The organism is Maridesulfovibrio sp. (assembly GCF_963666665.1).
Classification (GTDB): Bacteria; Desulfobacterota; Desulfovibrionia; order Desulfovibrionales; family Desulfovibrionaceae; genus Maridesulfovibrio.
In genome coordinates this window covers 393,529-451,199 of record NZ_OY762999.1, presented here as the reverse complement: position 1 = coordinate 451,199, position 57,671 = coordinate 393,529, and the positions used below count along the sequence as shown (strand labels likewise).

Annotated in this window: 46 protein-coding genes and 1 tRNA gene (2 of these 47 only partly in view); 11 read left to right on the top strand and 36 right to left on the bottom strand. The window is 47.6% G+C overall.

Features of this window, described 5'->3' with window-relative positions:
• From xerC to ybgF, 6 genes are all read right to left on the bottom strand, one after another.
• Nucleotides 1-926, bottom strand: partial view of a tyrosine recombinase XerC gene (gene xerC, locus ACKU40_RS01900; RefSeq protein ID WP_320174851.1) — the 5' portion only. The gene continues 34 nt to the left of window position 1, outside the view; the window shows 926 of its 960 coding nt (coding positions 1-926); the start codon lies at nt 924-926; the stop codon falls past the left edge of the window.
• Nucleotides 898-1,890, bottom strand: coding sequence for a GGDEF domain-containing response regulator (locus ACKU40_RS01895; protein ID WP_320174850.1), 993 nt, complete (start codon nt 1,888-1,890; stop codon nt 898-900). Before ACKU40_RS01895 ends, xerC begins: the two co-directional genes overlap by 29 nt.
• Nucleotides 1,891-1,954: 64 nt before the next feature.
• Nucleotides 1,955-2,794: an HDOD domain-containing protein gene (locus tag ACKU40_RS01890; RefSeq protein ID WP_320174849.1), complete on the bottom strand. Its 840-nt coding sequence runs from the start codon at nt 2,792-2,794 to the stop codon at nt 1,955-1,957.
• Nucleotides 2,795-3,205 (bottom strand): hypothetical protein, encoded by a 411-nt coding sequence (locus ACKU40_RS01885; RefSeq protein ID WP_320174848.1) that lies wholly within the window; start codon nt 3,203-3,205, stop codon nt 2,795-2,797.
• 44 nt (nt 3,206-3,249) lie between these two features.
• Nucleotides 3,250-4,461 carry a DNA-processing protein DprA gene (dprA, locus tag ACKU40_RS01880; protein ID WP_320174847.1) on the bottom strand — a complete coding sequence of 404 codons (1,212 nt, stop codon included), beginning with the start codon at nt 4,459-4,461 and terminating at the stop codon, nt 3,250-3,252.
• 21 nt (nt 4,462-4,482) lie between these two features.
• Nucleotides 4,483-5,322, bottom strand: coding sequence for a tol-pal system protein YbgF (ybgF, locus tag ACKU40_RS01875; RefSeq protein ID WP_320174846.1), 840 nt, complete (start codon nt 5,320-5,322; stop codon nt 4,483-4,485).
• Between the two features lie 207 nt (nt 5,323-5,529).
• Here ybgF and ACKU40_RS01870 point away from each other — a divergent pair, with 207 nt between their 5' ends.
• On the top strand, nt 5,530-6,507 hold the full coding sequence (locus tag ACKU40_RS01870) for a hypothetical protein (protein WP_320174845.1): 978 nt from the start codon (nt 5,530-5,532) through the stop codon (nt 6,505-6,507).
• A 128-nt stretch (nt 6,508-6,635) separates the two neighbouring features.
• Here ACKU40_RS01870 and ACKU40_RS01865 read toward each other — a convergent pair whose 3' ends face one another.
• From ACKU40_RS01865 to ACKU40_RS01835, 7 genes are all read right to left on the bottom strand, one after another.
• Nucleotides 6,636-9,581 (bottom strand): Hpt domain-containing protein, encoded by a 2,946-nt coding sequence (locus ACKU40_RS01865; protein WP_320174844.1) that lies wholly within the window; start codon nt 9,579-9,581, stop codon nt 6,636-6,638.
• An 87-nt stretch (nt 9,582-9,668) separates the two neighbouring features.
• Nucleotides 9,669-10,037 (bottom strand): response regulator, encoded by a 369-nt coding sequence (locus tag ACKU40_RS01860; protein WP_015852595.1) that lies wholly within the window; start codon nt 10,035-10,037, stop codon nt 9,669-9,671.
• Nucleotides 10,030-10,728, bottom strand: a complete 699-nt coding sequence (locus ACKU40_RS01855) for a chemotaxis protein CheW (protein WP_320174843.1) — start codon at nt 10,726-10,728, stop codon at nt 10,030-10,032. The genes ACKU40_RS01860 and ACKU40_RS01855 overlap by 8 nt, the downstream gene beginning before the upstream one ends.
• Nucleotides 10,715-11,533 (bottom strand): ParA family protein, encoded by an 819-nt coding sequence (locus ACKU40_RS01850; RefSeq protein ID WP_320174842.1) that lies wholly within the window; start codon nt 11,531-11,533, stop codon nt 10,715-10,717. Before ACKU40_RS01850 ends, ACKU40_RS01855 begins: the two co-directional genes overlap by 14 nt.
• A 41-nt stretch (nt 11,534-11,574) precedes the next feature.
• Complete coding sequence (locus tag ACKU40_RS01845; protein ID WP_320174841.1) at nt 11,575-12,453, bottom strand: protein-glutamate O-methyltransferase CheR; 879 nt, start codon at nt 12,451-12,453, stop codon at nt 11,575-11,577.
• Nucleotides 12,454-14,382 carry a HEAT repeat domain-containing protein gene (locus ACKU40_RS01840; protein ID WP_320174840.1) on the bottom strand — a complete coding sequence of 643 codons (1,929 nt, stop codon included), beginning with the start codon at nt 14,380-14,382 and terminating at the stop codon, nt 12,454-12,456. It lies immediately after the preceding gene.
• 59 nt (nt 14,383-14,441) lie between these two features.
• Complete coding sequence (locus tag ACKU40_RS01835; protein ID WP_320174839.1) at nt 14,442-15,491, bottom strand: chemotaxis response regulator protein-glutamate methylesterase; 1,050 nt, start codon at nt 15,489-15,491, stop codon at nt 14,442-14,444.
• 352 nt (nt 15,492-15,843) lie between these two features.
• Here ACKU40_RS01835 and ACKU40_RS01830 point away from each other — a divergent pair.
• Nucleotides 15,844-15,920: transfer RNA gene (locus tag ACKU40_RS01830), tRNA-Pro, on the top strand.
• Nucleotides 15,921-16,096: 176 nt separating this feature from the next.
• On the opposite strand, the gene ACKU40_RS01825 is transcribed toward ACKU40_RS01830, so the two are convergent.
• The 4 genes from ACKU40_RS01825 to ACKU40_RS01810 are packed head-to-tail and all read right to left on the bottom strand — an operon-like array spanning nt 16,097 to nt 20,122.
• Nucleotides 16,097-16,873 (bottom strand): PDZ domain-containing protein, encoded by a 777-nt coding sequence (locus ACKU40_RS01825; protein ID WP_320174838.1) that lies wholly within the window; start codon nt 16,871-16,873, stop codon nt 16,097-16,099.
• The gene (locus ACKU40_RS01820) at nt 16,870-17,985 is read right to left on the bottom strand and encodes an AI-2E family transporter (protein WP_320174837.1); all 1,116 of its coding nucleotides are present in this window, start codon (nt 17,983-17,985) and stop codon (nt 16,870-16,872) included. Before ACKU40_RS01820 ends, ACKU40_RS01825 begins: the two co-directional genes overlap by 4 nt.
• 9 nt (nt 17,986-17,994) lie before the next feature.
• The gene (locus ACKU40_RS01815) at nt 17,995-19,089 is read right to left on the bottom strand and encodes an FUSC family protein (protein ID WP_320174836.1); all 1,095 of its coding nucleotides are present in this window, start codon (nt 19,087-19,089) and stop codon (nt 17,995-17,997) included.
• Entirely contained in the window at nt 19,079-20,122 is a 1,044-nt protein-coding gene (locus tag ACKU40_RS01810; RefSeq protein WP_320174835.1) for an FUSC family membrane protein, read from the bottom strand. Before ACKU40_RS01810 ends, ACKU40_RS01815 begins: the two co-directional genes overlap by 11 nt.
• 304 nt (nt 20,123-20,426) lie before the next feature.
• On the opposite strand from ACKU40_RS01810, the gene ACKU40_RS01805 reads away from it, so the two are divergent.
• The 3 genes from ACKU40_RS01805 (at nt 20,427) to ACKU40_RS01795 (ending at nt 24,882) form a co-directional block, all read left to right on the top strand.
• A complete protein-coding gene (locus ACKU40_RS01805) occupies nt 20,427-23,153 on the top strand; it encodes a sulfatase-like hydrolase/transferase (protein WP_320174834.1) in 2,727 nt (908 codons plus the stop codon).
• Nucleotides 23,154-23,282: 129 nt separating this feature from the next.
• Nucleotides 23,283-23,501 (top strand): hypothetical protein, encoded by a 219-nt coding sequence (locus ACKU40_RS01800; protein ID WP_320174833.1) that lies wholly within the window; start codon nt 23,283-23,285, stop codon nt 23,499-23,501.
• A gap of 4 nt (nt 23,502-23,505) precedes the next feature.
• Nucleotides 23,506-24,882 carry a hypothetical protein gene (locus tag ACKU40_RS01795; RefSeq protein WP_320174832.1) on the top strand — a complete coding sequence of 459 codons (1,377 nt, stop codon included), beginning with the start codon at nt 23,506-23,508 and terminating at the stop codon, nt 24,880-24,882.
• A gap of 66 nt (nt 24,883-24,948) precedes the next feature.
• Here the strand turns inward: ACKU40_RS01795 and ACKU40_RS01790 are convergent, their stop codons facing one another.
• The 7 genes from ACKU40_RS01790 to ACKU40_RS01760 all read right to left on the bottom strand — a co-directional run bounded on the left by ACKU40_RS01790 (nt 24,949) and on the right by ACKU40_RS01760 (nt 29,580).
• Nucleotides 24,949-25,470 carry a type 1 glutamine amidotransferase domain-containing protein gene (locus tag ACKU40_RS01790; protein WP_320174831.1) on the bottom strand — a complete coding sequence of 174 codons (522 nt, stop codon included), beginning with the start codon at nt 25,468-25,470 and terminating at the stop codon, nt 24,949-24,951.
• A gap of 101 nt (nt 25,471-25,571) precedes the next feature.
• A complete protein-coding gene (locus ACKU40_RS01785) occupies nt 25,572-25,928 on the bottom strand; it encodes a cupin domain-containing protein (protein WP_319778921.1) in 357 nt (118 codons plus the stop codon).
• A complete protein-coding gene (locus tag ACKU40_RS01780; RefSeq protein WP_407944328.1) occupies nt 25,925-26,104 on the bottom strand; it encodes a DUF2798 domain-containing protein in 180 nt (59 codons plus the stop codon). The genes ACKU40_RS01785 and ACKU40_RS01780 overlap by 4 nt, the downstream gene beginning before the upstream one ends.
• 99 nt (nt 26,105-26,203) lie before the next feature.
• Nucleotides 26,204-26,797, bottom strand: a complete 594-nt coding sequence (locus ACKU40_RS01775) for a TetR/AcrR family transcriptional regulator (RefSeq protein WP_320174830.1) — start codon at nt 26,795-26,797, stop codon at nt 26,204-26,206.
• A 191-nt stretch (nt 26,798-26,988) separates the two neighbouring features.
• Nucleotides 26,989-27,753 (bottom strand): amino acid ABC transporter ATP-binding protein, encoded by a 765-nt coding sequence (locus ACKU40_RS01770; protein WP_320174829.1) that lies wholly within the window; start codon nt 27,751-27,753, stop codon nt 26,989-26,991.
• Entirely contained in the window at nt 27,754-28,788 is a 1,035-nt protein-coding gene (locus ACKU40_RS01765; protein WP_320174828.1) for an ABC transporter permease subunit, read from the bottom strand.
• 3 nt (nt 28,789-28,791) lie between these two features.
• Complete coding sequence (locus ACKU40_RS01760; protein WP_320174827.1) at nt 28,792-29,580, bottom strand: amino acid ABC transporter substrate-binding protein; 789 nt, start codon at nt 29,578-29,580, stop codon at nt 28,792-28,794.
• A 351-nt stretch (nt 29,581-29,931) separates the two neighbouring features.
• Between ACKU40_RS01760 and ACKU40_RS01755 the strand changes: the two genes are divergently transcribed.
• On the top strand, nt 29,932-30,354 hold the full coding sequence (locus ACKU40_RS01755) for an Hsp20/alpha crystallin family protein (RefSeq protein WP_320174826.1): 423 nt from the start codon (nt 29,932-29,934) through the stop codon (nt 30,352-30,354).
• 20 nt (nt 30,355-30,374) lie between these two features.
• Nucleotides 30,375-32,870, top strand: a complete 2,496-nt coding sequence (locus ACKU40_RS01750; RefSeq protein WP_320174825.1) for an AAA family ATPase — start codon at nt 30,375-30,377, stop codon at nt 32,868-32,870.
• 81 nt (nt 32,871-32,951) lie between these two features.
• On the opposite strand, the gene ACKU40_RS01745 is transcribed toward ACKU40_RS01750, so the two are convergent.
• Both ACKU40_RS01745 and ACKU40_RS01740 read right to left on the bottom strand, forming a co-directional pair.
• Complete coding sequence (locus ACKU40_RS01745) at nt 32,952-34,058, bottom strand: acyltransferase family protein (RefSeq protein ID WP_320174824.1); 1,107 nt, start codon at nt 34,056-34,058, stop codon at nt 32,952-32,954.
• Between the two features lie 163 nt (nt 34,059-34,221).
• Nucleotides 34,222-36,363: a methyl-accepting chemotaxis protein gene (locus ACKU40_RS01740; protein WP_320174823.1), complete on the bottom strand. Its 2,142-nt coding sequence runs from the start codon at nt 36,361-36,363 to the stop codon at nt 34,222-34,224.
• A gap of 248 nt (nt 36,364-36,611) precedes the next feature.
• Between ACKU40_RS01740 and ACKU40_RS01735 the strand changes: the two genes are divergently transcribed.
• Nucleotides 36,612-37,331: a phosphorylase gene (locus ACKU40_RS01735; protein ID WP_320174822.1), complete on the top strand. Its 720-nt coding sequence runs from the start codon at nt 36,612-36,614 to the stop codon at nt 37,329-37,331.
• Nucleotides 37,332-37,383: 52 nt separating this feature from the next.
• On the opposite strand, the gene hpnH is transcribed toward ACKU40_RS01735, so the two are convergent.
• The 5 genes from hpnH to ACKU40_RS01710 all read right to left on the bottom strand — a co-directional run bounded on the left by hpnH (nt 37,384) and on the right by ACKU40_RS01710 (nt 44,149).
• The gene (gene hpnH, locus ACKU40_RS01730; protein WP_320174821.1) at nt 37,384-38,400 is read right to left on the bottom strand and encodes an adenosyl-hopene transferase HpnH; all 1,017 of its coding nucleotides are present in this window, start codon (nt 38,398-38,400) and stop codon (nt 37,384-37,386) included.
• A gap of 40 nt (nt 38,401-38,440) precedes the next feature.
• Nucleotides 38,441-39,160, bottom strand: a complete 720-nt coding sequence (locus ACKU40_RS01725; RefSeq protein ID WP_320174820.1) for a hypothetical protein — start codon at nt 39,158-39,160, stop codon at nt 38,441-38,443.
• Nucleotides 39,160-39,939: a PhnD/SsuA/transferrin family substrate-binding protein gene (locus ACKU40_RS01720; RefSeq protein ID WP_320174819.1), complete on the bottom strand. Its 780-nt coding sequence runs from the start codon at nt 39,937-39,939 to the stop codon at nt 39,160-39,162. The genes ACKU40_RS01725 and ACKU40_RS01720 overlap by 1 nt, the downstream gene beginning before the upstream one ends.
• A gap of 3 nt (nt 39,940-39,942) precedes the next feature.
• Nucleotides 39,943-42,627, bottom strand: coding sequence for an MMPL family transporter (locus ACKU40_RS01715; protein WP_320174818.1), 2,685 nt, complete (start codon nt 42,625-42,627; stop codon nt 39,943-39,945).
• A gap of 139 nt (nt 42,628-42,766) precedes the next feature.
• Nucleotides 42,767-44,149: an aspartate aminotransferase family protein gene (locus ACKU40_RS01710; RefSeq protein ID WP_320174817.1), complete on the bottom strand. Its 1,383-nt coding sequence runs from the start codon at nt 44,147-44,149 to the stop codon at nt 42,767-42,769.
• Between the two features lie 203 nt (nt 44,150-44,352).
• Here ACKU40_RS01710 and ispH point away from each other — a divergent pair, with 203 nt between their 5' ends.
• Nucleotides 44,353-45,201, top strand: a complete 849-nt coding sequence (gene ispH, locus ACKU40_RS01705; protein ID WP_320174816.1) for a 4-hydroxy-3-methylbut-2-enyl diphosphate reductase — start codon at nt 44,353-44,355, stop codon at nt 45,199-45,201.
• Nucleotides 45,202-45,271: 70 nt separating this feature from the next.
• On the opposite strand, the gene ACKU40_RS01700 is transcribed toward ispH, so the two are convergent.
• From ACKU40_RS01700 to ACKU40_RS01690, 3 genes are read right to left on the bottom strand one after another with little or no spacing between them, the layout of a single operon-like run.
• Complete coding sequence (locus ACKU40_RS01700; RefSeq protein WP_320174815.1) at nt 45,272-48,355, bottom strand: efflux RND transporter permease subunit; 3,084 nt, start codon at nt 48,353-48,355, stop codon at nt 45,272-45,274.
• Complete coding sequence (locus ACKU40_RS01695; protein WP_320174814.1) at nt 48,352-49,431, bottom strand: efflux RND transporter periplasmic adaptor subunit; 1,080 nt, start codon at nt 49,429-49,431, stop codon at nt 48,352-48,354. Before ACKU40_RS01695 ends, ACKU40_RS01700 begins: the two co-directional genes overlap by 4 nt.
• A gap of 12 nt (nt 49,432-49,443) precedes the next feature.
• Nucleotides 49,444-50,109, bottom strand: a complete 666-nt coding sequence (locus ACKU40_RS01690; RefSeq protein WP_320174813.1) for a CerR family C-terminal domain-containing protein — start codon at nt 50,107-50,109, stop codon at nt 49,444-49,446.
• Between the two features lie 230 nt (nt 50,110-50,339).
• Between ACKU40_RS01690 and ACKU40_RS01685 the strand changes: the two genes are divergently transcribed.
• A complete protein-coding gene (locus tag ACKU40_RS01685) occupies nt 50,340-50,870 on the top strand; it encodes an isochorismatase family protein (RefSeq protein ID WP_320174812.1) in 531 nt (176 codons plus the stop codon).
• 61 nt (nt 50,871-50,931) lie between these two features.
• Here ACKU40_RS01685 and ACKU40_RS01680 read toward each other — a convergent pair whose 3' ends face one another.
• Nucleotides 50,932-53,103: a bifunctional (p)ppGpp synthetase/guanosine-3',5'-bis(diphosphate) 3'-pyrophosphohydrolase gene (locus ACKU40_RS01680; RefSeq protein ID WP_320174811.1), complete on the bottom strand. Its 2,172-nt coding sequence runs from the start codon at nt 53,101-53,103 to the stop codon at nt 50,932-50,934.
• 2 nt (nt 53,104-53,105) lie between these two features.
• Nucleotides 53,106-54,770 carry a peptide-binding protein gene (locus tag ACKU40_RS01675; protein ID WP_320174810.1) on the bottom strand — a complete coding sequence of 555 codons (1,665 nt, stop codon included), beginning with the start codon at nt 54,768-54,770 and terminating at the stop codon, nt 53,106-53,108.
• A gap of 242 nt (nt 54,771-55,012) precedes the next feature.
• Between ACKU40_RS01675 and ACKU40_RS01670 the strand changes: the two genes are divergently transcribed.
• Nucleotides 55,013-57,671, top strand: the 5' portion of a protein-coding gene (locus ACKU40_RS01670) for an SNF2-related protein (protein WP_320174809.1). 551 nt of this gene lie beyond the right edge of the window; the window shows 2,659 of its 3,210 coding nt (coding positions 1-2,659); the start codon lies at nt 55,013-55,015; its stop codon lies off the right edge, out of view.

The window sequence follows — 57,671 nt, the reverse complement described above, 5'->3', positions numbered from 1 at the left end:
TGGTTCCCAGCCAGCGGATGGGCCTTATCATAAACATTCATAATCTGCTGCAGGTTCAAATGGGTGTAACGCTGGGTGGTGCTAAGATGCTCATGCCCCAAAAGTTCCTGCACCGACCGCATATCAGCCCCTGACTGCAGCATATGCGAGGCAAAGCTATGCCTAAGCATATGCGGATGAACTCCCTCATGCAGTCCAGCTCCCTCGGCCATACGGGCCAAAATTCGGTTTACCTGCCTGCGGTTGATACGCCCGCCACGATTTCCCACAAACAAAGCCTGCTCCTCAAGGGCAGGTCCAAGCTCGGCACGAACTGCCAGATAATCATTCACAGCCCTGCAGGCCGCATCACTCAAGGGGGAAAGCCGCTCCTTGTTCCCTTTACCGGAAACACGAACCACTCCGCTGGAGGTATCTATATCAAAAAGGTCAAGAGTTATAGCCTCGCTTACCCGCAGACCGGAACCATATAACATCTCAGCCAAAGCCAGATCACGCTTATCCGCAGGTTCATCTCCCACATGGGCATCCATTAAATTTATGGCCTGATCCACATTTAAAGAACGGGGATGGCGAATTTCCTGTTTAGGGTTCCTGATTCCGACCATGGGATCATTCTGAATAAAACGATGCTTGGTCATATACTTGAAAAATGAACGCAACGAGGAAAGTTTACGCGACATGCTCGACTTGGCAAGACGCTGTCCATGCAGCTTGGCAAGAAAAGCACGCACCAGATCCGGTGTTACCTTTTCGGGGGTCGCAAGGGTTCTTTTCCGGGTCTCCAGAAACTCCTCAAACTGGGAAATGTCTTTTGTATAGGAACGCAGAGTGGCAGCGGAGGACCGTTTCTCCACATCCAGATACGTCATAAAAACCTGAACAGGTTCTGGAAGATTATTTATTATTCCTGCGGTCGAGGACATAGCTGCTCTTGGGGTTTTCTTTGGCTTTCTTCTTAAGTGCCATGGCAATGGCAGAAGCTTCACCAAAATGCTTCATCTTTCCGTTGATGTTAAAAACAACAGCAATGGAAATTGCCATCAAGGGAAAAGTCTGAGTATTGCCCTGACGGTCCTTGGAAACAATGGATTTGCGCTGGCGGTCTTCCATGTCATAAAAATTGGGAACAATACCGTCGAATGAAAAAATTATGCGCTGGCAGACTTCTTCAATAATATCCGGGGAAGTAATGACGACAAAGTCATCGCCACCCACGTGCCCCACAAAAGTCTGCTCGCCTGCAAAACTCTTAACCGTGTTGACGATAATGCGCGCACTCATCATCAGGACTTCATCGCCGCGGGAGAAGCCGTACTTATCGTTAAAGGACTTGAAGTAATCAAGGTCGCAATAGGCAAGAGCAAAATCCTGCTTGCGGTCAATCAGACTTTGAATCTTCTGGATAATGGAAGTGTTGCCCGGAAGCTTGGACAAGGGGTTGGCATCAAGTGCACGGAGAGCGCGGCAAAGTGTCAGGTTAACCCTTTCCCTGACTACAGGCAGGAAAAAAGGCCGAACCAGAAAATCATCAACCTCAACCTTGTTCCAATCCCATGAATGCTGAAGATCTGTATCATCCAGACAGATGATTACCGGAAGCTGCCGGTAGACGTTCTCACTCTTAACCAGACGGGCCAATTCCTGCGCCGGGACATCTTCCACCCTGCTGTCCACAATGAGCAGGTCCGGCGGATCATTGAAAAGATGTTCTACAGCCCCACGGGCTTTAGTATAGCAGGTAAATTCAAGCACATCCGGCGGCCAGATTTCAAATAGCAGGTCGCGCAATGAATTATCCGGAGAAACCAGAATAGCCTTATATTTTGTCAGCCCCAACAGGCCGTGATCCTTATTCTTGTCCATAGCCAACCGTTTAACATCAACCATTGGATGACGTCAAAGCTCAAGCGGACCACGTTCCGTAAAATTACAAAAAAAATAACAGACAGAGCTAGAAGGTCAGGTCGGATATCTCCATGAACTTATCGGATACTTCATCCATGACCGGTTCAAGATCCTTCATTTTCAATTTCAATATCTTCATGGCCGCAGGCTTGAAATACGCAATCTGATCATCTCCGCCGTTTCCGTATTCAAAAAGACGAACAATAAAATCACCGACATGAACCACTGCGGCAGTCTGCTGGTAATGCTGGGCACGATCAGGATGATGGTGATAAGTCATGGCTTCACGAACATTGGGCGGAAGGTGCCAATGTCTGGCCAGCCAAGCGTTGATGCGGTCATGACCGAAGCCGAGAATCTGGCGTTCAGCCTCATAGTAGGTCAGGTCTTTTTCCTTAACAGTCATACGCACTGCTTCATTGAGTTCCGGCAGCTGCACTGCAGTAACGACTTTACCGAGATCATGAAGCAATCCGGCCACGGTGAATTCTTCAGGATCTTCGAATCCTGCAGCCTTGGCAATTGCACCACTGGCCATGGCGCAACCGAGGCTGTGCTCCCAAAGACCGGACATGGCCTGCTGAATCATGTCAAAGACAGAGGTAGAAATAATAATGCCGCGAATTACGTTCAGGCCGAGCAAAACAAGGGCATGCTGAATGGTGGTGATCCTTCCCGGAAAGCCATAAATGGGCGAGTTAACCATTTTGAGGACTTTTGCGGAAAGTACCTGATCCTGTGAAATAACTTTTGCGACCTGTTCGGTTGATGAGTTGGGGTCATCTACAAGCTTGGTAACCTCATCAAGCACAGAAGGCAGGGTAGGAAGGTCGGAAGTAGAAAGAATCTGACCTTTTACACTGGTTTTAAGATCCTGATCGACCATCTATGCTCCCTCCCCGTTTGCTGCTGCCTCTTCTGCTGCAGCGGCTTCAGCTGCGGCCTGCTCTTCAGCCAGTCTTTCCGCTTCCTCTTCAGCCTTTTGAGCAGCAGCCTTGAGATCGAAATATTCCTTGAAAAAACCTTTAACCCGGAACATCCACTTGTCTTTGGAATAGCGGCGGAAAAGATGGTTGAGTCGTTCCGACTTCTTGGACCACGAGGAATCGTCGTTGTCCCCCATATTAACGGGATTGCCTTTAACTACAATACGCTCAACGTCCATGGACTCCAGCTTCTGGATGATCCCTTCGGTAAGCTCCAACCCTTCGGCAAGAACAACCATACCGTTATCGCGGGTTACAGGCTTGGCAAGCTTCATGCCCGGAGCCGCAAGTTTAACCGGAATTTTCTGCATCAGTCGGACTTCTCCTAATAAAATTCAAACACACCCGCCCCATGTTAACACCGGAGATCATAATACATGCCGGGAAAGCGCACAACCATTCCCTTGACCTCCATGCTCAGTACAACTGCTCCGGCCACGGAAACATCAATTCCCGCCGCACGGGCGATCTCATCAATATGCAGCTTACCCCCACTTTGGAGAGCTTTAGCAATGTCTGACTCCGGCGGTTCAAGGGAATTAATATCAATAATCGGCGCGGCAGGTTTGCTTATGGCAGCAACATCAACCTGTTTGGACAGACTGCCTTTGTCCTCCCTTTTAACAGGGAGCTTACGCTCGGCCCCTGCAACCGCCTTCTGCCCGGAAATATTCCCAATATCGAGGGCGTGCCTGATGTTCAGTAATACATCATCTGCGGTTTCCACAAGAGCTGCGCCTTCCTTAATCAATTTCAAACATCCGGCAAAGCTTTTGTCTCCGCTGGGACCGGGCATAGCCATTACTTCCCTGCCCTGCTCTCCGGCAAGACGGGCTGTAACGAGACTGCCGCTGGCAATTTCAGCCTCCACAACCACAACACCTACACTCAACCCGCTGATCAGCCGGTTGCGAAAAGGAAAATTACGGGCAAAAGGCTTTGTTCCGGGCGGAAATTCAGAAATTATCAGTCCGGACTCAATCACCCCTCTACGCAGCCAGTCACTGTCCGGCGGATAGGAATCAAAATCCAAACCAGTCCCAAGTACAGCTATTGTTGAACCTACGCCGTGCAAGGCAGCTTCATGAGCGCAGGTATCTATACCTTTTGCAAAGCCGGAAGTGACAGTAATCCCGCTTCTTGACAAATCCGCGGCAAGCCTTGCGGCATATTCCATTCCGAGTCGTCCGCTATTGCGTGAGCCCACAATACCGACAGCCGGATTGGAGAGCAGCTTCGGATCACCGAAGTAATACAGGCAGGTTGGAGGATCAGGTAATTCTTTAAGAAGATCGGGGAATAGAGGATGCGTCCACGGCAGAATGCCAAATTCAAGACGCATAGCCTCACGGTATTCTTTTTCAGCCTTGGAACGCCACTCTTCATTTTTTGCGGCTCTGGAGCTCTTTTCGGAAGCAAGTTTAAGGGAAGGCCAGTTTACCGCGTCCTTAAGACCTTCGTAAGCTGTTGGATAATATTTGAGGATCGGTCCCCATGATTTAGGCCCAAGCCCCGGCGTATAGCGCAGGGCCAGACATGCAAAATATTCTTCCTGAAGAGAACTCACCAACGGACGCCGCTGAAGGTACTAGCCTTCGATTGCACGCAGACGTTCCCTGCCGATATTGGCAGGAGCAGACTTAGGATAATCTTCAATCAGAGTACGCAGGTAAAAAACAGCATTCTCGCGGTCACCCAGCTTATCGTAGGCCAAACCGATCTTGAGCATGGCATCGGGGACTTTCCCGGCCTTGGGAAAACGCCTGCTAACTTCCTTGAATTTAAGAATGGACTGGGCAAAGCTCTTTTCAGAATAGTATGTTTCACCAATCCAATAAAGAGCATTCGGAGCAAGATTGGAAGAAGGATTCTGGGCAAGATATTGCTCCAGCAGTCCACGTGCCTTCAGAGGATTATCGTTCATCACCAGCCGCACGCCTTCCTGATACAGGGCATCTCCGCTTAAAGCAGAAACAGGTTTCGGAGTAGCCGCAGGACTCGAAGCGGGCGTAGCTGCAGCTTCACCGGGAACAATCATCCAAGGTTTTTCTTCGCTGCTGCTATTACCGCCAACGACAACTTCTTCGGCTACTACTGTTTCTTCTGCAGGAATTTCCTGTTCGACCTTCATAGCCATCATCTTTTGCTGATTTTCCTTGAGCTCGGCAAGAGTGCTGTCCAGTTCGGTCATCCGTTCCTGAAGCTTTTCAATTTGAGCAGTGGTGTCTTTGTGATTGCTTTCAATCAGATCATTCTGTTGACGCATTCCTTCCTTGAAATGTAAAAAATTCTCTTCAAGACTCTTAAGGCGCCACTCTTCGCTACCGCCCCATGCGGGCTTAACAGGCTCTTCAGACTGCTTTGCCGCAAAACATCCGCTCACAACGACGGCCAGAACAACAATAAGAAGGATTCGTAAGTACTGCATCAAATATTCTCCGAAAGACGTGTTGAATCTAACTGGTGAATTTGGTTCAAGTTTCAACGAAATTAAAGTAGGCCACTTAATTAGATTTGGCAAGCATATCTAACCTTTTACATAATGGACGCCCCCTCCCCTTGCGTCCTGTGCAAATTTAGGGCAAAAAGTGCACACAAAAGAAGTCTTTAAAACCCTTATTTTAGGAAAGCAAATATGAACATCCCCATGGAACCTATTCGGCTCACGGCAATGATGAGTGCTCAGATGCTGCCCAAAGCTCTGGTGGACTTTGCCACGCTTGCGGCTATCGGTGCCCCGATCATGGCTGTGATCCTTGAAATTACGGCCAAGGCACGCAAAAAGATTTTTTACGACAAACTGGCCCAGCAGGTAACAACACTGACTTTGGTCCTCTACCTACTCTTTACCATCTGCCTAGGAAGTGCTGCCGCATTTTTCAGCCGTCAAATGCCATGGCTTAAGGACTGGTTTATCAACCCAGCTTCTCCGGTTATGATGTTTTACATCACTCTGGGAATCGCGCTGGCGGGCCTCATACCTTATAAATACAGCTGGAAAAAACTTAAAAAAAGCAAACCGCTGCACACCATGCTCGGCGCAATTGGCGCATTGGGAGGTGTTGCATCCATACATGTTGCCACAGTGATCATGCAGAGATTTTTCACCCTGCAGATTGAAAGCCCTACCCCTGCTGTTCCGGCAGTTCCTTTTTACACACATTTCCAGCAACTTCCCGGCAAGGCGGGACTTTGTCTGGCTGGAATCTACCTGATCATGGCCCTTGCCTTTGCTGCCACAGCTTCCGGCCTTTATCTGGTACTGCGCCGCAACAAAGACGACTTCGGTCGCGATTACTATAAATTCTCGCTTCCGGTGGTTGCTCGCTGGGCATTATTCCCGTCCCTGCTGCAGCTGGCTGCTTCAGGCGGTGTAATCTACTACATCTGCGGTCCCAACATTGCCACTTTATATCAGAACCTGCCCGTAGCCATAAGCTTCGGGGCCTCCCTGCTGCTGACCATCCTCTGCTGTGCAGTATGGACAGTAACATGGAGAAGCGAAACACCCATGCGCCACAAAATCGGCCTTGCTCTCGCTCCGCTTCTGGTCATCCTCGCCCATGCAACTCTCATGGCAGGGACGATGAGCTTATATCTGAGCCTGTCCTAAGGCTACAAATATACAAACAGGAAAAGGCTTCTTCGTTAATCGGAGAAGCCTTTTTTATTGCTGCGCAAAAAAATCCCCCTGAAGCATAAGCATCAGGGGGATTAACTTTCACTTTATGTAACTGACAGCTACTGAATACTACCGCTCTTAACTGTTGCCATACTGTAGATCTCATGGGGGTCAAGGATAAGAACAACGCTACCGTCACCCATAATGGTAGCACCTGATACGCCTTTGAGATCAAAGCCGTTGAGGTAATTACCGAGAGGTTTAATAACGATTTCCTGACGCTCAAGAAGTCTGTCTACAACCAATCCGAGGCGACGGTCATTGTCATGGACAATAACAACAGGCAAAACCTCGCGGTCAGGATCGCTGACCGGCTGTTCAAGAAGTTCGGCAAGCTCGGCAATACCAAGCACCTCACCGCGCAGGGTAACTGCTTTACGGTTGTTGACTTCAGTAAGCCTTTCCGCCTCAATCTTAGTGGTTTCAGAAACCGCATCAAGAGGAATGGCGTAGTTTGCACCGTTAATCTGAACCATAAGCGCATCAATAATCGCCAGGGTCAGCGGCAGGGTAAGGGTAAATTTGGAGCCCTTACCAACTTCGGAGGAAATGTGGACACTACCTTTAAGGTCCTTGATGTTGTTACGTACAACATCCATTCCCACGCCTCGACCGGAAATGTCGGTAACCTTTTCGGCGGAGGAGAATCCCGGAGCGAAAATCAGTTCAATAGCTTCGCGGTCATCAAGGTTACGGGCTTCTTCCGGAGAAATAACCCCTTTCTTGATAGCGACATTACGCATCTTTTCAGGATCAATTCCGCGTCCATCATCCTCAACCTCAATGGCAACAGAGTTACCCTTGTGATAAGCGCGCAGCCAGACATGCCCCTGAGGGGTTTTTCCGTTAGCGATGCGCTCTTCTTCCGGCTCAAGGCCATGGTCGACAGAGTTCCTGATCAAGTGGACAAGAGGATCGCCGATTTCCTCGACAACACTCTTATCGAGTTCAGTCTCTTCGCCTTCGGTTATCAACTCGACCCGCTTGCCGCTCTTACGGCTAAGGTCGCGAACCAAACGCGGAAATCTCGAAAATACAGTCTGAACAGCGACCATGCGGACCTTCATGATGGTGTCCTGCAGGTCATCAGAGATTCTGGACAGAGCGTATGTTGTTTCAGTCAGCTGCTGGGCAACAACCGGAACCTCAAGGTGTCCTTCCTCAAGACCGCGGGCAAGCATGGTATAACGCCCCCTGCTGATGATAAGCTCTCCGATCAGGTTCATAAGATGGTCAAGCTTCTGGTGGTCAACCCTGATGGTAGACATGGCCTTAGGCTTGGAACTCTTGACCGGAGCACCGGCTGCAGGTTTAGGCTTCGGTTTTGCAGCAGGCTTCGCTGCAGGCTTGGCAGCGGCTTTAGGAGCAGGCTTCGCTTCCGGCTTAGGTGCGGGCTTGGGCTCAGGCTTAGGTGCGGGCTTAGGCTCCGGTTTAGGCTCGGGCTTAGGTTCCGGCTTAGGCTCAGGCTTAGGCTCGGGCTTAGGTTCCGGCTTAGGCTCGGGCTTGGGCTCGGGCTTGGGCTTGGGTTCGGCAGGAGCCTCTGCGGCACCCTTAAGATCGCTAACAGAAGAATCAATCATCTCTGAAATAATTCCACATTCCTGACGCAACAGATCAAGCATCAACCCAAAATCCATGTCAGATGAACGGGCCTGATCAACCAGTCCTGCGGTTCTTTCTGCGTATTCCCGCAAGTCGTCAAAACCCATGTATCCACCGGAATTCTGGATGGAAACAAGGCTCCTGTAGAGTCCATCAATATAATCTTTCTGACCGGAATCCTCGCCGAGAGTTTTCAATGCCAGCTCGATATTATCGATCTGTTGATGAACAGTCTGTTCAAAAATTGCTATATCTTCCGGATCCAATCCGTCTTCTGCAGGTTCCAGCTCAGCTTCCGGTTCAGATTCAGGCTCAGACTCAGGCTCTTCATCGACCTCGTCTTCTTCAAAAAACTCGCTGGTAACAACTTCACCCTTCTCAACCGCTTCCTGAAGCGGGGTAACAAGCTGATCAATATCCAAAGGCTGAACATCACCTGTTTTCGGGGATACATGAGCAATCAGAGACTCAATACCATCCACGACTGCCAAAAGCAGGTCGATCATGGTTCGGGTAGCAGCTACTTCACCCTTTCGGACTTTGTTCAGCAGGGTTTCGGCTTCATGGGTGAGCGAGTTCAGCTCACGGAAACCGATAATACCGCTGTTACCCTTAAGGTTATGGAAATATCTGAAGATATCATTGATGAGGTCGTCATTGCCTTCGGGATCCTGCTCAAGCTCAAGCAGGCCGTTAGTGAGATTCTCGATGATTTCATGGGCTTCTTCAAGAAAATCGGCTAGATGACCTTCTCCTACGGTTGTCAACTTATAGGATTCAGCTTCCTCATTGACGATGGCTACAAACTGAAAAGCCTGTTTGCGTCCTGAATCTGACATATTGGACTCCTGCTCGATTTGGGTCTCCGGCAAATCTGTCTCAACTTCAATAATTTCTTCAACCGGTTCAGGGTCCGGCTCTACTTCTTCCAAAACAGGCTCCGGCTCGGGTTCCGGTTCAGGTTCAGTGGCAACCTCTTCCGCAGAAGAGTTGGAAGGTTCGAGGGTTTCACCGGCCATGATGGCATCAATTCTTTCAATGGTAATTGAAGTATCAACTACACCTTCATTACCGAGTTCATCCAAATTATCAATCAACTGACGTAACAAGTCGGTGGCGGCAAGAATTACATCCATAATTTCGGATGTAACCGCAATCTCACCTTTCCGCAGTTCATCAAGAATATTTTCAGCCCTATGGGCAAGGCCATTGATGATATTCAGTCCCAAAAAGCCTGAAGCTCCCTTGAGGGAGTGCATTGGCCTGAATATTTCATTCAGAAGATCAAGATTCTCGGGATTATTTTCGAGCTCAAGCAGGTTGGGCTCAATAGTTTCGAGATGCTCTTTAGCTTCAATAATGAAATCCGCAAAAATTTCAGGATCCATGAAATCCTGGCTCATCTAGAGACCCCTTCTTAAAAGTTCTTCTGCAGTGGTCAGTTGCAGCCAAGTCCGGAAACAGCCTTCATAGACCGTACCGTAAATACATTATCCGAGAAGCATTTTAATATTCTTAACCATTTTTTCGGGCTGGGCAGGCTTCACCATATAGAGGTTTGCCCCCAGGCTCAGGCCGGTCTGAATATCTTTTTCCTGACCTTCAGTCGAGAGCACAATAATGGGGATATCTTTGTATGCATCCTGCTCGCGAACTGTTTTAATGTAAGTAAACCCGTCCATTCTCGGCATATTTACATCGGAAATAATTAGATCAACTTTGTCCAGACTGTAAAGCTTTTCAAGGCCGTCTAAGCCATCTTCCGCTGTAGTTACCTTGAACCCTTCTTTTTTCATGATGAAGGCGACGAGGTTCCTTACAGTCTTTGAATCGTCCACTATCAGAATATGTTTAGGCATTTCCCTCTCCTTCACTCTTTAAAATTTGTTCTACCAGTCGATCTACGGAAAGAATGTTGACCAGTTTTTCACCGTTTTTATACAGGCCGAGCAGAAAATCAGAACTCACACCCACCTCTGATTCTACGCCCCAAACCAGATCCTTCTGATATGCGCGGTACATAGTTCTCACCGCACTGATAGCCAAGCCGATCTGCAAGCCTTTATGCCTGCAGATAACAACAAATTTATCATGTACGCCCATTCCGTCATGCAGCAGGTATCTCAAATCAAGAACCGGAGTAACCCGTCCCCTCAGGTTGATAATTCCCTGCATAAACCGTGGTGCAGCGGGGAGCAAGGTCACAGGAATCTTTCTGACAACTTCCTGAATGACCATGATAGGCAAACCATATTCCCGGTCACCAACAACAAAACTGACGAGCTGGATTTCATCCTCTTCCTTGAGCTTTTCCTCAAAGTCTGCGGAACTTCCTTCTCCCCCGTAATCGTCGACCGGACCGGAACTGAATCCGGGAATAGCAGCTTCCCTTCGGGGATCTACCCGATCAAGGCTGTCAAACGCGGCCTGCCCGCCAATTCCCATATACTTATCCATAAAAGCATTTTCGGCATCAGTGTATCCGCCGTCCTGCTTTTCTTCACTGGGCAGGTTTACGTTTTCAACAAAATATTCTTCAGGCGTCTTCATTTCTGACTATCTCTCTTGCCAACTGCATATATTCCTGAGCGCCGCGTGTTTTAGGATCAATATCAAAAATGATCTTACCGCTGGCGCAGGCCTCTCTGAACTTGGTATCCATATGGATAACGGTACTGAAAACCTTATCCCCCAACTTTCTCCTGATCAGATTCAAAATTTTCCTGCACGCCCCAGCTCTGCCGTCATACATAGTAGGCAAAGCCATGAATTTAACAGGACTGGGAAGCACCTTGTTTAAAATCTTGATCGTATCAAAGAGCAAACGAATACCATAAAGAGCTAAAAAGTCAGTCTGAATAGGGATGAGTACAATATCCGCGGCCACAATGGCGTTAACCAGCAGCACTCCCACATGGGGCGGACAGTCAATGAGTATGTAGTCGTAATACTCTTTAACCTCATCCAACGAATTGGAGAGAACCATCCCTTTATTCTTCCTGTCTTTAAGGTCAACCTCCAGCTCGGATAAACGAATGCTGGCCGGGACAAAGTCAAAACCAACCCATTCGCGTTTCTTGACTATCTTGCCCCAGAGGCTCTTGAAATCCGCATCATCAAAAAACAGATCATGAGCCGAGGTTGTGACGGTTTCAGGAAAGTAAGACATATGGACCGAGGCATTCGCATGGGGATCAAGATCAATGACCAGTACTTTTTTTCCTTCCCTGGTCAGGGCATCCCCAAGAGTCAGAGCCGTGGTCGTTTTGCCTACACCTCCCTTCTGGTTGGCGATGGCATAAACCTTCGCCAATGCTGCAGTCCCGTCCGACTGCTTTATATTACTGTTTTCCATATCAGCCCGCAGCTTTATATAAATTTAACCGCAGACCGGTATTATTCCAGCTTCTGGTAAATAATCGCACCCGGATGATGAACCGGCTTGAACGCCCTGGTGATATTATGCAGGGATTCAGAATGGCCGATAATCAGGTAACCTCCGGGGACAAGGTTATCGTAATAAGCATTAATAACCTTTTTCTTCATGGCTTCATCAAAGTAGATGATCACGTTCCTGCAGAACACGATTTCCGACCTTTCAACCCGCCTGACCTGCATGCGGTCGCTAAGGTTGATCTGGCCGAAGCTGACCAACTGCTTAACGTTGGGCTTTACCTTGAATTGCTTACCGTCCTTATCAAAATACTTGGCTATAATCTCCTTTGGAGTCGTACGCAGTGAGTATTCGCTGTAAACCGCACGGCGTGCGGATTTGAGAACCCTTTCAGAAAGGTCATTAGCAGTAATTTTGACATCCCAGCTGCTGAGTTCGGAACCAAGAACATCATGAATGATCATAGAAAGGGTATAAGGCTCCTCACCGGTAGAACAACCGGCAGACCAGATACGCAGCCTCTTACGCCTTTTCTTGCGCAGCTCATCCAGAACAGCAGGCAGAACCTTGGTCTGAAAAACCTTCAGCTGGGGCGGATTGCGATAAAAGCTTGTCTCATTGGTAGTAATGACCTCGAAAAGCTTATTCAACTCAGCCTTTTTACCCGGATCATATTGCAGGTAATAATAATACTCGCCAAAATTCTTGAGGTTTAGTTCCTTCAAGCGATTGGCAAGACGGTTTTCAAGCAGATATTTACGGTTGCCCGCAATAAAGATACCTGCCTGATCGTAAATGAAATCACGAAGCTGAGTGAACTCCAAATCGGAGATTTTCAGCTCTTTCCGCAGCGATATTGTCTTTGAAAACAGAGAAGACATCTAGTCTCCTTCTCCTTGCTCTTCCTGAATTCTCAAAATAGCCTCTTCGGCAGCCTGAATAACCTCGGGATCGGAGTCGGAATTGGACGCTTCCAGAAGAGCCTGAAACGCCATAGTTCCGCCAATGGCGCCTAATACTTCAATCACCTTAAGGACCACAAGCTTATGTGGAGAATCCAACATTGTTATAAGTTCAGGCAATGCACTTTCTTCACGATGCTCACCAAGAGCTTCTGCTGCTCTGATCTGTACCCAGTCATCATCATCCTGAAGGGCCTGAATAATGTAAGGGATAGCTTCATCAGTATAGCAGCTTCCCAGAAGCTCAATCACAGTCAAACGTACATCGCGATTTTCATCATGAAGTCTTGAAAAAATGAGTGACATGCTTTCGGAGTCTGCAGAACAATCATGCAGCGCTTCAAGAGCAATCTTCCTAATATCAGGAACTTCATCCTCAAGAGCAATCTTAATATGTTCAAGGTTGCCGTGAGCATCAATCTGCCCCATGGCAAACACAGCCATCAGCCTTTCGATAGGCTCATCGCTGCTGAACAATTCAACAAATCGCCGGTTAACATCCTCGCCGCCAATAGCGACGCAGGCATTGAGGGCTGCTTCCTTCACATCATCATAGGAGTGAGTAAGCAATCCGAAAATAGCATCCACGGCATCAACATCCTTAAGCTTGCCGCCAAGGAAATTGATGGCAGATTTGAGCATTGAACCGTCCTGCTCACTTTCAAGAACATTTTCAAAGAATCCCTTGGCTTCTTCATCGGCCGTGGAGACGAGAGCTTCAAGGATTCCACGCTTGATGTCCCGATCTCCATTTTCAAATGCGTCCATGAGGACATTGGAGACTTCCGGACCTTTCAGCCTTGAAAGAATCTCAATAACAATCGCTGCCTTCTTGAAGTTACCGCTATTCACAGCAGCGACCAGAGCCTCGTTCAGGCCGATATTCGAAAGGTCATTGATTATTACTGCAAGACGGTCACGGTCACGGTCGGGATCAAGTTCGCTGGCGAGCTTGAGCACTTCTTCAGTGGCTTTTTCACCGCCCACATAACCCAGCCCGGAGATAGCAGCATCCTGCACATCTTCGTCTTCGTCATTAAGGGCGACCAGCATATATTCGCGGAGCTTTTCCCGCTCGCTAGCAGAAAGAAGCTTGAGAGACTTGCCGCCGAGAATGCTGACGATAGCCTTCACAATCTTGTTGCGCAGAGCTGTGGGACTTTTGTCCAGATGCCGGAGCAGCATAGTAACAGCCTTGATATTGCCGACCTCGCCAAGAGCATCCACAATCATGGAGGCCACAAGATCGGAACTGGTATTCAAAGCCTTGACCAGCGCATCTACGGAGCTGGAGTGCTTGATTTTTGCCAGAGCTTCAATGACGGCATACTGTACCCACTCATCATCCTGCATGGCCTTATTCAAGCAACGAGCCGCAGCGGGGTTGGCAAGATCACCAAGGCTTACTGCAGCCTGATAGCGGACATTGACCTCAGGGTCTTTAAGCAGGGCGTCGCATAAGGGTTCCACAGCCATGAAACTGTTGGTCGACCCTAAAATGTCAGTTGCGAAAATTCTGATATCAGGATCTTCGTCATGGACAAGATCCACAAGGGAAGCAAAATCCTGCGCACCTACTTCACGCAGGATATCCATGGAAAGGTTCCTGACCGGGGCTTCATCTGATCTAAGCAGCGGCACGACAGCCTGAACAGCTCCCTTGCCGCCGATGTTCCGTAGAGCATGGTCGGCTGCTTCCTGCAATCCCAGATGGCTGGTCTTTAAAAGATCGGCCAGCAGAGGAACTGCATCTGCACATTTCAACTCCCCAGCCTGAAACGCGGCCTCACGGACGACTTCATTATCGTCACTTTTAAGTTCTTCAAGAACCTTAGAACAATCCATCATTGCAAGTCCCCATTTTGTTTAAATCCGTAAGACATCTCACGGTTGCGTCTTAAAAAAAATTACAGGTAAAGATTATTGATGATAGCATTTGCCATATCATCAATATCTACAATTTCATCTGCAAGTCCGTCATCCACGATAGCTTTCGGCATACCGTAAACAACGCAGGATGAATCACTCTGAGCAATGGCTCTGCCGCCCTTGCTTTTGAGTTCCCTGATTCCGTCACGACCGTCATTGCCCATTCCGGTCAGGATAACTCCGAGGGCTCTGCGTCCAACCGCCTTGGCAACAGAAGATACAAGCACGTTTGCAGAAGGCTTATACAAAGCCTCCCTGGGTTCAGGAGTTACAATCAGATCAATCCTGCTGACCTTCTGGTCAATCACCAGATGAGAACCGCCGGGAGCGACAAATGCGTGACCGGGCAGAAGCCTGTCACCAGTTTCAGCCTCTTTGACGTTAATCTGGCTGACCCCGTTAAGACGGTTAGCAAATGGACCGGTAAATGCTTTAGGCATGTGCTGAGCGATAACAATACCGGCCGGGAAATCTTTTGGCAGCGAAGAAAGAATTTTCTGAACAGCTGGCGGCCCACCGGTGGAAACACCGATTACAACCACATCTCGCTTGGCCCTTCCGTGCGGAGTCCTGAGAGGGACAGCAGGCTTGCGAGCAGCAGTGGCTGCACGCAGGCGAGGCACAGGGCGCATCTTTCGTCTGGCAACAGTCTTAACCTTGGAGATCAGGTCGTTTTCAATCTTTACAATGTCGAGGGAAACTTTTGACAACTGCTTGGGGATAAAATCCACAGCCCCAAGATCCATAGCTTTCAGGGTGGCCTCGGCACCTTCAGTAGTCAGGGAACTGACCATAAGCACCGGACGGGGCATTTCCATCATGATATGCCTTAGCGCGGTCAGACCGTCCATCTTTGGCATTTCAATATCAAGAGTAACCACGTCCGGGTTATGCTTCCTGATAACCCTTAAGCCTTCCTCCCCGTCACGCGCGGTGGCTACCACCTTGATGCCGGGGTCCTTCTGCAGCATGGTGCTAATAGCTTTACGCATGAAAGCGGAATCATCTACAACTACGACATTTATCACTAACCCGATCTCCTTTCTCTACGGCGTCTACTCAGCTCAGTCTTTAACAGTGTGTATACAAAGACGATTTTTCGAAACAACCATGCCGTTCAAATAAAAGCGAACCGCAACCGTAGATAAAACTTGTCACATATGAGTATTTTTGTCCAACAAACTCCCCGAATTTCACCAAAAAATCATACAAATCGATTTTCAGGACAAATTTTAATACTCACACTTTTATCACTTTAAAACATTGGAAGTTTATGTGCAAGAATATAAAAATTCATGTGCAATCTTTTTGAAATTATTTTTTTTCTTAATTTTTTTCTTGCCAAGTATCTCAGGATTCGATAGATACCCAATCTCACGACGGGATGTGGCTCAGTCTGGTAGAGCGCTGCGTTCGGGACGCAGAGACCGGAGGTTCAAATCCTCTCATCCCGACCAGATAATTCAAGGGTTTACGAAGCAAGCTTCGTAAACCCTTTTATTTTTGCTAACCTATTGCGGGTCTATAGGGGTCTACACCAAAGAAAAGGCCGTAAGCCCGATTGACCAAATTTTCAGCCGTTGATTCTAGACTCGACTCCCCGCACAAAAAGAGCGACAGAGCGCCTATAAACTCATTTTACCCCAAATCTAAACACCAGAAAAAGATTCGATTTCTGTCGCTTCACCAAAAGGAGCACAGGCTTGTTTTGCTTAGCCCCTGAGTCAAGGATTTCACATAAGGGAACAGCACTATCAATATCTTTCTGACCTGCCTGCATAATAACATCACCGGAGAGCAGGCCGGAAGCTGCAGCCGGAGAGGAATCCTTTACGTCCACTACCTTCAAGCCAAATTCCCTGCTGTCTTTTTTACTCCAGTCAAAAGTGATGCCAAAATCAGCAGCAGCCTTTTCAGCGGCTGCAATTCTGTCATTTTTAAAGGCAGCCTTTATACCTACTGTTAAATCCAGTTCCCATTTCCTTCCATCCCGCCAGACAATCAGGGTAACCCTGCTCCCGGGCTGATAATCTGCCACGATTCCGGCAAGATCCGTCGCGGTAGCAACCGGATTGCCAGCAAAATCGAGGATAATGTCCCCGACTTTAACTCCCCCTCTGTCCGCAGGCCCGCCGGACACAACATCCGCCACCAAGGCACCGTTGCTTACCCTGCCGCCCAATGCTGCAGTAAAATTCTTATCCACACTCTGGATAGACAAACCCAGCCAGCCCTTCTCCGGTCTACTCACGGCAACCGGAGGAGCAGCCTCTTCATCAATAACGAAACTCTGATCGATATATTGATCAGGGTCGACTTCATAAGCTGAGGCAAGGCCAACCGTGCCGAGAATAAAGGCTACGATCAGCCAACTAATTCTCATCTCATACAGAATTGCAGGCTGTTTCATTCAGCCTCCCCTTCAATTCCGCCCTGCCCCATCACCCACTGGCGATAAAGAGCGAGAGCCATACAGGTCAGCGGTAGGGCCATGACCAGACCGAGGAAACCGAGCAGCTGCCCCCAGATGGAGAGCGACAATAGGATCATCCATGGGGACAAGCCCATGCTTTCGCCCTGCAGACGTGGGACAAGCACGGCGTCCTGCAGCACCTGCACGATGGCAAAGACTACGCCTACCCCGCCTAAAGCCAGCCAGAAATTACCGCCTGTTGCCAGAGCATCAATTGCCGCGAGCAGAAAGGCCGGAATCAATCCGGCAATCTGAAGGTATGGGACCATGTTCAGCAGTCCGATAAGCATGCCCAGCAGGATCGCCAGCGGTAATTTAATGATTAGGAATCCCAACGAAAACAGACAGCCGATGATCAGCGCAATGAGTGCCTGCGTACGGAAATAACGGTTGGTCACGTTAGTAAAGTCGTCCACAAAAGACGCTACCCTCTCGCGGTATTTGGAGGGAATCTGCTCCCGCCATTTTCCGAGCTTATCGTAATCAGTAAGCAGGAATACGAGATAAAGAATGATCACAAACAATCCTGCAAGCATGCCAAGAGTATGGGCCGACCCACTTACAATATTCCATATTCCGGGCAGAGCCTTTTGAGCTGATACTTTTAGCATATCGGTCAGACCGGACTCTGTAAGAAAAGACCGCACATCTTCCTGCTTAGCCAAATCAACTATCGTATGCCAGAGATCCTGCGGAATATATTCCGCCGCTCTCTGAGCCACAGAAGAATCATTGACCATTTTTGCCAGCATCACGCCGGTTTGCTTCATTTCAACCCCGACAGCGCGGACCATCACCCAAAAAACCTTGATCAGTGGAACCAATATAGCCACCAAGGTAAGCAATACCGCGGCTGTACGGTTCTTAATATATCGACCGACAAAATTAACCAGCGGATTCAGCAGATAAGCAAGGGTCAAAGCCACAGCAAAAGGCACCAGCACCGCGCTCAAGGTATTCAGCAGGGTAACTGTAACCCAAATGAATCCCGCAGCAAGCAACAAGCGCACTACGCGGTCAAAAGTATACGGGGTATTATCGTTGATCATAAATATCTCCTAATTGCTATCCCGACCGTAGCGCAAATCATGCATCCGTTTTCCGGCTCTGCGGATTTCACCGCCGAGGGCACGGATATTCCAGATGAATGCCGAAATATTATTGCGCCGTTCAAGGGGCACATCTTCAAAATCTCCCCGGACACGGGCATCTCCAACTGCAAGCATGAAGTTATCGATAGCCTTATCAAAATCAGGTTCCTCAGGGCAATCATCCGGGGTCAGTGAATAGCACTCAAGCCATTCATAATACTCTGTAGTTGCACCCAAAACCTCGGCCATTCCATCAGCTATGGACGGCAGCGGCCCTCCGTATCCCCGGCGGATAATCGTCGACATGGTCATGAGCAGACTATGCATTCGCGCGAAAGTGCGGAGCAGGCGGGTCAATTCACTACGTTGCCAGCCCTGCAATCCCGGTTCTGCCGCAGCCTCACGAAATGACTCCGCGCATGTATCGAGCATGTTGGAAGCTTCAATTCTGGTCTCAACAATCTTGGCTTCAGTTATTCCGCCATGCAGATATGATTCGGAAAGAATCTTAAAATGCGTGGACTGCAATTCAACCAGATTAGCCATTTTCGCCCGCAAATTCTTGCGGGCCATATTGGGCCAGACCCCGAAGGATGCAGCAATACCTATTGCTACACCCAGCACAGTATCCAGAATACGCTCCAGCCCAAATTGCCAGCCGTCAGTAAAGAGCACTCCCAGCAATAGGATTACTCCCACGGTTAACGAGCAGGAGAAAACGGTATAGCTGAAGACCCTTACAAGAATCATCAGAAAAAAAGAAAGAACAATCAGTCCCACAAGAACCGGGGTAGCCGGTTCAAGGAACAGGATACCGACCCCGATGGCAGCTCCGATCACCGTCCCCCAAAGCCGCTTCCAGCCGATACGCAAGGTCCCGCCGACAGAAGGACGCATGATCACAATCACACTGACAGGCAGCCATACCGCATGGCGAAGTTCCAGAAAACGTGCAGCCACAATGGCAAAGGTAATTGCCGCAGCAGCCTTAAGTGCATGCCGGAAGGGAACCGAATTCCAACGGAATTCCTTTTTCAAGATAGCGAGGGCATCAGCGAACACTGCAGGCCCCTCCCTTACAGCAGAGCTTGCTCATTTCAGCGAATTCCATGCTCAGATTCCGCAGCCCGTAGATTGCTCCCCAAGCCTCAAGAAATTCATTGCGCAAGCCATCGTCACGCTTGTAGGCCCCCAACCGGAGTAATTCACCTTCAAGGTCAGCAATACCCTCGTCTATGCCGCGCAGATCAACTGCTCCTTTGCCAGTGGACAGGTTTGCCGCCAGCACATCAAAGGCCACGGAACTGCGTCCGGCAATATCGCTGAACTTAAAGCGCATATCCTTAAAAACAGGACTATGTTCGGCAAACTGGCGGCTGTTAGCCAGCCCGACCACCGCCTCGATCATACGTACCAGCAATGCGTACAGAGCCGAAGGCCCTTCATAACTGCCCAACTCCTTAACCGGGTCCACATTGATAGCTTCCATGAATCTACGGTAGCGTCGTACGGATTCCACTGACCGTTCATGAATTTCAGCAATCTCTCGCAAATCATCTTTGCTGCCGGTAGAAGAGGCCACAGCGCGGAAATAATCACCGATATCAGTCAGGGCAACAGCACCGGCCCGGGTGAGGACTTTTTCCGGCCTCATGGGCCAGACATAAAAAATAAACAGATAAGAAGCCGTGGCCCCGAAAAGCACAGCACCTGATCGTTCCAGCCCCACAAACAGCGTATCCGGCGAGGTTAAAGCCAAAAGGTTAACGATAAGTGTACCAATAGCAGCAGTTGCTGCTGACACACCGAGAACAGGCGTAAAAAAGACCGCAAAGGCCAGCACGAAGAGGTAAGCCTCCAATAGCAGTGAATAGTTACCTACCACTGTTGAAACAGGTACGAGGAACATTACTGCAAGTGTCAGCCAACGGGCCACAGCCTTACGTTTGGCAAGGGTGCTACCTGCACGAAAGATAACTACCACCATGGAACCGTAAACCGACCATTGCAGGAACTTGGTACTCATGCCCACCAGATAAGCCAGAATTAAAGCCACAAGACAGGCACATATAGACTTGGCAGCGTACTTGGTCATAAACAGGCCCGGATCAACCGGCCTGATGAATATTCTGTAAAATTCTGAGATTAGTTTATGCATTTGCTTGAACATTAGAACAGAGAAGTGCAAACTTCAAGATAGCCCATAGTAAACTGACTTTTCCTGTCAAAATGCAAATATCAACAGAATAAACATTCTTTGCCGAAATTTGACATTTTAATTTAGCACTTATATCCTTAAATACGTTGTCAATATTTGCTGTCGAATAACACCATAAAGTTCAGTGATAAAATAGATATTTTTTAATTTCATAGATTTTTTTTGAATATAAGAGGATTGTATGTTGTCTGTTTTTTCAACCCCTGCTGTATCTATATTCCTAGCAACAATTACTCCGACTATTTCCATAATCTCTATTAACATTGGGCTCTTCACTAAAAGACAAATGTGTAGTTCTCTTCTGTTCATGGGAATTTTAGGAATATCATTTTCTAGCTTATTTAATTTTTCGGCTAATGCTTTGCAGACAAATTACAACAACCTAAGCTATATAAACTCTAATTCTATATCATTAGCAGCCTGCCTTATATCTTTAGTAATTTTTGTTTTTTTTAGTGAAAGAATATTTTTTGAATTACTTAGTAAAAAAGTACGCATATACACATTATTATTTATGGTATTTTTTTTCTCCTTCACTACATGGTTTTTTTCTTTAGCAATATTCAACACCATCTTGACAGGATACACTTGTATTTCTCTTTATGACCTGATTAAAAATTTTAAAAATGGTATATCTGACGCACATAGTCCTGAGTCAGGAACTTCTATTGAAGATGTAAATTTTAAACATACCCCCAATGTATATATTCTATTTCTGGAATCCATTCACTCAACTGATGCTCTCAAAGAAATATATGAGATAGACAACACTCAGCTCCTTTCATCTTTAAGAGATGATAACTTCAAAATTTACGATAATGTTTACAGTAATGGCACCAACACCGTCTCCGCATTTAAAAACATGGTCTGGCCTAGAACCCTTTATGATTACCATAGAGAAGACCGCAGTCTGCAAATCACTCCATCCGAAATATTAACTACGTTTAAAAACAACGGCTACGCACTGAATTTTTTTGCCTGCCAACACATCAGGATGTTCTTCAGCGAACTTTTCGATCGCATCCCCAAAGACTCCTCCAGCAAGACTGAACTCAAGTTAAATAAGAACTTTGCCCCTATCCTTGCCCAGTCTTCCTTTTTACGGAAACAGTTTTCAGTGCATGATGTATTCGAAACCAGATCAGACTTTGAAAGCTTACTCGTTGATATGGAAGCGGTGATCAAAGAAAATAAGGAAACCCCCCAAATGCACTGGTTTCATTTCGGAGCAAGACATTCCGACATCTCTTATAGCTGGGAGGAATTAGGCGGCTTTAATGAGTTATATAAGGCAGCATATTTTAGGACTGAAAAAGAAATCATACGTACCATTGAAATAATTAAAAAAAATGACCCCAACCCCTTAATTGTCGCTGTTGGAGATCATGGTGCTCATAGATATAATCATATTGAATGCGGCGAAGGGAATAATCCTAATGATATCATTCGCTCACGCGGTTTTTCTCCAAGCCTCATTGCAAAGGATAAGTGCAGCGTATTTTTAGGAATCCATTGGTCGGGAATCCATTATTCAGATGGACATGTTCTGTCACATGTAACGCTCTTTAACCATATTCTGGCCTCATTGAGTGAAGACAGAACACTTTTAGATGACATGATGCCCAATATTTCATTTTGCAATTCCAATCAGTTTGGCAGACTTATTATAGCACGTGACGGGGTTGCTCTAGACAATTGGGAAAAGGTAAACGAAAAAGAGCAAATTCCTTTTTTACTCTCCGAAATAAAAAAAGATGATAGCAATGTCGAAAATCATCTAGCTCTGGTTTCCAAGTATCTTGAATTCGGGCACAAAGAAAAAGGGATGGAATACCTGCTAAGCCTATGTAAGAAATTCCCTACAGAGGAAGACATACATACCATGGCTGTACAGGAATTCTTCAAGCAAAGAAGATATGAAGAAGCAAAAAAATATGCCAGAAATATTCTTCTTTTTACTCCTAATTCTCATAAGGCATTATATTACTTGTCTGTTATCTCTGAAAGAATTGGAAAACCTGAAGAGACAGATAAGTATATTGTAAGAGCCCTTACCTCTACAGAATCTACAGTTCTTCCTGATGACTGCTACATACGATATTCACATGCACTTATAAGAAATGGAGACATCAGACAGCTCCAAAGCGCTATACAAAGCTTGAATCGTCTCTATGTATCAGTTGAGATGTATGTAGATATGCACATGCAATATCTAGCATTCTTAAATGGCAATTCAACGTCATTGTTCGACTGGATAGAAACCCAGATCCAAAACATGCAAGGGTGGCATCAAATCCTTTTTAAAACACGAAAGTTAATAATTTACATGCAAACAGAAGACTGGGCTAATGCTGAAGAAGTAGCCAAGCAATTGATTAAAGAAAAAAACATGTATTCAGGACTATACGCGACTCTGGCCTGCAGCATGGAAAAGCAAGGAAAGATAAGTGAAGCTTTACAAGTCCTTTTAAATGGCATTTCAAAAACGCAAAGCAATCATCTTGTAGAACAGGTTGCCTTTATAACTCGTAGAAATAGTATCCATCATCCTGACTTTGTTCCGTTAAAAGTAATGGCACAAAAACAGATGGAAGCACGTATCGGCAGTTGGGGAAAACTATCAAAATTTGATTCTTCGTGGTACGAGAAAGAATACAAAACAAGACCTAACGGGGCTTCACCTCTTGAGCACTACATACAAAATGGCCCAACACTTATGCTGAACCCTAACTCTGAATTTGATACAACATTTTATTATCTTAATTCCCCTGAAATTTTTCTACGAGGACTTGATGCAGCCGTGCACTATTATCAACATGGCAGATTTGAATTGAAGCGGCCCAGCTTTATTTGTATTCCAGATAAAAGTATCGCTCCTGATATTCACTGGAAGAGTTCTCAAACATAGCCATGAAACATAAAATGGCAAATAAATTGCAACCACAACATAAAATCGTGTTTTTTGACACTTGAAAAAATAGCGGCAAATCGTACTTAACAATGATCGGTGTTGCCGAAAAATGAAAAGGAGTTATTGATGAGAGTTACGTTTTTAAAGCCATTTAAAATAACATGGATAGCAATATGTCTTGTTCTAACCGTAGTCTTTGTGACTACACCTCATGTAGCAAATGCAGGATACCTTGACCCTGGTTCAGGAAGCACTGCTGTACAATGGATAATTGCCAGTATTGCTGCTATTACAAAATTCATAGATAAAGTTAAAAATTTAATTTTACGAGCATTCAGGAAGTAGAGTCATGAAACAGGACTTAGGCTCCTTCCGGGATCGTTCAGGTTATGTATATTCAGACCCAATTAGCATTATTCGTACGATTATGCCTTGCTATAAAGAGACATGGCAGCTCGTTAAACGGTCTGGATTACTCGATGAGGTGGTAAACGAAAAACTACTTATTCCATTTGAAGAGTGTCCTCCCATTGCGGGAAGCTGGAAAAGTTTAAACGTTAATCGTATTCCCTTCATATCTTACCCATATGAATGGAGTTTCAGTCAGCTACAAGATGCTGCTCTACTTACTCTAAAACTACAACTAAAAGCTCTATCTAAAGGATTAACCCTTAAGGATGCGTCTGCATACAATATTCAGTTTATTGGCGAACATCCTGTTTTTATCGATATTTTATCTTTTGAAGAGTGGGAGGAAGGGCAACCTTGGGAGGCTTACGGACAATTCTGCTCCCATTTTTTAGCTCCGCTTGCGCTGGCAGCCAAAAAAGATTTGCGTTTGTCTCAGCTTTCCAGACAATGGATTGATGGAATTCCTTTGGATATTGCATCATCAATGCTTCCATGGAAATCGAAACTATCGCTGGGAACTTATATGCACCTAGTGCTTCATGCTAACATGCAGAAAAAGTATGAAGACCCCCGTTCTGTCAAGAAAAACAACACAAGAAGCATGAGTTTGGAGAAACTCCGAAGTATTATTGAATCTCTTGAGAGTACCACTAAAAAATTTGTTTTCCCAAGACAGGATACAGAATGGGGCGATTACTACAACGATACAAACTACACAGACGAAGGCACTTCTGCTAAATTAAAGATCGTTGAAGAAATTGCTGCGAATTTTCCAGGTAACCTTGCTGTTGATCTTGGTGCTAACACAGGAAGATTTAGCCTTCCATTGGCAAATTATTTTGATCAGGTGATATCCGCAGATATGGACCCCGCTGCTGTTGAATTTAATTACCGACACCTCAGCAAGAACGGCCCCCATAATATTCTGCCTGTCATCCTTGATCTGTCGTCCCCTTCCCCTTCCTTGGGTTGGGCCAGTCAAGAAAGAAAAAGCTTTGTAGATCGATGTGAAGCTGACATGTTGCTTGCGCTTGCACTATGCCACCATCTCTTTTTTTCGTCTGGGATACCTTTTAAACAGATTGCTATGTTTTTTGCTTCTCTGCTTAATCCACAGGGGACATTGGTGTGTGAATTCATTCCGAAAAAAGACAGCCAAGTGCAGAGACTGTTAAGCGCACGAGATGATGTCTTTGATGATTATACTGAAGAAAATTTTCGTCAGGATTTCAATGCCGCCGGCTTTACCGAAGTTAAAACTTTTGACATGCCGGACAGTGTCCGCACTATATATTTATTTAAAAAATCAAACTAAAACATTACACAATTCGTACTGAAATGACCGCAATATCGTTAACTATATTACGGTCATTTCAACCTATTACTTGGCTGCGAGCCTGATTATCTCGCGGCAGAAAGCGGGCAGATCGTCGGGTTTGCGTGATGAAACCTGATTACGGTCAACGACGACCTCTTCATCTATCCATGTTGCCCCCGCATTCTCAAGATCATCCTTAATTCCGGGGGTGGAGGTGCATTTGTATCCCTTCATAATCTTGGCGGAAATGGGAATCCAACCTCCGTGGCAGATGTGGGCCACGACTTTTCCGGCCTCGTGGATTTGACGGGTAAGTTCCAGCACCTTTGGATCACGACGCAGCTTGTCCGGGGCAAATCCTCCGGCGATGACCATCAGATCAAAATCATCCGCATTCATATCTTCAATTGCCGCTGTAGAGCTGAAGGGATAACCGTTTTTGCCAGTATAAACCTCGCCGTATTCAGGACCGGCGACAACAACTTCCGCACCTTCCTCAATCAGACGGTAGTAAGGATAGAGAAGTTCCATATCTTCAAAAACATTGTCGATAAACATCAAAACACGCTGGCCGCTAAGTTTCATGGGTTGCTCCTTATGATTCAGGTTCATTCAAACTGCCGAGTATCAAATAGCATAAAACCAGATAAAAAGGGCATATTCAACATATCAGTTCAATCTGCATATTAAAATTCACTGCCCCTGTTCAAACTTATCCCCAAAACCTTGGCGTGAGCTTCAGAAGTATTCCAGACACTATGAAGTTTATTTCCGGGAACAAGTAGAGACTCATAGGGTGACAACCTGATTGTGTCCTCATCTATTTTAACCTCCACACACCCGGCAAGAACTACAAAAAGGTGGTCGTGTTCATGGGTATGATGCGGATTAGGACCGCCTCCTCCGGGAGCAATATCGGCAACAGAACAATCAGCAATCTGATCATCAATGCGCCCGGCCAGCCGCAGTGCTGAAAACAATACATGTCCGGGAGGAGTTATGTATTCTGAAGCAGCTTTGATATCTTTTAAAGTGTCTGTCATACTTGTTCCCTTTTGACACCGATACGTGCCAACCTTCGAGAAATCAGAAAAATCCGTTTACCAAAAAAAAGACTGAGAACCAATGCCAGGGGCCAGGCAAACAAAAAACTGCGCCCCCAGCTCAAAAGCCACTTCTGCGATATGCCAAAATTGATCAGGGATAAGCACCCCGACATCATCAGAGCCATAAAACCGGCCATGAGGACACAATTAATAAGATTAACTTTCCGCTCGTCTGACATATAGAACTCATTTTGGTTAAAGGGTGATAGGTTTTACACTTTAGACATGCACCCATGAAGAAAAATATCCACGGAATACCGGGCATGTTTATCAAGCTCTTCCTCAGTAACAGAATCACAAAGCCCCAGAAGCAGAGGAGTTCGCACATGATGCAGCATGGCAACAAACAGTGAGGCGGCATGGTCAGCATCTGCAATACCGGAAATATTTTCCCTCAAAAAAGTACTCAGCATAGCTCCGGACTTCTTGGGACCATTGGCATAAAAGATTGCCCCCAGCTCTGTATTTTCCCTTGCTTCACTCACCAGCAGGCGCATGGTCCCCAGATATTCGGGGGAGATGTGGAATCGCATAAAATGCATAGCAAAACCATACAATTCTTCCGCCAAATCACCCTGTCCGAAGTCATAATTCTTCGGGGCTTTTTGTGCATATGATTCCAGCACAGCTTTGAACAACTCAAGCTTCGAAGGAAAATATCGATAGACTGTCTGCTTGGTTACGTTAGCAGCTTTGGCTACATCGTCCATGCTGGTAACGGAAAACCCCTTTTGCGAAAACAGCTCCCAGGCAACCAGCGATATCAACTCGCGCTTGCGCTGGTAATTTACATACGCCTTACTCATAATTTTCCTCCTGCCACTGGGGTACAAACAAAAAACCATACTGTCAAGTATGATCTTTCAATACTACGAATGAATAGACCTAAAAAAACCCCATAATATCATATAAATATTATGGGGCTCAATCTTACAGCCGCTCTGGGGGAATGCCCTTATAGGGGCACGCCTTCAGGTCAAACAACTACAAACAACTTTTACAGCAGTTTATCCATAAACTCCTTGATACGCGGATGCTGAGTCTCGGCGGAAAAAAATTCTGACGGGGTTCCCTTGGCAATAAAATCTCCGGTCTCCATGAAAATTACGGTATCGGCAACCTCACGGGCGAATCCCATATTGTGGGTTACGATAACCATAGTCATACCGTCATCTGCCAGTGAACGGATTGTATCAAAGACCTCGCCGACCAGTTCCGGGTCCAGAGCGGAAGTAGGCTCATCAAAAAGCATCATCTTGGGCTTCATGGCCAGCGCACGGGCGATTGCCACACGCTGCTTCTGACCGCCGGAGAGGGTTACCGGATAGACGGTAGCACGGTCGGACAGACCAACCTTATCCAGCATCTGCAAAGCGATTTCACGGGCTTCATCCTTGGACTTGCCAAGTACAGTCACCTGCCCTTCCATAACGTTCTGGAGAACGGTCATGTGCGGGAAAAGGTTAAACTGCTGAAAAACCATACCTATCTCAGAGCGCAGGGCGCATAGATTCTTCTGGGAATCCAGTACCGGATTACCGTCTTTATAGATGTAACCGCAAGGCTTGCCTTCAAACTGGATTTCCCCGGAATCAATGGTTTCGAGGAAATTCATGGTCCGAAGCAAAGTAGACTTACCGGACCCGCTGGGACCGACGATAACCACCTTCTCGCCTCGGTTAATCTTGAGGTCGATATGGTTAACCGCAGTAAGACTGCCGAATTTCTTGACGATTTTCTTGAGTTCTAAAATTGTTTCCATTTAGCGCCTCTCGTATACCCCGACCTTGTATTCGATCTTCTCGAAGAAGAAGGTGAACACGGAGGTAAAAATAAGGTAGATGACAGCTGCCATTACCAGCACGGTCACGTTAAAATAAGCATTGAACATCTGGTCCGCAGCGCGCATGAGTTCAACCATGGCGATGGTGGATACCAGCGCGGTATCCTTGATCAATGCGATGAATTCGTTGGCAATGGGGGGGATGATCCGCTTGTATGTCTGCGGAATAATAACCCGGCGCATGGTCTGGCCGTAAGTCATGCCCAGAGCTTTTGCAGCTTCAGTCTGACCGTCATCAATGGATTCGATACCGGCCCTGATAATCTCAGCGAGATATGCGGAATAGTTAATACCCAGACCGATAAGTGCCGCAGCCAGCGGAGAAAGGGTAATGCCGATTGCAGGCAGACCGTAATAGATAAAAAAGAGCTGCAGAAGAAGCGGTGTGCCGCGGAAAAACCAGATAATGAACCAACTGATAGCCATAAACGGCTGCATGCGGCTGATCTTACCAAGGGCGATGAAAAGGCCGCCGATGGGAGAAACTATCATGGTAAAGAAGACCAGCACCAGGGTCATTGTCGCACCCTTGATCAGATTGGGCATGAATCGCTTACAGTCCTCAAGGGTCTTCTGCCATTCAGGCTTGGTCTCACGATCAAGAGAGGTCAGAAAATTTTTCGCTTCAACGTTGTCCGGATAGACGGCAACGACCTGTTCGGCAAATTTACGGGCCTTGCCCGAATCTTTCATGGAATAACTGATACGCGCCAGCTGCATGCGGGAATAAACAAACTGCCCGTCATCCCCTTCGGGACCGGGAGCGGGAACCTGCTTGAACAGAGTCTGGGCCTGATCAATCTGACCTACGGTCAGAGCATCACGAGCCTGCTTGAGCAGTGCGTCAGCGTCAACTGCGGCTGAAGATACAGCCGGAAAAATCAGAAGTGCAAACAGCAGAAAGAGCGAGGCAAACGCCCCGCTCTTTCCGAGTTTTTTATTTGAATAAATCATTTCTTACCATTTAGCGGGGTTGGTGACATCTTCACCGAACCACTTGCGGGATATTTTACCCATTGTTCCGTCTGCGATCATAGCATCGATGGTTTTCTGTACTGCTTCACGCAGGGAATCTTCGCCCTGACGGAAGGCAATACCGAAAGCTTCACTGGTGATGTAACCGGGAAGCGCAACGTATTTACCGGGACGCTGAGCCATGGAGTAACGACCGGCAATGTTGTCAACAACTACGCCGTCAAGACGACCGGATTCAAGGTCAAGCAGAGCTTTAACGTTGGTGTCGTACTCGCGGATTTCCTTAGCTGCGGGCTTGAGGGACTTAGCAGCCTCAAGAGCGGGAGAACCTTTCTGTACGCCGACAACTTTGCCGCCGAGGTCTTTGTGAGCCTTGATGGACTTGTTGCCCATGGCGATAACAGCGATCTGACCGTCCATGATGTAAGGTTTGGAAAAAGAAACAGCTTTTTCACGCTCGGGGGTGATGGTCATGCCGTTCCAGATGCAGTCAAATTTCTTTGCATTCAGGGAGTGGATAACGCCGGACCATGCAGTGGGCTGCCATTCAATCTTGATACCGAGGCGCTTGCCGACTTCTTCAGCTGCGTCAACGTCAAAACCAACCAGAGTTCCATCGTCCTGACGGAAGCCCATGGGTGCAAAAGTGTCATCAAGACCGATTACAAGCTTGCCTGCTTTCTGTACTTTTTCGAGAGAACCGTCACTAGCCATTGCGGTGGTTGCGAATGCCAGCATCATTGCAACCATGAGAACTAATACCCTTTTCATGCGTCACTCCTAAAAGAAAATGTAAATTTCCGCTCCTGCAACATTTAAAGAGGCCGTTACGGAAAACACTTCCATTCTGCCTTTTTAAAATAAGAAGCGATGAACCGAATAGCCCATGAAGCAGGAACATGCAAGACTGTAACCCCTTAAAAACAGAACTTAGCCTCCCTTTTTTGTCAAAAATGTGAGGATCATGCCCTAAAAATGCATCTTTCACGCATTGAAATTTCGGTTATTACAAATACAACCCCTTTTCCGCTTTCTAATTGTAAAGCGGTTGCTAAACTTTTTGCCTATGTGTTAGCGTGGATTTAACTGATATTCCCACCAGTTCTAACAAGGAGACTGCACATGCCAAACCTTACTTCGTGGGGAAGCCGAGAACTCGAAAGATTGAAGACAGATATGGACAGGCTTTTCAACAGCCTTTGCCACGATTACGGCATCCCTTCCGTTTGCGGAATCATCGATTGCACACCAAAAACCAGTATGAGGGAGGAAGGTGAAGCTCTTGAAGTGAGTACCACCATGCCCGGATTTCAAGCCGAAGACCTTGAAGTAAAAGTCACTGAAACATCCATGACCATCTCCGGGGAAAAGAAGGTGACCTTTGAGGGAGGACGCCAAACCAGCCATTTCAAAAAAACACTCCCCCTGCCCTGCCGGGTGGACCCTGACAATGTCAGTGCTACATTTAAAGACGGAGTACTTAAAATAGTGCTCAACAAATGCATAATCAAACCTCAAAAAGTTATTTCCATAACATCTGAGTAGCTACCAGACCGGAGACCGCCATGACCAGCATTCTGAAAGACAAAGAACTGCCGCTTGAAAAACTGAGGTGGACCCTTGACCCGGAAGAACTCCCCTTCAACACTACTGCTGACCTTGACCATGAAGATGTAATCATCGGCCAGTGCCGGGGTGTTGAGGCCTTCCGTTTTGGCATGGGGATGGGCCTCAAGGGATACAATATTTTCGTTACCGGACCTGCCAATACAGGTAAGCAGGCCACTGTAAAAAAGATGCTCACTGAGCTTTCCAAAACGGATAAAAGCCCGGATGACATCCTTTACGTCAATAACTTCAAGGCGACTGAATCGCCAATCCTGATCCGCATGTCCGCCGGAGAAGGCGCGGTCTTCAAAAAGGACATCCATGATTTTCTGGAAGGCATCAAACGCGAAGTTCCGCAGCTTTTTGAAAGTCAGGAATATATGGCCCGCAAGAATGAAATCATTGAAATGCACGAAAAGCAAACCCGTGAATTCTTCCAAGGTATTGAAGATAAAGTTAAGGATTCCGGTCTGGTTATCGTCAACATGCAGATGGGTCACTACCAACGCCCTGATGTTGTTCCGCTGGTTGACGGCGAACCGATTCGCATGATCCAGCTGGAAGAAAAAGTCGAGAAAGGACGTTTCCCCCGCGATGAATTTGAAAGGCTCAAGGAAAAACAAAAAGAGCTCAAAGAAGAGATTGATAACATTCTGGCACAGGTCCGCAAACTTCAGAAAGAAGTAAAGAAAAAAAGCGAAGATGTGGACAAGCTGATGTTCATGACTCTCGCACAGGACCTGATCGCCCCCCTGCGTGATAAATACGCTGATGAGAAAGTACTCAAGTACTTTGACGCCATGCTCGAAAACATGAGCGATGAACTTGATTCCCTGCGTATGATCGGCAAAAAGCCGCAGGCCGGCGAAGGCGGCATGATGTTCATGCCCCCGCCATCCGAGGCCATTCTTCATCCCTATAAGGTTAACCTGCTGGTGGACAACAGCGAGCAGAGCAGCCCTCCGGTAATATTCGAAAGCTACCCTACTTACCGCAACCTGTTCGGCTCCATTGAAAGGGTCATGGACAGACACGGAGGCTGGCGTACAGATTTCACCAAGATCAAGGCCGGTTCTTTCATCAAGGCCAACGGCGGCTATCTGGTCTTCAACCTCATGGATGCCATTGTTGAGCCGGGAGTCTGGCCGACTCTTAAACGCTCTCTCAAGACCGAAAAGATCGAAATCCAGACCTTTGACCCCTATTACTTCATATCCTCCACCGGCCTGAAGCCGGAACCGATTGCTATGGATGTAAAAGTTGTCGTTCTGGGCGAGCCTTATCTTTACCAGCTGCTGCGCCATTACGATCCTGATGTGCCAAAGATTTTCAAGGTCCGCGCCGACTTTGAAACTTCCATGGACCGTGACACGGACGCCATCAACTCAGTATCCAATTTCATCAGCCGCATGGTGGAGAAGGACAACCTGATGCCCTTTGACCGTTCAGGTGTAGCTGCCATCATAGAACAGGCTGTGCGTATGTCCGGCAGACAGGAAAAAATAACCACAGCCTTCCCGCTGCTGGCCGATTTACTTGGCGAAGCAAGTTATTATGCCGGACGCAACGGTTCCACTGCAGTGGGAGCAAAACATGTAATTCAGGCCCTTGAAGCCCACCGTAAACGCTCAAACCAGAGCGAAGAACGGCTACAGGAAATGATCGACCGCGGCAGCATCTACGTCGATACCGACGGTGCTGTGACCGGACAGGTCAACGGTCTGGCTGTTTATTCCATGGGTGATTACTCTTTCGGTAAGCCCTCGCGCATTACCGCAGTAACCGCCATGGGCAAGGGCGGCATCATCAACATTGAACGCGAAGCCGATATGTCCGGCCCGACCCATAACAAAGGGATATTCATCCTTTCCGGCTTCCTGCGCCGCCAGTTCGCACAGGATAAGCCGCTTTCGTTGACCGCGAGTATTGCCTTCGAACAGTCCTATGGTGGTATTGACGGAGACTCGGCATCATCAACTGAACTCTATGCCCTGCTGTCCTCCCTTGCTGATGTGCCCATCCGTCAGGACATTGCCGTAACCGGATCAGTGAACCAGAAAGGTGAAGTCCAGCCTATCGGCGGCGTAAACCAGAAAGTCGAAGGATTCTACCTCTGCTGTAAGCATGCCGGACTGACCGGAAATCAGGGAGTCATGATCCCCGAACCAAACGTCAAGGACCTCATGCTGCGCACAGAAGTTGTGGAAGCTGTCCGCGAAGGCAAGTTTCACATATGGTCGGTGGAAAACATTGAACAGGGAATTGAAATTCTTACCGGAGTAGCTGCTGGCGAAAAGGACGCTGAAGGCAATTATCCTGAAGAATCAATATATGGAAAGGTGAATGCACGTCTCATCGATCTGGCAGAAGGACTTAAGAACTTCGGAGCCAGCGATGATGAAAAGGATGAGAAGAAAAAGGAAAGCGGCGGATCTTGCGGCTGCGGTAAGTAGGTTGCTTCGCGTATAACTCGTTTAGGCAATCTAAAAAAACACCCCGGCAATATCATTCAAGATATTGCCGGGATTTATTTTCTACAAAACCGAAGAAACTCCCTTCACCTTCTTCAAAGCAACTGTCAGCACCCAGCAAACTACTGTTGATCCTATCAGCAGGAGGGGGGCTTTGATAAACGGAGAGGCATCCATACCGAGCAGATAGTAGGCTCCGTAGTAGACTGCCAGTGAATGAAAGAGATAAAGCCCATAAGAACAGGCTGAAAACGATTTACAAAAATCATTGGAGCTGTTCACGAAAGCCTTGAACAAGGCCACTCCGGCCATGAGGGTACTGTAAGCAAAGATATTAAAACTGAGCGCATTGCCTAATTGGATGGACAATTCAGTTCCTCTAGCATGCATCATTCCCTTAAAGGTAAGATAAACTACTGCCGAGACAAGACATACTATCGACCACGGCAGTAACCTTGGAGTATATCCCTGGCGGGTAAACCAATTGCGCTTCCAAGCAAGGATACCAAGCCAAAAATACAGCAGGTAAACAAACAGGCGCAAGGGCTGGAAAACGATCACATAATAATCGGTAATCCACGTATCAACCGGGAAGAACTGGTTCATACCCAGAAAAATGCCGCTGGAAATCGCTATGAAAAAAACTGAAAGCAAAGGCGATGGATTACGGCTCATCCGCGGAGGATTTTGCAGGCTGGGGAAATAATTATAGCAACAACTGAGAATCAAATAAAAGAGCGCCAGCAATCCAAGAAACCAGAATACAGACTGGCTGTACATGGTCGTCCAGAAAGGCCCGGCCCAGAATTCCCAAAAAGAAGGAGCCTTGCCCCTTGAAAGCAGGATCATATACATGGCCGGAGGGGCGAGAAACAATACCCCCAGCACCCAAGGAATAATTATACGCTTAAATTTACCGGCCCAGAATCCGGACATCCCGTGCTTCTGCAACGAAGGAAGTGCAAAATATCCGGCCAGAAAAAACATTATCGCCATGATGGGCACATCAATAAGCATTACAGCATAAGTGAAAAACATACTCTGCTGCGGATCAACAACAAACCACCACTGCGGCGCAAATTTCATATAACAAAGAGAAACATGAAGTATTACAACCCCAAAAATTGTTATGGCGCGCAGATTATCGAGGAAGAACATTCGCTGATTCATAACGGAAAAACCTCATAACTAAACGATTGTATAATCAATCTCTGATTATTCGCCTGTTAACCCCAAGTCAACCACTATCGCCAAGAACAAACCGACTGCAAGTCCGCCAAAAAAAAGGGCCGGGAAAAACCCCGGCCCATGAACGTTCATACGATTTATACTGCTAAGCTCTGCGCAACTCTTCGATAAGTTCAGTAAGCTGCTCGCCGAGATGCATGAGTTCTTCCACAGCAGTGGATGACTCGCGCATGGCCTGAGCATTGTCGTTGGCAATGAGGTTTACCTCTTCAATGCTTCTGTTGATCTGCTCACTTGCAGCTGACTGCTCTTCAGAGGCAGTAGCAATACTGCGTACCTGCCCTGCAGTCTCCTCGACAATCTCAACAATACCCTTGAGAGCCTCACCGGCCTTGTTAGCAGACTCGGTGCTGGCAGAGACTTCAGCCGCAGCTTTGGTCATGCCGTTAATATTCTCACGGGTACCGCTCTGGATAGCAGAGATGTAGCCTCCGACTTCCTTGGTGGCATCCATTGTCTTTTCAGCCAGCTTGCGAACTTCATCAGCAACAACCGCAAATCCCCTTCCGGCTTCACCGGCACGGGCGGCTTCAATTGCTGCGTTCAATGCCAGCAGGTTGGTCTGATCAGCGATATCAGTGATCACATTCATGATCTTGCCGATTCCATCTGCCTGCTCTCCGAGCATGCCCAGACCTTTTTCCATTTCAACGGTCATACCCTGAACACGGTTGATCCGCTCTACCACGTCATTAACGATAGTTCCGCCATTTTCTGCCTCAGTACGAGCATTATCTGCAGAGTCCGCAGCTTCAGCAGCGTTACGAGCAACTTCCATGACGCTTGCATTCATCTGTTCCATGGCAGTGGCAGACTCAGCGGTGCGTTCACGCTGTGTTTCAGAACCTCGGCTTGATTCTTCAATCTGAGCGGTGAGTTCCTGGCTTGCACTGGCTACCTGTGAAACTATACCTGCCAACTGCTCAGCAGCGTGAAGCATACCTTCGCGCTTGGCGTTTTCTGCTTCCGCACGGGCTTCGTCAGCTTCCTTAAGAGCAACCTGAGCTTTCTCAGTCTGATCCTTGGCTTCTTCAGCCATCTTTTCAGCCTTGGAAATATTCTCAACAAGCCCGGTCAGCATCTCACGCATAGCTGAATGCAGGTCTTTGAGTTCTCCACCGAAAATAGCATCGTCAAGACGGACATTAAAATTACCATTAGCAACTTCCATAGCCCCAGCGGTGATAATTCCGATAGGCTTGGAGATGGAACGGGCAACAAAAAAGATCGCAATCATGACCAGAACAAGAGCAATTCCGCCCATGGTCAGCAGGTCAAAGGTAAGAGTGTGTGCATCAGCTAAAATTTTATCCATTGGAGCACTGACAGCAAGATACCAACGCTGTCCGCTATCCTTGAATTCAATTGGAATATACTGAACCATTGACCGTTTACTGTTTGCAGTGGCCACACGAACCTCGTAGAAAGGCTCACCGTCTTCCAAAGCCCGCTTGAGACCTGCTTCATCTTCAAACTTGGCAGTATCAAAGATATTCTTGCCTATACGGTCTTTATTAGGATGATAGATAAAGTCGCCGTTCGGCATCATCAACCATGCATACCCGGTACCGTAAGGACGAATCTTCGAAACAAGCTCGCTGATGTTGGTGATTGGCATATCCACGCAGACAACACCGAGAGGACGTCCATCAAGCATGATCGGCGCACCGATAGTGGTCAGCATAAGACTCTTACCGTCAACATCGTAAGGATAAGGTGGAGTAATATACGGCCTGCGCCTTTCAATAGGCTTCAGGTAGTAATCACCGTCACCGGGTACAAAATACTCGGCAAGAGGTACAACCTTGATATCCCCGCCAGCCCGGAAAGCATACGGAATGAGACGGCCGGTTTTGTCATGCAAATCTGTATTCGCATATTCAGCATCGCGGCCATCAAATGCATTAGGTTCCCAACCGTTACTGCCGCCGATAAAATTATCATCACCCTTGATAAGACCGACAAGCATTGAGATGGCATCTTGCCTGCTCAGTTCAATATTTTCACGTCTGAACTGAGCAAATGTGCTCGCCAGCCCCTGAGCCTGTCCTTGCGCATGAGTCATAAAATTGAGAATACGTCCGCTATATTCTCCAGCAAGGGCAGAAATCTCTTTTTTTGCAACTTTTTCAATAGCTTTAGAGCTACTTTGCATTGCAAAATATTCCATACTACCCAAAGTCAGCAGCAATAAAGCTCCGACCGGCAGCATGATCTTGTACATCATTCTTAAATTCCTGAACCATTTCATCTGGTCACCACCTTAATTAAAGTTATAAATGATACCCTCACTATAACCCCGTCGCGCTAGTTATTTTCATTTTCGCTATGTGTCAATATTGACGTTAAAAAACGTGACCACAGCACTAAAATACATTTTCGGCAAAATTCTAAATTAATTTATATGTAATTCGAAAACTTTACCCATTTTCATATCTGATCTATCATCTGCCTAAGATCATCAAAGGACAAACAATGAAATCAAAAAGAATCGCAATAGTCGCGGCCATGGAACAGGAAGCTCAAGCTGTTTGCCCTGCGCCGCAACACGAAAGAATAGGTAAATTCCCGCTTCTCTCAGGAACCACTAAAAGCAAAGTGAGCTATCATTGCATTGTTTCCGGGATAGGCATTACGCGCGCAGCCGAAGCAGCTGAGCTCCTTTGTGCTGAAAAGCCGGACTTGATCCTGAGTATAGGAGTTTCCGGCGGGCTGGCAGCCGGACTCGAGACCGGAACACTTGTAACGGCAACGAGCATCCATTCAGATATTGCGGAATTTGATTCATGGTTTGAAGGAAATGGCGACTCAAGGCTGCGCAGTGAGTTAATTCCCAGTTGTAGGGAGATTCAATGCGGAAAGCTGATTACAGCCAAGGAAGCAGTGCTCACCCCGCAGGATAAACTATTCATGCACGAACGCACCGGGGCACTGGCGGTAGACATGGAATCAATAGCCGTGGCGCAGGCAGCCAAAAATACAGGAATTCCCTTCGGATGTATCCGGGCTATCAGCGATGATTCAAAACGGGGCATCCCGCAGGAGTCGCTGGCCGGTGTTGATGAATCCGGCAAAACGCAACTTGGCCCTATTTTAAAAGCGATCATGAAAAGGCCCAGCCTTATTTTTGAGCTGATCCCAATGGGACGGGATTATTCAAAGGCTTTGAAAGCCCTTGAGCAAATTTTGAAATAAAAAAAAGGCCCGTTGAAGAAAACTTCAACGGGCCTTTTTGGATTCTACTGAACTATTTTACACTTACGCCTTTCAGAGCAAGCATAGCGCCTTTGATGGGACGCCTTACGGAATCTGCAACCGCTGTGGGTTCGAAGCCGCAGTGAACCATGCAGTTTGCGCAACGGGGATCGTTACCGACGCCGAATTTATCCCAATCGGTCTGCTCCATGAGTTCCTTGTAGGAAGAGACAAAGCCGTCTTCAAGCAGGTAACAGGGACGCTGCCATCCGTGTACGGAACGGCAGGGGTTACCCCAAGGGGAGCATTTGTAATCCGGCTGGTTTCCGGCGAGGAAATCGAGATAAAAGCTGCTGTGGCTGAAATCCCAGTTCTTGTTCTTACCGATGGTGAAAATTTCACGGAAAAGCTTTTCACTCTGCGGGCGGGTCAGGAAAGCATCCTGATCTTCTGCAGCTTCATAGCTGAATGCAGCTGAAAGGGTCATGCCGTCTACCTTGAGATCCATAAGGAAATCAAAGAATTCCGCAGCTTTTTCAGCAGTTTGACCGCCAAAAAGGGTAGTGTTGGTATTTACCCTGAACCCCTTGGACTTGAGCAGCTTGATGGTACGTACCGCAGAATCAAAAACACCCTGCTTGCAGACAACCTTATCATGAACTTCAGCAGGACCGTCCAGATGGAGGTTGAAGGTCAGGTACGGGCTGGGTTTGAACTCATGAATGCGTTCAGGCATGAGAATGCCGTTGGTGCAGAGGTAAACAAATTTTTTGCGCTTGATCAGTTCACTGACGATGGTCGGAATCTCGGGGTGCAGCAGAGGCTCACCACCTGGAATGGAAACAATCGGAGCACCGCACTCTTCTACAGCGTCAATGCATTCCTGAACGGAAAGGCGCTTGTTAAGGATTTCCGGCGGCTGGTTAACCTTGCCGCAGCCCTTGCAACGCAGGTTGCACTGAAAAAGAGGTTCGAGCATCAGCACCAGCGGGTAATGCTTGTTGCCCTTCAGGGTCTGAGTGAGAATGTATTTACCGAGTCTAGCTACTTGAATTGCAGGAATTGCCAAGGTCTTAACCTCATTGCCGCCACATGGGGGCGGGTTGTTTTTATTCAGCTGCCTTTTTGCCTTCGCAGGCTTTGACCAGCTTTTTACAGGAATCAACTTTTAATAATTTTTCATCAAAGCATTTGCTATGCAGAGCCTTATCATAATGGACGCAGGCTTCCTTAACATCGTCATCTTCCAGCAAGGCTGTTGCGAGTCCGAGACGATTCATAGCAAAATCAGGCGCGACTTTTACGGCCTTTTCATAAAATTCTAAAGCATTGTCCATGTCCCCGATACTGATAGGAGCTGAGGGAGCTTTAAGATAAAGCTCACCCAGAAAACGATCCGGGCCTCCGTGATCAACTTCGGGAGAAAGCTTGGACGCTGCGAGTGCTTCTTGCTCCATACGGGGCACAAGGTCAAGGCCCTTCATGGGAGCAAGCTGAGCCTCTTTAGCAATTAAATAAGCCAAAAGATAGTGCCCCAAACCGGATTGCTTATTTTTAACAAGATATTTTTCTAATTTCAGCTGTGAGGATTTAGCATAATCGGCCTTCTTGACCGCCCCGCTTTCCAGCAACCATGCGGAGCAGGCCGCCCCCTGCAAGACATCTTTATCCTTGGAAGAATTAGAAAGGACCTCTGCCTGCGCCATTGAACAGGGCTTCCAAAGAACTACCCCATCCGCTTCATATTCATAAAGAGGAAGGTCATACTTCGCGGAACAGCCGCAGATCAGCAGCACAATCAGTAATGGTAATAAACGCAGCCATTTCATTATTTCAAATCCTTGTCAGCGGGATTGAAACCGGAAGTCTGCAACAAATTAAGCAATTCCTTTGCAGACGGATCCTTGGACATATCCAGAAGCACTGCCTGCAAACGGAAAGCATCATCATTGGTCTTGCCGAACCAAGCCACCGGACTGTTGGGCAGTTCGGAAGAAGTATAAATGACCTTGGTACCGGAATAGCGGTCAGAATCCTTGATCACTGAATACTGCACAGCATCAAGAACCACGCCGGAGACCTTGCCTTTATTCACCTTCCTGAGCATGCGCAATGCCTTGTGCGTACCTTCCACGGTAAATCCCCAGCCCTTTTTACTGCCGAACAGAATTTCAAGGGACTGCGGGGTATAAAGCATGGAACCGTAGACAGTGCCTTGAATACCCTCCGCTGAATCAGGTCCATCGGCAGGGACAATCAAACGCCAGACATCCTTTTTCATTCCCTGCGGCAAAGTTGAAGCCACCGGTGCCATGGAAAATTTGGAACTGTAAGACTTAAAGAAAGTAAGCCCGCAGATGGACCACGCTGGCTTGTTCTTTCCGAGATAATCGAGCGCCGCATTCAGGTCGTTGTAGTATACTCCCTTAACTTTCTCACCCAGTTTGGCGGAAAGATAATTTGCAAGTTCATCCATGACCGGCTGCGCCTCGGCAGTGGTTCCCGGCTGACCGGGCTGGATAATGGCAAAATCAAACCGTCCTGCAGACGCAACAGAACTCAATCCAAGAACCAGAACAAATGCAAAAGCGAGAACTCTTCTGAACATAGATTATTTTCCTTTGATCCTTTCAATCAGTCTGAACACGGCAGGTAAGACCACCATGCAACCTACAAGACAGGTAGCGGAACCGGTAACCATGATCCCGCCCAGCGAAGCAAGGCCGCGATGATGGGCCAGAAGCAGCCCCCCGAAACCTATCATGGTAGTGCAAAAACTAAGTCCCACTGCCACCGGGGTACTGGTATGGTAAAGTCGCTCTCCTTCGGAAAGTTCCTTCCAGCGGGCCAGAAAATGGACCCCGCCGTCAACACCGATGGCAATAAGAACAGGAATAGCAAAGAAATTTGCTAAATTAAAGCTCAGTCCGGTCAGCCCCATAATCTCCAGCAACCAGAAAATACCGGCAAAAAGCGGGACAAGGGTCAGCAGCACGTAGCTGAGACTGAATGAACTGAGGAACAGAATAACTGAAACCAGAATGAGGGTCAGTCCGGCGGCCTCAAGAAAAGTCTCCCGCATTAGCAGGGAGGACTCAAGGACAACCACCGGGACTCCGGTCACTTCAGGATCGATCTTGCGCAGATCGGCCACAAATCCGGTCAGCTTATCAAAATCCCAGACATTTTCTACCGGAGAAATCTTAACCATGAAGCTGCCGTCCTTACCCACATAGAGAGAACGCAGATGCTCGGGTAAATCGTTCGGGGTAACGGACTGCACTTCCAGAATTTCCTTAAGCCAGGCAAAAGACCCGGAAAGCTCATTGACCAGACGGGATTGAAGCGGAGTCAGGTTGACAGCATCCGCAGGATTCTTCTGCAGAACTTCAAGGCAGGAATCAGCCCGCTCAATGATTTGACCAACCTGATCCAATTCCTGCTTGGCTCCTGCTGAAAACAGTTTTTCCTCAAGCCCTTCAAGGGATTCAATCAAATTCTCAAGAGAGGCTACAACCTCGTCAGGTACCAGATGGGCATTGCGGGCATCAAGATTGATTCCCTGCAGGACCTCGGCTTCACCACGCAAAATATCTGCTTTCTCTTTTTGACCGTCAGGCAGGAAATCCAGAATGGATTCAATGCGGCCTACAGAAGGCACCTGCTTCAATTCCGATATCAGGGACGCTACAGACTCAAGGTCCGGTCTGGTCATGACTGCGAACCATGTGGACTCATCGGAATCATTGATCAACACGTGCTCGTATTCAACAGACTCCAGCCCCTTGGCCTGCAATTCAAGCAGGTTATAATTGAATCCGGCCTTCTGAAAACCGGGGAAAGCCAGCGCGGTGAGCAGGCCGAAAACGACCAGCACCGTTACCGGACGCGAAATGACCTTTTCCATAAACGGCAAGGTAGCCATACGCGGACGGGAAGACGGAAACCAGTTACGCCTGCCCGCAATAAGCATTGCCGACGGTAAGACGGTCAACATGGAAATCAGACAAAAGATGATCCCGGTTCCACCCACAAGCCCCAGTTCGGCAAGCCCAACAAATTCCTGCCCCAGTACGGCATAGAAGGCGCAGACAGAAGTCAAACCGCCCAGCAAGATTCCGGGTCCGGTATGAACCAATGCTTCTTCCACCGCCTCATCCGGTGACATACCGGAATCAGAAGCCTCTACATAACGCATGACAATGTGAATACCGAAATCCACCCCGATACCGACCAGCACAAGCGCAAAGACAATAGAAAGCAGGTTCAAACGGCCCAGTGTGACCAGCGTAAACCCGAAAGTCCAAGCCATGGCACAAAATAATGATCCCATTACCAGCATGGGACGCAACCAGCCGTGAAGGATAAACATGAACAGCAGCCCCACCACAACCACTGAAATGATGGCCGAAATGGTCATATCCTGATCCGTAGTGTGCATCTCGTCTGCGGAGAGCACCGGACGTCCGGTTAGTCCTGCTTCAACATCCGGGTATTCCGCCCGCACTGTTTCCAGCGAAGAGCGTACAAAATTAAGCGAAGGCCCGATCACATCCATAACCCGGAAATCTTTCTTGGGCAGGATACGCATGATCAGCAGCTTGCCGTTGCGGGTAAAGAAATACTGAATTCCGGCCTTATCCAGATCAAAAACCGGGGCATTCATATTCTCAAGAGTAGGACCTGAAACAAGGGAAGACTGCATTTCGACAACAAGATTATCCAGCGCGCCAATGAACGGGCCGAACATTTCGGAATCAGCAGTACCGCCCTTTTCACCGGAAAGGAGCCCTGCAGTCATCTCCAAAAAACGGGACAATCCCGGAGCTTCAAACCACTCCTTACCCAGCGGACCGAAATCACGGGCAAGAGTCACAAACTGACGCAACTCATCCTGAGAGGCAAACATGAGCACACCCGGTCCCATGTCACGGGCAGACATGGCATAATGCACTTCCTTAACCAGATCGGGGCGCTTATTAAGTTTTGTGGCAAGGGTCGATGCAAACTGCGCGGCTTTGGTTTTGCCAGCTTCAGTTCCTCTGGTCTTAATGACCACGAACATATATTCCTGATCACCGAAATTCTTTATCTGCTCAAGATTTCGTTTCTGAAAAGGCAATTCATGGGAAATAAGATTGTCCTGATCGCTGTCCAGCTTGAGCCAGAGAGCGGAAGAACCGGCACAAACAGTAGCCAGCAAGACAGCACAGAGAACAATGCAAACAGGGGCCTTGCGGACCAGCTTCAAGATGGAACGGATCAACTTTTCTAGAAAACTATAAAATATATTCATTAAATAATGCCCGCTGCAGCAAAACCATCAGGGGTCTTTTTTAAACATGGCGAATAATCAAAGAAGGCAAACTATCATACAGTTTGCCTTCTAAAATTACCACGAATTTCAATCTTCCGGGTAGAGAAGAAAAAACAGTTTACGAAGTTTTGGCAGTACGGATTCCAAGGTCCTTAACGGTTTTCCATGCGGAACCGGTAATCTTGTGTGCTTCCTTGAGTACATCATCCATGGCTGCGATGAATTTATCTACATCTTCATCGTTAATCATCAGCGGAGGCAGGATTTTAACAGTATCAAGACCGTGTCCCGCAACCTGACTGAGAATGTTATGTTTCTCCAGCAAGGGCATAGTGATCATCTGGCAGAAAAGGTCGGCATTCATTTTATGCAACAATTTCCAACTGGCCTTAAGAGCCATGGATTTCGGTTCGCCGAACTGCATGCCGATAATGAGGCCCTTTGCGCGCACTTCAACCAGCATTTCGTACTTTTCAGCAAGTTTCTGCAGACCTTCTTCAATGCGCTGTCCCATCCGGGCAGCATTTTCAACCAACTTTTCCTTTTCAAGAACTTCAAATGTTGCCAGCCCGGCAGCCATGGCCAGATCGTTCTGACCAAAAGTGTTGGAGTGGGCAAAGCAGCGTTCCATGGAATCGAAAATTTTGCCGTGAATCTCACGGGTAGTGATGATTGCACCCACAGGGATATAGCCGCCGGAAAGCGCTTTGGAAATGACCAGAATATCCGGTTTAACTCCCCAGTGTTCAACAGCAAACATCTTTCCTGTACGTCCCATGCCGCACTGTACTTCGTCGGCAATCATGTAGGTTCCGTACTTGTCGCAAAGTTCGCGCACACCCTTGAGGTATCCGTCTTCAGGTACGAAAACGCCTTTACCCTGCACGGTTTCAAAAATAAATGCACCGACATCACCGCCTTTAAGAGCTTCTTCCAAAGCCTCAAGGTCGTTGAACGGAACAGCCGCACAATCGGGCAGCAAAGGTTCGTTACGGTCCCTGAATTCACGGTTTGCGTTTACGGACAGGGAACCGAGGGTCAATCCGTGGAAAGCGTGGTGACAGTGAACCAGCTTATGCTTCCCGCTGGCCTGACGTGCAAATTTAAGAGCACCTTCAACCCCTTCAGTACCGGAGTTGGTAAAAAACACAGCTTCAAGGTCACCGGGAGCAAGCTCTGCCAGCTTCTCAGCCAGCATGCCGGACATAACACCCAAGTCCATCTGCACAATGCTGGCAGTCTTCTCATCCATTACTTCTTTGAGTACGCCAGCAACATGGGGATGGTTACGCCCGATGTTATAAACTCCGAATCCGGACAGGAAATCGAGAACCTGAACGCCTTTGGCGTCGGTCAGGTATGCGCCCTCGGATGAGACATAATTGCGGTCATAACCGATAACTTCAAGAACCCGCACAAACTGGGGGTTTACATACTTACGGTGCAGATCGTAGGCTTCCGCCATTCTTTCTCTATATTTTTTAACTATCTCAGAACTCATATTATCAGGCTCCAATTTATTTCAATATTAACTGTAAAATTATTTTCGGGGAAAATACTCCCCTTCCCCCCCGTGGTCAATGGCTTATAGGCAAGTTAACCTCGAATCTGTGCCATTGCCAAACGAAACGATGAAATGTATAATTAATAGTTAAAACAGAAAACAAAACGGCAGCACATGCCGTGAAATATATGGAGGCCTAAATGGTTGAAGTTATCAGGGCTGAGACAGCCGGATTCTGCATGGGCGTGGACCTTGCCCTCAACAAGCTCGATTCCCTCATTGAGAAAGACGAAGACAGAAAAATATACATTTTAGGGCCGATTATTCACAACCCTCAGGTTCTTGAAGATTATGAGAAACAAGGAGTTGTGACCGCAACAACCCCTGACGAAGTGCCTGATGGCGCCTACGTGGTAATCCGCGCACACGGCATCCCCAAGGCCGTTGAAGAAGACCTGCGCAAACGTGGGGTAAACGTCATTGACGCCACCTGTCCCAAAGTAAAAAAAGCGCAGCTGCTCATCCAGCGCAATACCGAAGATGACCGCGTTCTGCTTCTCTACGGCGAAGACAGTCACCCGGAAGTAAAAGGTTTGCTCAGTTACGGACCTGCCGGGCCGCATCTTTTTGATTCCCTTGAAGAGCTTCAGGCAATTGATCTGGACCCGAACCAGAAATACTGCCTCGCCGCCCAGACCACTCAGGACCGTGCGGTTTATGACGACTGCATTAACTACTTGAAAAACAAAGGGATTAATTTCGTAATCCTTAAAACCATCTGTGATGCCACCCGCCAGCGTCAGGACGAAGCAATCTCTCTTTCCGAAGAAGTTGACCACATGATAGTTGTAGGCGGTCGCATTTCCGGTAATACCCGCCGCCTTGTGCAGGTTGTCGAAACAGCAGGCACAAAATGCACCCACGTTGAAATTGCCGATGAACTTCCCCTTGAAGAACTCAAGCACATGAAGAGAATCGGCCTCACAGCCGGGGCTTCCACTCCCAAGCGTCTGGTAGACTCTATTCAGCACATTCTGGAAGCTTTATAAGATTATTTAAAAGCGCAAAAAAAGGCCCGCAACTCCCAAGGAATTGCGGGCCTTTTTAATTTTCAATTAACTAAACATCACTACCCTGCGCAACCACAGCCTGATTCCATTCGTATTTCTTGAAACTCTGCTTAAAGAAGAGAGAATAAAGTACCGGACAAAGGATCAGGGTGAGTACCGTGGCAAACGTAAGCCCGGACATAATGCAGTTGGCCATGGGCCTCCACATTTCCCCGCCCTGCAATGAAAGCGGAACCATACCGATGATGGTCGTGGTAGCAGTCATAATAATCGGCCTTGCCCGCTCAAGGGAAGCCAGCACAATGGAGTTATCCAGATCAAGCCCCCGTCCGCGCAGGATTTCAATGCGGTCAATGAGCATAATGGCGTTGTTAACGATAATCCCCAGCAGGCTGATCATTCCCAGCATGGGCATAAATCCGAAAGGCGAATTGGTCAGGATCATACCCGGAGTAATACCGCACATCATAGGCGGCAGGGTCAGCAGAATTATCAGCGGACGCCGGAAAGAGTTGAACTGGAAGACAAGCACCAGCACCAAGAGTCCCATGGCAAGGGGCATGTTGGCATTGATAGCTTCCTGACTTTCCTGACTCTTTTCGAACTCACCACCATAAGCAACGGAATATCCCACAGGCCAGTTTTCGGACTGCATCATTTTTTCAATTTCAGGACGTACAGCATCAAGGGTCTGCATGGCAAAATAACCATCAAAGAGATCTGCCTTAACGGTCATTGTCCTTGTCTGATCCCTGCGGCGGATATCCGAGGGCTGCCAGACCAATTCGGACGAGGCTATCTGGCTCAGCGGAACATTCTTCTGGGCCTGATAGGAATAGACATTCAGACTTTCCAGCTTGTCCAGACGGTCACGAAAATCACCCTCAGTACGCAGCATGATGGGGATGTTGGTATCTCCGTCACGATAGGTCGAAGCCTGATAACCACTCATGCTGGATTGCAGGCTGAGCGCCACATCTGAACTTGTCAGTCCGGCCTGACGGGCCTTGTCCTGATCCACGTTCACTTCCATTTTCTTGGTCCACTGGCCCCAGTCATCCCAGACACGGGATACTCCGGGAGTTTTCTCCACAATAGCGGTAATCCTATCACGCAGATGGTAAAGTGTTTTCTGATCCGGGCCGGAGATACGAATCTGTACCGGAGCACCTACCGGAGGCCCGTTCATCAGCTTCTTAAGACTGAAATCAGCATCAGGAAACTCGGACTTAAGTTTCTTGCGGGTACGATCGATTACCTCATCAGTTGCTTCAACACTTTTGGTATTGATTACAAACGTGGCGAGGTTGTCATTGCGCTGTTCAAGGTTGAGGGGCAGATACCAGCGCGGACCGCCGTGCCCGATAAAGGTACCGATACTTTCAACACCCTTATCGGCGAGCAGAAACTGCTCCAGCCTGCCGACTTCATCCGCTGTAGAAGTGATGTCGGTTCCGAAAGGCTGCCAGAAATCAATGGTGAACTGGGCACGCTCGTTAGGCGGAAAAAACATTTTGGGTACGAACTGGAATCCCCAGAACGCCGCCATACAACCGATAAGCACCACAGCAAGAAAAGCGGGACGGTGGCGCAGGCAAAAAAGCAGCATAGCCCTGTAGACACGGTACATACGACTTGAAAAAGTCTGAATTACTACCTTGGGCTTCAGAACGTAGTAGCAAAGCATGGGCACCATGGACATGGACAGTCCCCATGAACAAAGCAGGGTAAGGCTGACTACGATAAACAGAGAGAAACAGAATTCTCCCGTGGCGTTCTCTGCCAGCGGAATGGGAAGAAATGCGAAAACAGTGGTCAGGGAAGCAGCAAGAAGCGGCATCCACAGCTCGGAAACAGCACCGACAACAGCCTTTAACCGTTCCTCTCCAGTAGCAAGACGCACGAGAATAGCTTCTGAAACAACAACCCCGTTATCAACAAGGATACCAAGAGAGATAATCAGCGAGGCAATGGAGATTCGCTGCAAACCGACATCAAACAAAGGCATCAACCCAAGACAGCCAAGCATGGCCATGGGCACCAGCGAACCGGCAATCAGTCCGGTGCGGAAACCGGCAAACACAAGAATAACCACAACAACGAATACAAATGATTCAAGCAAGTTGATCATGAAATCGGTTACAGCAGTATCAACATAGTCCGGCTGGTAAACAACAACATTGTATTCCATGCCGTGATAGAGATTCTTCGAAAGCTTCTCCAATTTGGCACTAACCAGCTCTCCAACTTCCATGATGTTGTTGCCGTCAGCCATGGAAATCGCCAGCATGATACACGGTTCACCGTTATAGCGGGCCATAACTCCCGGAGGATCTGCAAAACCGCGGGTGATCTCAGTGACATCAGAAAGTTTGAGCGATGACTTCATGCCCTCAACCCGCAAAGACATGTTCCTGATATCATCAACAGATTTGAATTCCCCGGTCGGTTCGATATAAATGCGCTCCGGTCCGACCTTGGCCGAACCACTGGGACGGATCATGTTCTGCTGGCTGAGCATCTGGGCCAAAGCAAAAGGAGTGATACCCGCAGCAGCCATACGGGAGTTGGAAAAATCCACAAAAACCCGCTCATCCTGCAATCCCCAACGGTCTACCTTCCCGACACTCGGTATGGAGAGCAATTCATCGCGGGTATAATCAGCAACGTCCTTGAGTTCACGATAGGTAAAACCGTCCCCGGTCAAGGCAACCACAATACCGAACACATCACCGAATTCATCGTTGACCATCGGCTCATAGGCTTCGGCAGGAAGATCCTTCTTGGCATCAAGGACCTTGTTGCGCAACTGTTGCCAGATCGGGGTCATGTTTTTCTGGTTTTCCTGAAACTCGACCTCAATAATGGAAAGTCCGGTCATAGACTGGGAACGAACGTTTTTGATAACGTCGATTTCCCTGATTTTCTCTTCCAGTTTATCCGTTACCAGTTCCTCCACCCTCTGGGGAGAAGCACCTGGAAAGACCGTACTGATAACAGCTGTACGGATTGTAAAATCGGGGTCTTCGGATTTCGGGATGCTGAAAAAGGTGGAAACACCTGCAAAAGCAATTAAGACAAACAGAGCAATGGAAGTCCTGTTGTTTTCAATGCACCATCTGGCAAGATTCACGACAGCCCCCCGACATTACGTACCTTCAGACCATCCTTAAGTGAGTGCACACCACGAGTGACCACAATTTCCCCGGACTTGAGACCTTCCTTAATCAGAACGCCCTTAAAGGAAATATTCCCGATTTCAACGTCACGGCGCTTGACCACCGAACCGTTCTCAACAACCCAGACATGCTTGCTGCCGTCAGGATTGCCTACGATAGCAGAGGGAGCCACATAAAGATTTGAGTTATCAGAACGGCCGGCAAATCTGACATTGCCGGACATGCCGCTGCGCACCAGTTGCTGGGAGTTATCAAGGTAGACTTTAACCGGGAAGGAAGCTCCTTCGTTAGTTCCGATACCAACTTCCATGATTACCCCCTGCATTACCTTGCCGGGCAAAGCATCGAAAGTGACCTGCACTTTCTCCCCCTCACTCACGGTTGCAATCAAAGTGTCAGGTAAAGAGATGGACATCTTCATCTGCTTCCCGGCGTTGAAACCGACAACTTTCTGGCCTGACTGCACGTTCTGATGAACATTCACGGCAACAGCACCGACCCAACCGTCGAAAGGAGCCTTAAGCACAGTATAGCGCAGGCGCTTGCGGGCAATATCGAGCTGCTTGGCAGATGCATTTAGCTGCGCCTGATAAGACTTGAAATCCGCTTCAGCCTGATCAAGCTCAGACTTGGAAACAACTTTACGCTTATAAAGCTGCTCGATGCGGTCTACATCAGCCTTGGCACGAACAAAGTTTGCGCGAACCTGCTCAAGGTTGGATTCCGCCTGACGAACTTCAAGCTCGTAATCAGCAGGATCAAGGCGGGCTATAACTTCTCCGGACCGAAACTTGCGACCGATCTGGTCACCGGGAAAAGAAGTAATCTTTCCCCCTACACGGAAGGAAAGATCTGACTGCAAGGCATCCTCGGCAGTACCTGAGAAAACCCACTGTCTGCCTGAGCCACCTTCACCGACCTGCATGGTCTTTACCGGACGCAGCACTTCCTGCACCGGAGAAGGCTTTTCCTTACATCCTGTTAAGGCAAAACCGAGTACCAATATTGAAATAACTATTAATCTTTTCATTTTAATATCCTCCTAGCAGCAGATAAGGGCTACTACCCTTCTGGACAGGATTTCTATGAGCTCTTCAATGCGCTCCGGAGTCATTTCATCCCAACCAACACGGTCAGTGAAAGCCTTAGACTTGACGAACTTGAGCACAATACCAATCAACGCGGTACTCACCGCCATAATTTCGGTATTTGAAGCATCGTCATCCATTGCGGCCTGAATCACTATATTCATGGATTGTATAGAAGGTTCAAAGAACTCTTTATCCAACAATGGATAGACTTCGCTGGGAGCAGCCATTTCCCGGTTGATCAACATGATGCCCCAGACAGTTATCGGATCGCTGAGCACTCCCAACATCTGGGAACGAAAAAGCCAGGCAACCATTTCTTCCTTGGAAATTTCACCTGACTTGAAACGGTCAATCTGCTTTTGTGCGGTTTCAATACTGGGCATAATCTCTTCACGGAAACGGATAATTTCACGGATAACCGCTTCGTACAATCCCTGTTTACCGCCGAAATGGTACCCCACAGTAGCCAGATTGACTTCCGCTTCTGAAGCAAGGCTGCGCATACTCACACCGTTGAAACCGTTCATGGCGAACAACCTTAAACCCACCTCAATAAGTTTATTGCGGGTTTCTTCACCGCGAGCTTTATTTGTTTTTCCCTTGGGATGTTGCGTCATAATATAGTGCCTCTCAAGCAAGTTTAAATTCTTTATAAAACAGAGATAAACATCGATCGGCACAAAGTCAAACGTTTGTTTAAAAATTTCGTTTAAAACTTTTGTATATAAATTTAACTCTTAATTACTAGCTCTTAAGCAAAGTTAAGAGACAAACCTTCCCAAGAATCAAATAATAATTTAGAAATCTTTTAATTAAAGACCTATCCGCCCACCAGAAGGAACTCAGCATGAGAGCATTACTAATCATAGATATGCAGAAAGCATTATTTGCCGCAGGGAACCGCTACGACGCGACAAGAGTAATCAGCAGGATCAATTCACTTACAACGAAAGCACGGGACAAAAAGTTTCCGGTAATTTTTGTCCGGCACAATAACGAAGAAGACGGCCTGCAACTAGATTCTGACGGCTGGCAGGTTCTGGACGAACTGGATTTCCGTGCAACTGACACAACTGTGGAAAAGACCAACTGTGACTCTTTCTGCAATACAAATCTTGAGCAAGTGCTGACTCAACTTAATGTGAATGAACTGATCATCACCGGATGCTGCACAGATTTCTGCATAGACACCACTGTCCGGCAGGCCGCAAGCATGGGCTACAAAGTGCAGGTTGCATCAGATGCACACACCACAGCGAACAAGCCCTATCTTAATGCCGAAACAATCATCAAACACCACAATTTTGTCTGGTCGGAAATGTACGCGCCACAGTTGATAGGGGTTGAACTAACGAAAACAATTCTTAACGAGCTGTAAAACAAAAAAGTCCCGCCGAAACAAGTTCAGCGGGACTTAATATTTATTAAAATAAATCAAGTTAGCTTAATCGTGTAGCCTCCAGAACATGCTCGATAGTCTTGAGCTTGTTCAGGGAACGGTGCAGGTGGCCGAGGTCGGTGACTTCCACGGTAAATTCAAGCACGGAACTGCCGTCCAGATCGGACTTGAATTCACCGGAATCAATATTGACGTCCATCTCGGTAAGCACGGTACATATTTTCGCCAGCATGCCCTTGTGGTTGCGGCAGCGAATACGAATCTGAGCCGGATGCTGTGACTCTTCCTGTCCTCCGGACCATGAAACGCTGAGCAGACGTTCCTCTTCAAGGCTCTTGATATTGGGGCAAGTTGCGGAATGGATAACCACCCCTCGTCCACGGCTGATGTAACCGATGATCGGCTCACCGGGGAGCGGTGTGCAGCAGCCGGCAAAGCGGATAAGAACGTTGTCCACACCTTCGATATCAATGGAATTGGCTGCACTTTTCGCCTTATCCTCTTCAGTTCCATGATGCGGATGTTCCTGTTTGGGTACTGCTGTCTCAACACCCTCAATTTCATTCATGACAGCATGCAGGCGGCCTAAGACCTTACGCGGAGTAATCCGTGAGTAGCCGATATTTGAAAGCAGATCATCTACATGCCCGAAATTAAATTCATCGGCCAGCATGACGAAATAACCGTCTTTCATGGCCTTGGCCACATTGATATTCATGCGGCGACCTTCTTTCTCAAGCAACTCCTTGGCAAGCATGATGGAGCTGGTCCGCTCCTCGGTGCGGATATAATGCTTGATGCGTGTCCGAGCCTTGGCAGTCTTTACAAACTTAAGCCAGTCGCGGCTGGGCTTGCGCTTCTTATCGGTGAAAACCTCAATGGTGTCCCCGTTCTTGAGCACGGAGTTAAGCGGAACCATACGCCCGTTAACTTTTGCCCCAGTACAGTGGTTACCTACCTCGGTATGAATTGAGTAGGCAAAGTCAACCGGGGTAGCACCATCAGGAAGCTCCTTGATATCACCTGAAGGAGTAAAAACATAGACCTCATCGTTAAAAAGATCGAAACGCAATGAAGCCATAAATTCGCGTGGATCTTCAAGTTCCCGCTGCCAATCCATAATCTGCCTGAGCCATGAAAAACGCTCGGCATCACGGTTCTGCTTGGAATCACTCCTGCCGGACTCTTTATATTGCCAGTGAGCGGCAACACCGTATTCCGCCACCTGCTGCATCTCTTCAGTTCTGATCTGAATCTCAATGCGTTCACCTTCCGGACCGATAACCGTGGTGTGCAATGACTGATACATGTTGGCTTTAGGAATGGAAATGTAATCCTTAAACTTGCCGGAAATAGGTTTCCACATGGAGTGGACCAGACCCAGCACGGAGTAGCAGTCCTTAACGGATTCAACAATTACCCGGAAAGCAATAATGTCGTACACCTGATCAAGGCTCAGGTTCTGACGCTGCATCTTTTTATGAATGCTGTAGATATGCTTGGTTCGACCGTAAATGGTCCCCTTGATCTCGTTGTTATCAAGAATTCCATTCAGCAACCCGATTACGTTATCCACATACTCTTTACCGATGGTATGCTGACGTTCCAATCCGTCGGTAATATCCTGATAAACGTCGGGCTTGAGATAATATAGACAGAGATCTTCAAGATCACGCTTAACCATGTACAGCCCGAGCCTGTTGGCAAGAGGAGAATAAATATCCATGGTTTCCTGCGCGATGAGCAACTGCTTGTAACTCTTCTGAAAATCGAGAGTGCGCATATTGTGCAGGCGGTCGGCCAGCTTAACCATGAGCACGCGGATATCTTCAGCCATGGCCAGAATCATCTTACGGATGTTCTCTGCCTTGGCGATAGCCTTGGACTCGAAATCCATCATGCTGATCTTGGTCACACCGTCTACGATATCAGCGACTTCTTCACCGAAGAGATCCGCAATCTCATCAATAGTGGTGTCAGTATCTTCCACAGTATCGTGCAGCAAGCCGGCAGCCACGGTAGGTTCATCAAGACGCATGTCAGCCAGAAGCTTGGCAACGTGCAACGGATGGGCAAGGTACGGCTCACCGGAAAGACGCACCTGCCCTTCATGGGCACGTGCAGAAAATACGTAAGCCCTCTGGATCAGGTCCAGATCAGGGTCATCAATATAAGAACTGACTATGTCAGTGATTTCGTTAATGCGTATCATAATTACTGCTGTAAACTCGGTTTCTTCTGTAATGGTGCGGGAATCCACCACTCGTTGGCATTATAATCCAGCCCTGCGGGTTCCACTTTCAACCCCTTGATTCTGCTGCTAAGGATAGGCAGAGCCATGGGAACATAAAGGAAGCAGTACGGCTGCTCTTCATGCATGATTTCCTGAATGCGGTCATAAATGACCTTACGCTCGGACTGATCCAGAGTGGTTCGTCCTTTTTCGAGCAGCTCATCAAGCTCACTGTTCTTATATTTGATGAAATTCAGCCCGCCGGCAACGGCTTTGGATGAATGCCAGACAGTATAACTATCAGGGTCCTGTAGTATATTCCAACTGAGTATTGTTGCATCAAAGCGGCCTTTCATAATAAATTCTTTTAGAAAAGCCGCCCATTCTACAGTTCTGATTTTAACTTCGATTCCGATCCCCTTCAAACGATTCTGAATAATTGTTGCGGCCTTAATACGCAAGGAATTTCCCTGATTGGTAATAATTGTAAATGAAAACGGTCTGCCGTCTCTATCAATTATTCCGTCTCCATCACTGTCAATCCAGCCGGCTTCCTTGAGTAAGGCTTTTGCTTTTTCCGGTTTGTATCCATAAGGCTTCAACTTATCATTATAGACCCATGTTCCGGGTTTGTAAGGCCCCATGGCCGGATAGCCCAGTCCAAGCAGAACTCCCTTAACAATCTCCTCCTTGTCTATCGCATAGTTTATAGCTTTGCGAACCCGTACATCTTTAAAGAAAGGACTTTCCATATTAAAGCCAAGGTAAGTATAAGAAAAGGAAAGATACTTAAATTTCTGAAAATCACGTTCCCAATTACCACCAGAGGTCTGAAAGGAATATTGTTGCGGAGTCAGCCCCATTTCATCAAGGCTGCCACTTTTAAGTTCAAGAAACTGGGTGGAAAGATCGGGAATGACACGGTAAACCTTCTCATCTATATAAGGCCGTCCTTCAAAATAATCATCATTGGCTTCGAGGACAACCCTGCGGCCGGGAATCCACTCTTTTAACTTATAAGGTCCGGACCCAATAGGATTGCGCCTGTACTTTGTGGTATTCAGATCCTCATTCTCCAATACGTGCTTGGGCAGAATGGAAAGAGCCCATGTTATTAAAGAACGGGCGAAAACCTTATCGTAGCGGACCTCGAAAGTATATTTGTCAATCAGCTTGAATTCTTTAACATTCAAAAAATCCCCAGCATAAGCTGTCGGAGTCTTGGGATCAATCATCGTCTTGTAAGTAAACTCTACATCCTCAGCTGTGAGCGGAACTCCGTCAGTCCAACGAATGTCTTTCCGAAGCTTAAAACGCAGCAGTTTGCCGCCATCAAGAACCTCATATGACTCTGCCGCCTCCGGCACCAATTCAATATTTTTATCATACTTCAAAGAAGATACGTAAAGCTTTGCCTCAACGGCTGAACTTGCCGAATCAGACGAAAGCAGAGGGATAAGGCACATTGGTTCGGCCAAAGTCGGCTCTCTATACCTGCCTCCATAAACCGGCTTTGAAATATCAACATTTTCAGTAGCAGTATTAGAAACGCCCTGCTTCGGCGCATCATTATTTCCATCCTGACCACAGGCAGGAACGAGAACCAGACAAACCATGATAAGCATGGTGGGAATCAATCTGTTCATGTTAACCTTGTTTTTTAGAATAAAAATCTTCCATTAACCCAACTACATTGATAATATATTCAGTATGGACTATTGTGGAATAAAAGCCAAGTAACCGGGCGATACAGATTGACCTGAACCGCTTTTTACTTTACGGATTCAGCGAAAGCGAACTTAATGCAATTATTTTGTATAACATTACTTTTATTTCATATAAGATATAATTAACTAAGGAAAGTTACAGTTCTGGGGAAAACGTAATCATGTCTCAAAATGAAGAAGCTGTAGTAAAATCAATTCTCAAATCATTCGTCTCCGACACTGTTCCGGAATACATTCTGGACGGAGCGCGCACTATCGTGAATTCTGATGGGGTCCAGAAACTCGACCTGAAAAAGCGCGAAAGATACTGGGATATTGATGCAACAATCCAAGGTGACGATTTTCAGAATTACTCTTCTGAATTAGGTCTTAACCTTGCAGAGGAAAGCATCAACCATTATTGCAACTGCCCGGAGTCATTTTCCGGTGTATGTAAACATGTAGCTGCTGCTGCACTTAAACTGCTCCTTTCTCTCGATTCAGAAGAAGAGGAAGCCGAAAGCAAAAAACAAACTGACTGGCGCCAGAACTTCCGTTCTTTCTTTGCAACAGAACTGGAACCTGAAGCGGGCAAACATTACATCATTTACCGTATGTACCCTGAACCGGAACGGTTGCAGGTGGCCTTTTTTCGTGCCCGCCAGAACAAGTCCGGACTTTCACAGGTTCAGAACGAAATTGAACTGCAAGATGTAATCGAAAAAACTGAGTGGAGCGAAACCTCCCCCAGTCTTCCGCATGTTGCTGAACAGATAGGCCACTACCTTGATTACCGCGGACACCGGGTTGAAATCCCGGCCGGCCTGCACGCCTGGTTTTTCACCGCCATCAAGGACGAATATTACATGTTCCTGCGCGATACGGATATTCCAATCCGCATTGAAAGCAGAACCATGCAGCTCAAGCTTTCCCCGGAACTTTCCGAGGAAGGCCTCTCCTTCGACATCCTTCTTTCGGATGAAGGCAAGCCGCCTTTCTCCATCATGGATGACGATGAAGTATTTTTCTACGGAAGATTGCCTCTGTGGGTTTATTGGAAACAGGGTTTCTACCCGGTTCAGACCACTCTTGCACCCAAACTGGTGCAGGAAATGCGCATCCAGAATCCGGTTATTCCTCCCGGAGATATCCCGGAATTCCTTGATCGCGTATGGACACAGATTCCGGTTTCCGACCTGCATGACCACGAAGAGTTCCTTGAGAAAATGCAGCCGTTCTTTGTTCCGGCTACATTCAACCCCAAGCTCTACCTCAATGAGGAAGGCTCGTTGCTGACCATCAGGGTCGACAACACCTACGATACCGAGCACGGGGAAATCTCCATGGGCGAACCCAACCCGGATCTGCAGACCGGAAGCTACAAGGACGGAGACAAATCCTACCTTGTTCGCCGTGCGCAGGACGAAGAAGCACAGCTTTTTGCCGAGCTTCGCGATATGGGTTTCCAGCCGCGGAACAACTCTACATGGTTCATGGAACAGGAAGCGGCCATCACCTTCCTGCTGGACCACTACCCGCAGTTGGTTGAGGCATACAGAATTTACGGTGAAAAGAACCTGACCCGCTACAAGGTAAGGCTCACCACACCGCAGATTGTTGCCGAAGTTGAAACCGATGAAGACAACAAGTGGTTCAACCTCGACATCAATGTCGAATACGATGACCAGCGCGTTCCCATTGATAAAATCTGGGAAGCGTGGAGTCAGGGCAAACGTTACGTTCAGCTCAAGGACGGCTCTTACACCAGCCTTCCCGAATCATGGCTCAAGAAACTCAGCCATAAGCTCAAAGCTCTTGGTTATGATCCGGAACAGCCTCCGCGTCAGCAGTTTGAGCAGTACGAAACCCCTGTGCTGGATAAAATCATTGAGGACCTTCCCGACGCCAAGACTGACGAACATTTCGTGAAGCTGCGTGAGAAGATCCACAACTTTGATGAAATCAAAATGATTGATCAGCCCAAGGCTCTGAACGCGACCTTGCGCCCCTATCAGGTACAGGGCCTCAGCTATCTGAACTTCCTGCGCGACTACAAGTTCGGCGGTATCCTTGCGGATGAAATGGGTCTCGGTAAAACCATCCAGACCCTGTCATTCATCCTTTCCCTGCACGAGCGGGGAATCACAGGCCCGAACCTGATCATCGTGCCGACCTCGGTCATGCCCAACTGGGAACGTGAAGCGCAGAAATTCTGCCCGCACCTTCCCTTACTGACCATCTACGGATCAAGACGTGAGGACCTGTTTAAGCAAATCCCCGAATCCACAATCGTAATCACCACTTACGCATTGCTGCGCAGGGACCTTGAAGAGCTGCTCAAGCACGAATATACTTCTGTAATTCTTGATGAAGCCCAGAACATCAAGAACCCGAACACCATCACCGCCAAGTCGGTACGCAAGCTCAAGAGTGACATGCGCCTCTGCCTCTCCGGTACGCCCATTGAAAACAACCTCTTTGAGCTCTGGTCCCTGTTCGAGTTCCTCATGCCCGGCTTCCTCAGCTCACAGCATTCTTTCCAGAGAGGCATCGTCAAACCCATCAAAGATGGTGACGAAGACACCCTCAATTACCTGCGCACAAGGGTGAAACCATTCATCCTGCGCCGTACCAAATCCGAAGTGGCCAAAGACCTGCCGCCCAAGATCGAGACTGTACATTACTGCGATCTCATCGAGGAACAGCGCGAACTTTACAACGCCCTTGCCAAGCGCCTCAAGGATCAGGTGCTCAGGGATGTGGACGAGAAAGGCATGGCCAAAAGCCAGATGTCCATCCTCGACGCACTGCTCAAACTGCGCCAGATCTGCTGTCACCCGC

Coding starts and splice junctions, on each gene's coding strand:
- ACKU40_RS01895 (WP_320174850.1), bottom strand. CDS start 1,890: ATGGTTGATGTTAAACGGTTGGCTATGGACAAGAATAAGGATCACGGC.
- ACKU40_RS01890 (WP_320174849.1), bottom strand. CDS start 2,794: ATGGTCGATCAGGATCTTAAAACCAGTGTAAAAGGTCAGATTCTTTCT.
- ACKU40_RS01885 (WP_320174848.1), bottom strand. CDS start 3,205: ATGCAGAAAATTCCGGTTAAACTTGCGGCTCCGGGCATGAAGCTTGCC.
- ybgF (WP_320174846.1), bottom strand. CDS start 5,322: ATGCAGTACTTACGAATCCTTCTTATTGTTGTTCTGGCCGTCGTTGTG.
- ACKU40_RS01870 (WP_320174845.1), top strand. CDS start 5,530: ATGAACATCCCCATGGAACCTATTCGGCTCACGGCAATGATGAGTGCT.
- ACKU40_RS01865 (WP_320174844.1), bottom strand. CDS start 9,581: ATGAGCCAGGATTTCATGGATCCTGAAATTTTTGCGGATTTCATTATT.
- ACKU40_RS01860 (WP_015852595.1), bottom strand. CDS start 10,037: ATGCCTAAACATATTCTGATAGTGGACGATTCAAAGACTGTAAGGAAC.
- ACKU40_RS01855 (WP_320174843.1), bottom strand. CDS start 10,728: ATGAAGACGCCTGAAGAATATTTTGTTGAAAACGTAAACCTGCCCAGT.
- ACKU40_RS01850 (WP_320174842.1), bottom strand. CDS start 11,533: ATGGAAAACAGTAATATAAAGCAGTCGGACGGGACTGCAGCATTGGCG.
- ACKU40_RS01845 (WP_320174841.1), bottom strand. CDS start 12,453: ATGTCTTCTCTGTTTTCAAAGACAATATCGCTGCGGAAAGAGCTGAAA.
- ACKU40_RS01840 (WP_320174840.1), bottom strand. CDS start 14,382: ATGATGGATTGTTCTAAGGTTCTTGAAGAACTTAAAAGTGACGATAAT.
- ACKU40_RS01825 (WP_320174838.1), bottom strand. CDS start 16,873: ATGAAACAGCCTGCAATTCTGTATGAGATGAGAATTAGTTGGCTGATC.
- ACKU40_RS01820 (WP_320174837.1), bottom strand. CDS start 17,985: ATGATCAACGATAATACCCCGTATACTTTTGACCGCGTAGTGCGCTTG.
- ACKU40_RS01810 (WP_320174835.1), bottom strand. CDS start 20,122: ATGACCAAGTACGCTGCCAAGTCTATATGTGCCTGTCTTGTGGCTTTA.
- ACKU40_RS01805 (WP_320174834.1), top strand. CDS start 20,427: ATGTTGTCTGTTTTTTCAACCCCTGCTGTATCTATATTCCTAGCAACA.
- ACKU40_RS01800 (WP_320174833.1), top strand. CDS start 23,283: ATGAGAGTTACGTTTTTAAAGCCATTTAAAATAACATGGATAGCAATA.
- ACKU40_RS01795 (WP_320174832.1), top strand. CDS start 23,506: ATGAAACAGGACTTAGGCTCCTTCCGGGATCGTTCAGGTTATGTATAT.
- ACKU40_RS01790 (WP_320174831.1), bottom strand. CDS start 25,470: ATGAAACTTAGCGGCCAGCGTGTTTTGATGTTTATCGACAATGTTTTT.
- ACKU40_RS01785 (WP_319778921.1), bottom strand. CDS start 25,928: ATGACAGACACTTTAAAAGATATCAAAGCTGCTTCAGAATACATAACT.
- ACKU40_RS01780 (WP_407944328.1), bottom strand. CDS start 26,104: ATGTCGGGGTGCTTATCCCTGATCAATTTTGGCATATCGCAGAAGTGG.
- ACKU40_RS01775 (WP_320174830.1), bottom strand. CDS start 26,797: ATGAGTAAGGCGTATGTAAATTACCAGCGCAAGCGCGAGTTGATATCG.
- ACKU40_RS01770 (WP_320174829.1), bottom strand. CDS start 27,753: ATGGAAACAATTTTAGAACTCAAGAAAATCGTCAAGAAATTCGGCAGT.
- ACKU40_RS01765 (WP_320174828.1), bottom strand. CDS start 28,788: ATGATTTATTCAAATAAAAAACTCGGAAAGAGCGGGGCGTTTGCCTCG.
- ACKU40_RS01760 (WP_320174827.1), bottom strand. CDS start 29,580: ATGAAAAGGGTATTAGTTCTCATGGTTGCAATGATGCTGGCATTCGCA.
- ACKU40_RS01755 (WP_320174826.1), top strand. CDS start 29,932: ATGCCAAACCTTACTTCGTGGGGAAGCCGAGAACTCGAAAGATTGAAG.
- ACKU40_RS01750 (WP_320174825.1), top strand. CDS start 30,375: ATGACCAGCATTCTGAAAGACAAAGAACTGCCGCTTGAAAAACTGAGG.
- ACKU40_RS01745 (WP_320174824.1), bottom strand. CDS start 34,058: ATGAATCAGCGAATGTTCTTCCTCGATAATCTGCGCGCCATAACAATT.
- ACKU40_RS01740 (WP_320174823.1), bottom strand. CDS start 36,363: ATGATGTACAAGATCATGCTGCCGGTCGGAGCTTTATTGCTGCTGACT.
- ACKU40_RS01735 (WP_320174822.1), top strand. CDS start 36,612: ATGAAATCAAAAAGAATCGCAATAGTCGCGGCCATGGAACAGGAAGCT.
- ACKU40_RS01725 (WP_320174820.1), bottom strand. CDS start 39,160: ATGAAATGGCTGCGTTTATTACCATTACTGATTGTGCTGCTGATCTGC.
- ACKU40_RS01720 (WP_320174819.1), bottom strand. CDS start 39,939: ATGTTCAGAAGAGTTCTCGCTTTTGCATTTGTTCTGGTTCTTGGATTG.
- ACKU40_RS01715 (WP_320174818.1), bottom strand. CDS start 42,627: ATGAATATATTTTATAGTTTTCTAGAAAAGTTGATCCGTTCCATCTTG.
- ACKU40_RS01710 (WP_320174817.1), bottom strand. CDS start 44,149: ATGAGTTCTGAGATAGTTAAAAAATATAGAGAAAGAATGGCGGAAGCC.
- ispH (WP_320174816.1), top strand. CDS start 44,353: ATGGTTGAAGTTATCAGGGCTGAGACAGCCGGATTCTGCATGGGCGTG.
- ACKU40_RS01695 (WP_320174814.1), bottom strand. CDS start 49,431: ATGAAAAGATTAATAGTTATTTCAATATTGGTACTCGGTTTTGCCTTA.
- ACKU40_RS01690 (WP_320174813.1), bottom strand. CDS start 50,109: ATGACGCAACATCCCAAGGGAAAAACAAATAAAGCTCGCGGTGAAGAA.
- ACKU40_RS01685 (WP_320174812.1), top strand. CDS start 50,340: ATGAGAGCATTACTAATCATAGATATGCAGAAAGCATTATTTGCCGCA.
- ACKU40_RS01680 (WP_320174811.1), bottom strand. CDS start 53,103: ATGATACGCATTAACGAAATCACTGACATAGTCAGTTCTTATATTGAT.
- ACKU40_RS01675 (WP_320174810.1), bottom strand. CDS start 54,770: ATGAACAGATTGATTCCCACCATGCTTATCATGGTTTGTCTGGTTCTC.